Origin of the sequence: Anthropogastromicrobium sp. (assembly GCF_037349415.1) — a bacterium.
GTDB classification, from domain to species: Bacteria; Bacillota; Clostridia; order Lachnospirales; family Lachnospiraceae; genus Anthropogastromicrobium; species Anthropogastromicrobium aceti.
Genome location: NZ_JAXWCK010000028.1, coordinates 57,672 through 98,091 on the forward strand (window position 1 = coordinate 57,672; position 40,420 = coordinate 98,091).

At 41.5% G+C, this 40,420-nt stretch carries 37 protein-coding genes and 2 tRNA genes (1 of these 39 running past the window's edge); 33 read left to right on the plus strand and 6 right to left on the minus strand.

Annotated elements, in window-relative coordinates:
- The 3 genes in view from WJP93_RS05925 to WJP93_RS05935 are tightly spaced (each overlapping or abutting the next) and all read right to left on the minus strand, a layout consistent with a single transcriptional unit that may run on beyond the window.
- On the minus strand, positions 1-348 hold the 5' portion of the coding sequence (locus tag WJP93_RS05925; protein ID WP_066557737.1) for a manganese catalase family protein. Its footprint begins 258 nt before the window's first position; only the first 348 of its 606 coding nucleotides appear in the window; its start codon is at positions 346-348; the stop codon falls past the left edge of the window.
- On the minus strand, positions 348-587 hold the full coding sequence (locus WJP93_RS05930; protein ID WP_337547307.1) for a spore coat protein CotJB: 240 nt from the start codon (positions 585-587) through the stop codon (positions 348-350). The genes WJP93_RS05925 and WJP93_RS05930 overlap by 1 nt, the downstream gene beginning before the upstream one ends.
- Positions 580-849: a spore coat associated protein CotJA gene (locus WJP93_RS05935; protein ID WP_262538456.1), complete on the minus strand. Its 270-nt coding sequence runs from the start codon at positions 847-849 to the stop codon at positions 580-582. The genes WJP93_RS05930 and WJP93_RS05935 overlap by 8 nt, the downstream gene beginning before the upstream one ends.
- 219 nt (positions 850-1,068) lie before the next feature.
- Here WJP93_RS05935 and WJP93_RS05940 point away from each other — a divergent pair, with 219 nt between their 5' ends.
- Genes WJP93_RS05940 through WJP93_RS05955 form a run of 4 tightly spaced genes read left to right on the plus strand, consistent with a single transcriptional unit; the run spans position 1,069 to position 9,419 of the window.
- Complete coding sequence (locus tag WJP93_RS05940; protein WP_337547308.1) at positions 1,069-4,623, plus strand: DUF5717 family protein; 3,555 nt, start codon at positions 1,069-1,071, stop codon at positions 4,621-4,623.
- Between the two features lie 14 nt (positions 4,624-4,637).
- Positions 4,638-5,918: a DUF5716 family protein gene (locus tag WJP93_RS05945; RefSeq protein ID WP_337547309.1), complete on the plus strand. Its 1,281-nt coding sequence runs from the start codon at positions 4,638-4,640 to the stop codon at positions 5,916-5,918.
- Between the two features lie 13 nt (positions 5,919-5,931).
- On the plus strand, positions 5,932-6,747 hold the full coding sequence (locus WJP93_RS05950; protein ID WP_337547310.1) for a hypothetical protein: 816 nt from the start codon (positions 5,932-5,934) through the stop codon (positions 6,745-6,747).
- Positions 6,748-6,776: 29 nt separating this feature from the next.
- Positions 6,777-9,419 (plus strand): valine--tRNA ligase, encoded by a 2,643-nt coding sequence (locus WJP93_RS05955; RefSeq protein ID WP_066557755.1) that lies wholly within the window; start codon positions 6,777-6,779, stop codon positions 9,417-9,419.
- Positions 9,420-9,537: 118 nt separating this feature from the next.
- Here the strand turns inward: WJP93_RS05955 and WJP93_RS05960 are convergent, their stop codons facing one another.
- A complete protein-coding gene (locus WJP93_RS05960; RefSeq protein WP_337547311.1) occupies positions 9,538-10,725 on the minus strand; it encodes an SAM-dependent methyltransferase in 1,188 nt (395 codons plus the stop codon).
- 125 nt (positions 10,726-10,850) lie between these two features.
- Between WJP93_RS05960 and WJP93_RS05965 the strand changes: the two genes are divergently transcribed.
- The 17 genes from WJP93_RS05965 to WJP93_RS06045 all read left to right on the plus strand — a co-directional run bounded on the left by WJP93_RS05965 (position 10,851) and on the right by WJP93_RS06045 (position 24,278).
- Positions 10,851-11,786 carry a hypothetical protein gene (locus WJP93_RS05965; RefSeq protein WP_337547312.1) on the plus strand — a complete coding sequence of 312 codons (936 nt, stop codon included), beginning with the start codon at positions 10,851-10,853 and terminating at the stop codon, positions 11,784-11,786.
- 68 nt (positions 11,787-11,854) lie between these two features.
- Complete coding sequence (locus WJP93_RS05970) at positions 11,855-11,992, plus strand: hypothetical protein (protein WP_227101808.1); 138 nt, start codon at positions 11,855-11,857, stop codon at positions 11,990-11,992.
- A gap of 26 nt (positions 11,993-12,018) precedes the next feature.
- Entirely contained in the window at positions 12,019-13,656 is a 1,638-nt protein-coding gene (locus WJP93_RS05975) for a tetratricopeptide repeat protein (protein WP_337547313.1), read from the plus strand.
- A gap of 83 nt (positions 13,657-13,739) precedes the next feature.
- Positions 13,740-14,057 (plus strand): anti-sigma factor antagonist, encoded by a 318-nt coding sequence (locus tag WJP93_RS05980; protein WP_066557762.1) that lies wholly within the window; start codon positions 13,740-13,742, stop codon positions 14,055-14,057.
- A gap of 41 nt (positions 14,058-14,098) precedes the next feature.
- On the plus strand, positions 14,099-14,581 hold the full coding sequence (gene spoIIAB, locus WJP93_RS05985; RefSeq protein ID WP_066557767.1) for an anti-sigma F factor: 483 nt from the start codon (positions 14,099-14,101) through the stop codon (positions 14,579-14,581).
- Between the two features lie 11 nt (positions 14,582-14,592).
- Complete coding sequence (locus WJP93_RS05990; protein ID WP_227101821.1) at positions 14,593-15,312, plus strand: SigB/SigF/SigG family RNA polymerase sigma factor; 720 nt, start codon at positions 14,593-14,595, stop codon at positions 15,310-15,312.
- A gap of 98 nt (positions 15,313-15,410) precedes the next feature.
- Positions 15,411-16,040 carry a stage V sporulation protein AA gene (locus WJP93_RS05995; RefSeq protein ID WP_337547314.1) on the plus strand — a complete coding sequence of 210 codons (630 nt, stop codon included), beginning with the start codon at positions 15,411-15,413 and terminating at the stop codon, positions 16,038-16,040.
- A complete protein-coding gene (locus tag WJP93_RS06000) occupies positions 16,037-16,474 on the plus strand; it encodes a stage V sporulation protein AB (RefSeq protein WP_337547315.1) in 438 nt (145 codons plus the stop codon). The genes WJP93_RS05995 and WJP93_RS06000 overlap by 4 nt, the downstream gene beginning before the upstream one ends.
- A 17-nt stretch (positions 16,475-16,491) precedes the next feature.
- A complete protein-coding gene (locus WJP93_RS06005; RefSeq protein WP_337547316.1) occupies positions 16,492-16,941 on the plus strand; it encodes a SpoVA/SpoVAEb family sporulation membrane protein in 450 nt (149 codons plus the stop codon).
- Between the two features lie 182 nt (positions 16,942-17,123).
- A tRNA-Asn gene (locus WJP93_RS06010) sits at positions 17,124-17,195 on the plus strand.
- Positions 17,196-17,243: 48 nt separating this feature from the next.
- Positions 17,244-17,317: transfer RNA gene (locus WJP93_RS06015), tRNA-Arg, on the plus strand.
- 439 nt (positions 17,318-17,756) lie between these two features.
- A complete protein-coding gene (larE, locus tag WJP93_RS06020) occupies positions 17,757-18,500 on the plus strand; it encodes an ATP-dependent sacrificial sulfur transferase LarE (protein ID WP_337547317.1) in 744 nt (247 codons plus the stop codon).
- A 76-nt stretch (positions 18,501-18,576) separates the two neighbouring features.
- A complete protein-coding gene (gene larB, locus WJP93_RS06025) occupies positions 18,577-19,272 on the plus strand; it encodes a nickel pincer cofactor biosynthesis protein LarB (RefSeq protein ID WP_082868475.1) in 696 nt (231 codons plus the stop codon).
- 256 nt (positions 19,273-19,528) lie between these two features.
- Entirely contained in the window at positions 19,529-20,836 is a 1,308-nt protein-coding gene (gene larC / locus WJP93_RS06030; protein WP_337547318.1) for a nickel pincer cofactor biosynthesis protein LarC, read from the plus strand.
- A gap of 44 nt (positions 20,837-20,880) precedes the next feature.
- Positions 20,881-22,452 (plus strand): ABC transporter substrate-binding protein, encoded by a 1,572-nt coding sequence (locus tag WJP93_RS06035; protein ID WP_337547319.1) that lies wholly within the window; start codon positions 20,881-20,883, stop codon positions 22,450-22,452.
- A 21-nt stretch (positions 22,453-22,473) separates the two neighbouring features.
- Positions 22,474-23,448, plus strand: a complete 975-nt coding sequence (locus tag WJP93_RS06040) for an ABC transporter permease (protein ID WP_337547320.1) — start codon at positions 22,474-22,476, stop codon at positions 23,446-23,448.
- Positions 23,445-24,278: an ABC transporter permease gene (locus WJP93_RS06045; protein WP_337547321.1), complete on the plus strand. Its 834-nt coding sequence runs from the start codon at positions 23,445-23,447 to the stop codon at positions 24,276-24,278. The genes WJP93_RS06040 and WJP93_RS06045 overlap by 4 nt, the downstream gene beginning before the upstream one ends.
- Before the next feature lie 41 nt (positions 24,279-24,319).
- Here the strand turns inward: WJP93_RS06045 and WJP93_RS06050 are convergent, their stop codons facing one another.
- A complete protein-coding gene (locus WJP93_RS06050; protein ID WP_337547322.1) occupies positions 24,320-25,729 on the minus strand; it encodes a helix-turn-helix transcriptional regulator in 1,410 nt (469 codons plus the stop codon).
- Between the two features lie 195 nt (positions 25,730-25,924).
- On the opposite strand from WJP93_RS06050, the gene WJP93_RS06055 reads away from it, so the two are divergent.
- The 7 genes from WJP93_RS06055 (at position 25,925) to WJP93_RS06085 (ending at position 35,556) form a co-directional block, all read left to right on the plus strand.
- Positions 25,925-27,565, plus strand: a complete 1,641-nt coding sequence (locus WJP93_RS06055; protein WP_337547323.1) for an ABC transporter ATP-binding protein — start codon at positions 25,925-25,927, stop codon at positions 27,563-27,565.
- Positions 27,566-27,968: 403 nt separating this feature from the next.
- Positions 27,969-29,300: an aspartate--tRNA(Asn) ligase gene (aspS, locus tag WJP93_RS06060; protein WP_337547324.1), complete on the plus strand. Its 1,332-nt coding sequence runs from the start codon at positions 27,969-27,971 to the stop codon at positions 29,298-29,300.
- 74 nt (positions 29,301-29,374) lie between these two features.
- A complete protein-coding gene (gene gatC, locus WJP93_RS06065) occupies positions 29,375-29,665 on the plus strand; it encodes an Asp-tRNA(Asn)/Glu-tRNA(Gln) amidotransferase subunit GatC (protein WP_337547325.1) in 291 nt (96 codons plus the stop codon).
- Positions 29,666-29,737: 72 nt separating this feature from the next.
- The gene (gene gatA / locus WJP93_RS06070; RefSeq protein ID WP_337547326.1) at positions 29,738-31,183 is read left to right on the plus strand and encodes an Asp-tRNA(Asn)/Glu-tRNA(Gln) amidotransferase subunit GatA; all 1,446 of its coding nucleotides are present in this window, start codon (positions 29,738-29,740) and stop codon (positions 31,181-31,183) included.
- Positions 31,180-32,616: an Asp-tRNA(Asn)/Glu-tRNA(Gln) amidotransferase subunit GatB gene (gatB, locus tag WJP93_RS06075; RefSeq protein WP_337547327.1), complete on the plus strand. Its 1,437-nt coding sequence runs from the start codon at positions 31,180-31,182 to the stop codon at positions 32,614-32,616. The genes gatA and gatB overlap by 4 nt, the downstream gene beginning before the upstream one ends.
- A gap of 227 nt (positions 32,617-32,843) precedes the next feature.
- The gene (locus WJP93_RS06080; protein ID WP_227101798.1) at positions 32,844-34,034 is read left to right on the plus strand and encodes an iron-containing alcohol dehydrogenase; all 1,191 of its coding nucleotides are present in this window, start codon (positions 32,844-32,846) and stop codon (positions 34,032-34,034) included.
- A 124-nt stretch (positions 34,035-34,158) separates the two neighbouring features.
- On the plus strand, positions 34,159-35,556 hold the full coding sequence (locus WJP93_RS06085) for an HAD-IA family hydrolase (protein WP_308731370.1): 1,398 nt from the start codon (positions 34,159-34,161) through the stop codon (positions 35,554-35,556).
- Here the strand turns inward: WJP93_RS06085 and WJP93_RS06090 are convergent.
- On the minus strand, positions 35,492-36,400 hold the full coding sequence (locus WJP93_RS06090) for an AraC family transcriptional regulator (RefSeq protein WP_337547328.1): 909 nt from the start codon (positions 36,398-36,400) through the stop codon (positions 35,492-35,494). The two genes, WJP93_RS06085 and WJP93_RS06090, sit on opposite strands and share 65 nt — an antisense overlap.
- 175 nt (positions 36,401-36,575) lie before the next feature.
- On the opposite strand from WJP93_RS06090, the gene WJP93_RS06095 reads away from it, so the two are divergent.
- From WJP93_RS06095 to WJP93_RS06115, 5 genes are all read left to right on the plus strand, one after another.
- Complete coding sequence (locus WJP93_RS06095; protein WP_066557806.1) at positions 36,576-37,049, plus strand: DUF3990 domain-containing protein; 474 nt, start codon at positions 36,576-36,578, stop codon at positions 37,047-37,049.
- Positions 37,027-37,470, plus strand: coding sequence for a hypothetical protein (locus WJP93_RS06100; RefSeq protein WP_308731372.1), 444 nt, complete (start codon positions 37,027-37,029; stop codon positions 37,468-37,470). The genes WJP93_RS06095 and WJP93_RS06100 overlap by 23 nt, the downstream gene beginning before the upstream one ends.
- 243 nt (positions 37,471-37,713) lie before the next feature.
- Complete coding sequence (locus tag WJP93_RS06105; protein ID WP_066557828.1) at positions 37,714-38,967, plus strand: efflux RND transporter periplasmic adaptor subunit; 1,254 nt, start codon at positions 37,714-37,716, stop codon at positions 38,965-38,967.
- Positions 38,968-38,980: 13 nt separating this feature from the next.
- Positions 38,981-39,649: an ABC transporter ATP-binding protein gene (locus WJP93_RS06110; protein WP_066557831.1), complete on the plus strand. Its 669-nt coding sequence runs from the start codon at positions 38,981-38,983 to the stop codon at positions 39,647-39,649.
- Positions 39,650-39,882: 233 nt separating this feature from the next.
- A partial coding sequence (locus WJP93_RS06115) for an efflux RND transporter periplasmic adaptor subunit (RefSeq protein WP_337547329.1) occupies positions 39,883-40,420 on the plus strand: 538 nt, incomplete at its 3' end.

The following is a 40,420-nucleotide window of genomic DNA, read 5'->3' on the forward strand; positions in this document are numbered from 1 at the left end:
GGCATTAAATGGGATACCGCCAGCAGCCTGAGGCCAGATGCCGAGCGTATGATCAACATAATATTTATCAAAACCAGAAGCCTTAATTTCTTCTACAGAAAGATTTTTTGTCAGCTGATAGATAATCGCGCAGACGATTTCGATATGGGCAAGTTCCTCTGTTCCAATATCATTTAACAGTCCCTTTGTCATACCGTCTGGCATTGTATAGCGCTGTGAAAGATAGCGCTGGGAGGCAGCGAGTTCTCCGTCAGGTCCGCCAAACTGAGAGATAATTACCTGGGCAAGCTTGGCATTTGTCTGTGTGATATTAACAGGATATTGAAGACGCTTTTCATAAACCCACATTAGCAGTTACCTCCTTCCCATGGCCATGGTTCATCAGTCCAGCTCCAACCGAGGTCAGATACGGCATCAGTACGAAAAAGCGGTTTGCCAGCAGCAGCATACTGTTTTCGTGCCTGATTATATTGTGCGGCGTTTTCCTGATATAGACGACGTGCATGAGGACAGTCAGGATGAGTATCCAAAAAGAGAGCAGCATCATCGCAGACAAAACCATGCATATAGACATTACGGTTATTCATACGCGCCTCCTTTCATGCGCTTAGAAAAGCAGCAGGTGGATGTGAAGGGATAATCGAGGGCGGCAAAGACTGTTCCAACGTTCAGAGCCTTTTGCGGCGGATAAATATCGCCAAAGGTCTGTACCGTCACATAAGAGATTCCGACAGGGCGGCTTGGAATGTTTACTTCAACAGGAGAAGTGCGATTTTCGCAAGAGCAGTTTGCTGCCATTCTATGATAATTCCCGCGTTGGATGCAGGTTCTATTTCCATTGTAGTCCATAGAGACTCCTTTGCGTGCTTTGTACTTGATATAAGATATGACAAAAAAAGACTGCGTGACAAAAAAATCAATAGAAATGCTTGATTGTTACTCGCATTTGCGATAGAATAATACAACATATGTGCAAAATAGGGATTTGCACTTATCAGAACAATTAAGAATTAAAGCTAGAAGAAATACTGGCAGAAAAAACAAGAAAACGAGAAGGAGGAGAAAAGGTTGAAGGAGCGGATCGAACAGTTGGCAGCCGGAGAGGTGCTGGTAAAAAAGCCAGAGCTGGATTTTTCACCGGCATATCTGGAGGGAAGAGTGGAAGCCGGTACTGTGCAGAATAAAGAACTTGTGATCCGGGTACGAAACAGAGTACCCTTTAAAGGCTTTTTCTACTCAACAAATGAAAGAGTAAAAATAGAAACAAAGCAGGCGGCTGGTCAGAGTGCAGCTGTCTTGTTTGAGATTAACACAATTGATTTAAAATCAGGCGATGAGATTACTGGTGCAGTCGTTGTGGTTGGCAATGCAGGTGAGCAAAAGATTGAGTACCATTATAGTGTAGGTGAAGCGTCAGACCAAAAGGCAATGCCGCATACACTTACAGAATTTGGTGCTTTTTATCTGGAAAATCCGTCACAGGCACGTCACCTATTTGTATCAGACAAATTTAAAGAGCTTGATTTTATGAAGGATCAGGTGCAGCGCACGGCTCTCTACGAAGGACTTCTTGAAGGAAGTTCTGAGCATCAGGCATTGGAAGCCTTTGCTGTTGCTATGGAGTTAAAGAAGCCGGTGCAGCTTACAGTACAGGCCAAGACGCTGTCATTTACCGAGGAGGAGCTGCCGCAGGATGGCATTGAGCTTGTGGTAACAGCAAGTACATGGGGATGGTTTGCGGCACAAATCAAGACAGATGTGCCATGGCTTATTTTTCCTCAAAAAAAGATTACATCGCGCGATTTTTCAAATCAGCAAGGTGTACTGACAGTATTTGCAGATGTAGCAAAGATGCATAATGGGCGTAATACAGCGCATGTGCAGATCGAAACACCAATGCAGACACTAGAAGTTTGTATTCAGGTCAATCGCGATTATAAAGGAAAAAACACAAAGAATGCACTGCGTTCAGATGGCAGACCGCCAAAGGCAGTTGTACGTTATCTGTATCATCTTCTTCTTGCATATTTAAATGAGAGCCACGAAGAAACAGAGATTTTTTCACAAATGGATCAGTGTCTGGAAGAAAATATGAAGAAATATCCGGCTAGTTCAGGTCTTTTCATGTACCGTGTATGGCTGCTTGCTAAGCAGGAACGTATAGATGAAGCAAAGAAGCTTCTTGCCTGGTATAGTTCAAATTTGACACGCATCAGCACAAAACGTCAGCAGGAAGAATATCTTATGACGCTTTATTTACAGTGGGAGCTTACAAAGAAGGAGCATGATAAAAAGGAGGCAGCGTCAGCTGCACTTGAATTGCAAAAGCAGACAGACAGTCTTGTCGCTTCTCTTGTATGGCTTATGACAGAGCGTGATTTAAGTGATGCTGAAAAGCTAAGACAGTGTGAACGTTTGTATCGCATTTACGGTGCAAAGCCTATTATCTATGCGTATGCAGCAAAAATCTGCAGGGAAAATCCAGATGAAATCAGACGTACAGGAGAATTTTGGATTCAGCTTTTATCATATATGATTCGCTATTCATGTCTGACTGCGGCACTTGCAAAGCAGTATTTAGCACTTCCTCTTGCAGGTATTGAAAATGCGCAGCTTTTATATCATGTAATGAAGCGAATGTATCGCAGCTGTAAAGACAAGCAGGTACTGACATTGATTTGTTCAGCACTGATTCGCATGGGAAAAACTTCACCTGCATATGCTTATTGGTTTGAGCTAGGCATTGCACAGGAGATCAATCTGACAGGACTTAATGATGCGTTTATGACTTCAATATGTGATCAGATTTTAGATCGCGAACTTCCAAATAGCATTCTTTTATATTATTCATTTAAGAATGATTTGGATAATCATACAAGATTGAATCTGTATACATATATTTTGGAGCATTTTCCAAAGGAATCTGATATGTATCGGGCATATGAGCCGCAGATGGATGAGTTTGCGATTCGCCAGCTCTTAGATGGACGCATCAATGCGAAGCTTGTACCGCTTTATGACAACTGGCTTAGTCCAAGCCTTATTGATGAAAATCTAGGTCATGTGCTTACAACACTTTTATTTTCAAAACAGATTACAACAACACTTCCTTACGCAAAAAAGGTTGTTGTACATTATGCGCAGCTTCGCCCAGAGCAGAGTGTGCGCATAAACGGTGGCGAGGTTTGCATTCCTGTTTATGCTAATGATGCAGCGATTCTTTTTGAGGATGCATATGGAAACAGATATGCTGATCCAGATATGAAAACGGTACTTCTTATGTATCGTGAGGAACTAGCTGCTGTTTGCAGACAAAAAGTTCCAGAGCAGCTTATGCTTATGATTAAGGAGTCTGATGATTTTTATACAAAGCCTTTTGCAAATCAGGAAAATCTGCAGCTTGCAAAGCAGCTTCTTGAAAAAGCAGAGGTTACACGTTCCTTTAAGCATGTGCTGACAGAGCGTATGGTTGAGTATTGCTATTTCCATGAGGAACAGACAAGAGAGCTTGACGCATGGCTGGTATCACTTAATCCTGGTGAGCTGACGAAAAAGACACGCGTTTATCTGATTGAGCTATGTATACTTCGCGGCTACAGCAAGGAAGCATTTGAATATGTCAGCGCATATGGAAGTGATGGCATTAGTCCAGATCTCTTATTAAAGATGACAGTGCGCCGTATTACAGAGACATTATACGAGTACAGCGAAACTCTTATAACGCTTTGTGTGCGTCTTCTTCAGGCAGAGCAGGTTCATGAGACACTTCTTCGTTATCTTTGTATGCATTATGTTGGACCAACACAGGATATGTATAATCTTTTATGCGCAGCATATGATGCAAAGGCAGACAGTAAAGATCTGGCAGCGCGTGTAGTGACACAGATGCTTTTTACAGGCAAAATTGATCATTTAGAGGAAGCTTATGAGATTAGCAAGAAGTCACATTGTGTATCTGGAAAGCTTGACCGCGCAGTGCTTGTGGTACGTTGCCACGAAAGCTTGATGAAGGAAAGTGTGCTTTCACAGGAAATGCAGGATACATTAGAGCAGCTTTTAATAGAGCAGCAGGATCTTCCAGAAGTTTTTTCACTTGCTATTCTGCAGCAGTACAGCAGACAAAAAGAGCTGTCAGAAAAAAGCAGACACTTATGTGAGCAGTTATTATATGCCTATTGTGCAAAGGGTATTTATATGAAATGCTTCCATGGTCTTAAAGATATAATTGAGCTGCCGCATCAGATGGAAGGACGCATTATTGTGCAGTGGAATGGTATACCAGATTGTCATGTATGGCTGCGCGGTGAGCTGATTCCAAGGGGAAAGAAGGTTACATATGAGATGCAGGAAATTTATCCGGGTATCTATACAGCTGGTGTGTTCCTCTTCCCAGATGAGATGGTGCAGATAAGTGTGCGCTGTGGTGATGGCGATGAGGAAAAAGAGGTTAAGGAAGTACTTCTTGATCCATCCTCGTGCTATTGCAGAGAGGGCAGCATTTACGGCGAGATTCAGAAGCTGATTGAACTTGAACGAAAGGAAAATTACGACCAGTGGAAGGCAGAATGCGCCAAAGCGATTCGAAACCGTGAGGCAGCCAAGGAACTGTATGTGTTATTATAAAAGGACGAAAGATTATGGAAAAACTGATATTAGGTTTTGATTTATGCGATGATGTGACAAAAATAAGCCGGTACCGTCTTGATAACATGAACCCGGCAGACATAAGCTTTCCTCAGGCGGATAATCGTACAGTCATTCAGACGGCGCTCGGACGAAAGAAGGGACAGGACGGATGGCTTGTAGGAAAAGAAGCCTATGAAGCTGTGCTTGAGGGCGGAGGAGCTGTAGTTGATAAGCTTTTGACGCTGCTGACAAAAAAAAGCAACGTAGCAGTTGGCGACAGGCGATATCAGCCAGAGCAGCTGTTAGGAAGCTATATAGGAACGCTTCTTGAAACTGTTTATGAGCAATGCGGCACGCGAAGTGTTGCCAGACTTGTCTTTACGCTTGAAAAGACTGATCCGGCAGTGATGGACAGCATTATCCATTGTATGGACAGCCTTGGAATACCAAGAGAAAATGTCAGCATCATCAATCACACGGAGGCTTATTTGTATTTTGTGCTGCGCCAGCCAAAGGCAAATTTTGATAATAGAGCCTTGCTTTTAGACTGGTCTGGAACTCAGCTTAGCAGCTATGAATTAAATTTGATTCGCAGTGTAAATCCGCCTGTAATTAAGGCAACAAGACAGGTGCTTGAAACTAGTCTGTCGCAGGATATGATGAGCAATGAGACTCATCGCAGGATGGTAGATTCAACAATTAGAGAGCATCTTGAGCGAATAATTGATCACCGTGGTGTAAGCTCTTTGTTTGTCAGCGGCAAGGCAATGGAAAACTGCCAGGAATGGGGAAAAAGCTTTTTAAATGCGCTTGCAGTCGGAAAGAAGGTGCGAAAAGGTATCTTTTATGAGAGCAACGTGTTCGCAAAGGGAGCTGTGATCAATGCAAACAATGAGCTGCACGGCAGAAATTCGTATCCATACACAATTATATGTGAGGGACGTGTTGGTGCCTCAATTTGGATGGATACAAGTGTGCACGGCAGCAAGAAGGTTTTGATGCTTGCAAAAGAAGGCAGTAACTGGTATGATTGCCGTACAACAGCCGACCTTATTTTGGATGAGGCGTCCTCAATTCGCCTTAAGATAAAAAAGACAGGTGAAAAGCTGACTGTATTTGAAAACATCAGCCTGGATGCATTTCCAAAGAGGCCAAACAAGACAACAAGAGTTCGTCTAATTTTGACATTTACATCTGAGCATACAGCAATGGTGCGTGTGCAGGATCTTGGATTTGGCGAATTTTTCCCGTCATCAGGTATTGTTGTCAAAAAAGAAATTAAAATAGATTAAGGAGGCATCGGGAATGGAACAATATATTCAGTGCGGTGACATTGCCGAGAATCCGCTCTACGTAAAGGAACTAGGCATCCATATTTACACAGCGGAAGAATTCTGCTATTATATATTCAACAATACGTATCTGCTCGGTGAGGATTTTATCCGTCAGGAGGTCATTGACTTTTTTAGAGTTGAGCTTCATATGCCGGAATTAGCAGATAAAATTGTAAAATTCTACGGATCAAGTGCTGACATGGGTGCAGTTTTGGTAATGATCATGCGTGAAATTGGTTACTATGAAGAAAACCAGATTCAGCAGTTTCAAAACCGTCTTGACCGTATGAACCGTCAGAGCCTTTTGGAGCGCAGCAAGGAAAGAGGAGATCTTTTGCTTGATAAAGGGCGCTTTGAATGTGCGGTTCAGATCTACAGCCAGACACTGCAGATGCCAAGAGATTTTCGGCAGAAGCCTCAATTTTATGGTCAGATTCTGCAGCATATGGGTGTGGCCTATCTTCGCATGGGATATGCGGATGAGGCGATGGAATGTCTGGAAGCTGCTTATGCAGAATTAAAGCGAGAAGAGATACTAGAGCAAATGTATTATCTGGCGCTTCAGACAGGAAAGCCATTTGCAAAGGAACTTGAATGCGTGGCGAGCAGCCAGATTTCCAGATGGCAGGCCCATTACATGGAGGTTGAAACACGTCTTCAGGAGCAAAGTGAGCAGGAGACTGTTGTGCGCAGTATCGGAGAGGATAATGAAATTAATTTAAAGATTTCACAGGATTATCTGACGCAGCGAAAACGTGCCTATTGCCATATGGTAATGGACGAGTAAGAAAAAAGAGCAAAGAAGTGAGGAGACTTATGAAAGAACTGGACAAAACATATAATCCGTCTGAGATTGAGGGCAGGATTTATGACAAGTGGATGGAGAAAAAATATTTTCACGCAGAGGTAAATCGCGACAAAAAGCCATTTACAATCGTAATGCCGCCGCCGAATATTACCGGACAGCTTCATATGGGTCATGCACTGGATAATACCATGCAGGATATTCTGATCCGTTATAAGAGAATGCAGGGCTATGAGGCACTTTGGCAGCCGGGAACTGATCATGCAGCAATTGCTACCGAAGTTAAGGTAATTCAGAACTTAAAGACAAAGGGCATCGAGAAGAAGGATCTGACAAGAGATCAGTTCTTAAAGTATGCATGGGAGTGGAAAGATGAGTACGGCGGACGTATTGTGCGTCAGTTAAAGAAGTTAGGTTCCTCTGCTGACTGGGACAGAGAGCGCTTTACAATGGATGAGGGCTGCTCTGAGGCTGTTCAGGAGGTATTTATCCGTCTGTACGAAAAAGGCTATATTTATAAGGGAAGCCGCATCATCAACTGGTGTCCTGTTTGTAAGACATCTATTTCAGATGCCGAGGTTGAGCATGTAGAGCAGGAAGGTCATTTTTGGCATATCAAGTATCCGATCGTAGGTGAGGAAGGTCGTTTTGTAGAGATTGCAACGACACGTCCGGAGACTATGCTTGGTGATACTGCAGTTGCCGTAAATCCAGATGACGAGCGCTATAAGGATATTGTAGGCAAGATGCTTCTGCTTCCAATCGTTAATAAGGAGATTCCGGTAATCGCAGATCCTTACGTTGATAAGGAGTTTGGAACTGGCTGTGTAAAGATTACACCGGCACACGATCCGAATGACTTTGAGGTTGGAAAGCGTCATAATCTTCCAGAGATCAATGTCATGAATGATGACGGAACCATCAATGCAAATGGCGGCAAGTATGAGGGAATGGACCGATATGAAGCAAGAAAGGCTATCGTAGCAGAACTTGAGAGCATGGGTCTTTTAGTAAAGGTTGTTCCTCATGTTCATGCAGTTGGAACACATGACCGCTGTAAGACAACTGTAGAGCCGCTTGTAAAGCAGCAGTGGTTTGTAAAGATGGATGAGATGGCAAAGCCGGCAATCGCAGCATTAAAGGAAGGCCGTCTTAAGTTTGTTCCAGAAAATTATGGAAAGACATATTTGCACTGGCTGGAGGGAATCCGTGACTGGTGTATTTCAAGACAGCTTTGGTGGGGACACAGAATCCCGGCTTATTATTGTGATGAGTGCGGTGAGATGGTTGTATCAAAGGATGCACCGACATGCTGCCCGAAGTGCGGATGTACACATATGACACAGGATCCAGATACACTTGATACCTGGTTCTCCTCTGCATTATGGCCATTCTCTACACTTGGTTGGCCAAAGAAGACACCAGAGTACGAATATTTCTATCCGACAGACGTTCTTGTAACAGGATATGATATCATTTTCTTCTGGGTTATCCGTATGGTATTCTCAGGTATCGAGCAGACAGGAAAGGAGCCATTCCATACTGTATTGATTCATGGTCTTGTAAGAGACTCACAGGGCCGCAAGATGAGTAAGTCACTTGGAAACGGAATTGATCCGCTTGAGGTTATTGACAAGTACGGCGCTGATGCACTTCGTATGACACTTATGACAGGAAACGCACCAGGAAACGATATGCGTTTCTACTATGAGCGTGTTGAGGCATCAAGAAACTTTGCAAACAAGATCTGGAATGCATCACGCTTTATCATGATGAACATGGAAAAGGCATCAACAGACAATGTTTCACTGGAAGATTTGACTATGGCAGATAAGTGGATTTTGACAAAGTGCAACAGTCTGATTGAGGAAGTAACAGAAAATCTTGACCGCTACGAGATGGGTATTGCTCTTCAGAAGGTATATGATTTCGTATGGGAAGAGTTCTGTGACTGGTACATTGAGATGGTTAAGCCACGTCTGTGGGACGATGGCAATAAGTCTCAGGCAGCAGCAATTTGGACATTAAAGACTGTTCTGATTGAGTCCTTGAAACTTCTTCATCCATTTATTCCGTTTGTTACAGAAGAAATTTTCTGCAACCTGCAGGATGAGGAAGAAAGCATAATGGTATCTGCATGGCCGGTAAGCAAAAAAGAGTGGAACTTTGCAGAGGAAGAGGAAGCAGTAGAGATGATGAAGGAGGCAGTTCGTGCGATCCGTACAGTTCGTACTTCCATGAATGTACCGCCGAGCAAGAAGGCTACTGTATATGTTGTATCTGAGGATGCAAAGGTAAGAGAAATCTTTGAACATAATAAGATATTCTTTGCAACACTTGGTTATGCAAATGAGGTCCTGATTCAGTCTGATAAGGCAGGAATCGCTGAGGATGCCGTATCTGCTGTAACAGCACGCGCAACTATGTATATGCCATTTGCCGAGTTAGTTGATGTGGCAAAGGAGATTGAGCGTCTTGAAAAAGAAGAGAAAAAGCTCGAAGGCGAATTAAAGCGTTCTAATAGCATGCTGTCAAATGAACGTTTTATCAGCAAAGCACCGGCAGAAAAAATTGCCGAGGAAAAGGCTAAGCTTGAAAAGTATGAGGCAACTATGAAGCAGGTACAGGAAAGATTGGCTGCTTTAAAGAAGTAAATCAAATACACTTAAAAGTTAAAAAAGCCATTCCCTTAGGCTTTTGCCTTGGGGATTGGCTTTTTGTGTGCTGTGCAGCATAGAAGTTCTGCAAAGGTGTTAGGTTACAAAAATTATATTATTCTGAGATAGTATTATCTTTTTTACATAGTAGACGATATAACGTAGGATTAATATCAAAGGCAGCGAGAAGTTCATTGATTTGTGCTTTGTTGTCAGCACAGTGTCCGTTATACACAGCGCGAATCAGCAGATTTTTCGGGGTATGCGCCATATCAATAAACTCTAAAATCTGGGTACGGTAGCCATTCGCCTCTAAGATCTGGGCGCGCAGTCCATCAGTCATAAGTGCAGCCATGCGCTCTTTTAGTATGCCATAATGAAGTACTGGGGAGAGCAGATCATTTTTCATCTGCTTATTTAATTCATGCTGGCAGCAAGGAACAGAGAGGATGACTTTTGCACCCCAGCCGACGGCCTTTGCAAGTGCATAGTCAGTGGCTGTGTCACATGCATGAAGCGTAACGACCATGTCGACCTGGCTGCATCCATCGTAGTAAGCGATGTCACCGCATAAAAATTCAAGCTTATCATAGCCGTATTTAACAGCGAGTTCGTTACAGTGGCGAATTACATCTTCCTTTAAATCAAGACCTGTAATGCGCACAGGATATCCCTTTAAGACCTTTAAGTAATAATAAATTGCAAAGGTCAGATAAGATTTTCCACAGCCAAAGTCAAGAATGCGAAGCTCGCGGCCTGTAGGAAGTGAGGGAAGAATATCTTCAATATATTCAAGAAAACGGTTGATTTGACGAAACTTATCATAGTGAGTGTTAACAATGTTTCCATTTTGCGTCATTACGCCAAGATCAATTAAAAATGGTACAGGAATACCTTCTTCAAGAATATATTTCTTTTTGCGGTTATGCGAAAGAAAAATTTTTGGCTGTTTGGCCGAGGTATTCATTTTCTTTTTAATAGTAATGGTTCCCTTTTTGCTCACAAGAACATTGGCGGTAAAGCTTTGTGTTTCTACGAGTGCATTTTTAAATGATGCTGTTTGTGACGAAGTATCAGAAGACAGTTTACCTGTTAAATAAGAGCCAGCGTCACCGGCAGTCAAATTTTTATGGAAAACCTGAGTTTTCGTATATTCTTCTATCTGGAAAAGCAACGATTTATTTTTTAGCATCGGACGGGCACAAATTTTAATGACACCATCCTTCGACGAAGGATTGCTTAAAATGACTCTTATAAGCGTTTCGTTTAGGCAGTCAGTAAAGAGTGACTGTAGATCGGACATAAAAAACCTTCTTTCTGCAGAATGATACAGAATCTGCTGTGTATGTTTGCGAAAAGTTGTTCTTGCTATTTCACAGATTTAATTTTATAATACAAGTATTCCAAAAGCAAGAGGAAAATAAGACAATGGAAAACAGTAAGAGTAGTTATGTAAAGATAATAAATGAGATCTGCGCAGAAGAAGGAATTAAGCTTAGCAGCTATTCCTATGACTGGGCATTTTGTCTGAGAAAGGATCAAAAGCGTGCCTTCATTTTGGGGTATCAGTTTGGATTAAATCCTTCGTCTGTGCAGCAGGTATGCAATGATAAAAACATTGCAAGTGAGGTACTAAAGGAGGAAGATATTCCTAGTGTATATCACGCCTGTTTTATGGCACCGTCTATGCTGCAGTATACTGGAGGAAAAGGCAGTTGGAAAGCACTTTTAGCAGAGCTTGAGAAGGGAACGCTTGTCTGCAAGGACAATTATGGAACGGGAGGCAATCTTGTTTTTAAAGTTAGGACACAGGCGGAGCTAGAGAAGGCCGCTTCTGATATTTATAAATCATCAGAGGCAATGGCGGTTTGTCGCTATGAAGACATTCAAAGCGAATATCGTCTTGTTGTATTAGACGGCGAGATTCGCCTTGCTTTTTCAAAGATTCGTCCGTCACTTACTGGTGATGGTGTGTCAACAGTTGGCAAATTGCTGGCAGAGGCTATTGCAAAGGGACAGATTCACAGCTTTCTCGTGCCAAATGAGGCAGAGCTTTCCAAGGTACCGGCAAAAGATGAGACTTATTTATTAAATTGGAAGCACAATCTTGGACAGGGAGCAAGCGCGCTCACGCTTTCCATTCCAGATTTGGAGGAAGAGCTTGTCAGCCTTGTAAAGAAAACAGCCAAGGCACTAGGCATCCGTTTTGCTTCAATTGATATGATTAAAACTAAGGCAGGCTGGAAGGTACTTGAGGTCAACGCTGGTGTCATGATGGAACATTTTGCTTCCTCTGGTGAGAATCAGTATATCACTGCGAAGGCAATCTATCGTGATGCGATACTGAAAATGTTTGAGGGTTGATTTTTTTTGCAAAAATAGGTATTATGATGCAGAAGGCCTAAAGACTATATGAAGAAAGGTATAAAGGTATGATAAATTTTGAAGAAGAGCTGGCTAAATTTAAGCCAAGTCTTGAAGTGGATGAAACGGAAAAAGCCATCTTGAATGATAAGATGGTAGATATTACCGACATCCTTCAGGAACTGATGAACGAGATTAAGAAATAGTTAAAGATAAACACACGGAGGAATGCATGAAGTGCTATGCTTGTAACTGCAGGCTGTCCCCAGATCGGGATACCTGCCCAAAATGCGGAGCTGACATTAGACTGTACCGTAAGATTATTTACGCATCCAATCAATATTATAATCTTGGTCTGGCGAGAGCTAAGGCAAGAGATTTGACGGGAGCGGCAGAATGTCTTCGAACTAGTCTGCAGCTGTATAAGAAAAATATAAGCGCCAGAAATCTGCTCGGACTTGTCTATTATGAGATGGGTGAGGCAGCGCTGGCATTAAAGGAATGGGTTATCAGTAAAAATCTTCGTCACAGAGGAAATATTGCTGATGACTATATAAGAGATATGCGTGATAACCGCCAGTCATTAGACAGTGCAGATCACAGTATAAGAAAGTTTAACCAGGCACTTGAATACGCGAAAACTGGATCAAAGGATATGGCAGTCATTCAGTTAAAGAAGGTTATAAATGTTAATCCACGAATGATAAAGGCATATCAGCTGTTGGCGCTTCTTTATATGGAAGATCAAAAATATGATCAGGCATTAGACGTCATTGACCGATGCCTTGAGATCGACAGAGGAAATCCAGGTGCACTTTCTTATAAGAGAGAGCTTGAGACAACCTATAAGGCTTCAAAGAAAAAGAATTCTATTGGTGTGGCAGGCGAGCTTGAGCGTGAGGAAGTAATCATCCCAGTCCGCATGCGCGACTACGGAAGCTATCTGGCAGCAGCAGCTTATGTGCTGGTTGGCTTTTTGCTATCTCTTGGAGTATTATATTATGTTATTATGCCAGGCAAGGAGGCACAGCTTGATGAAAAGAGTAATGCAAAGATTCAGCAGTATGAAGACAAGTATGCGTCATTAAATGCTGATATCACAGAGTTAGAAGATAAGTTGGAGAAGCTTCAGAATGAGAAAGATCAGGATGCTGAGAGCTATCAGCACAGCAGCAGTGAGAGTGAGCAGCTTGTCAATGCATATCAGGCTCTTTTAGCAGTGGCAAAGCCATTTGTTGAGGAAGATTATGCGCAGGCAATTGATTTGTATGCAGAGCTTGATGCAAATGCAGTAGATGATGACACATATAAAGAAATGTATCAGTCAATCAAGGAACAAATGGAAAATCACTTAAATGATCGTATTTTCGAGAAAGCGATCTGGAAGCGTGAGCATGAAGGTGATCGTCAGGCAGCAATAGAGTTGTGCCAGAAGATCATTGAGCTTGATCCATCATACAGTGAAGCATATTTTTATGTTGCCGTCAGTGCGCAGGAGTTAAATCAAAACGACCTTGCAATTGACATGTATACGCAGTACATACAGCGATTCCCAGTTGGACCTCAGATTCAGGATGCGCGTGTAAATTTAAATGCTATTGCACCGCAGGTACTTCGGTCACTTGATGCAAAACCAGAGGTGCCAAATGCAGCACCGGAACCGGCAGCAGATCCGAATGCAGCGGCAGATCCAAACGCAGCAGATCAAAATGTAGCAGCAGATCCGAATGCAGCAGCAGATCCAAACGCGGCAGATCCGAATGCAGCAGCAGATCAAAACGCAGCAGATCAAAACGCAGCAGATCCAAATGCAGCGGCAGATCCAAATGCAGCGGCAGATCCAAACGCAGCAGAACCAGCAGCAAATTAAAAAAATGTACGAAAGATAAGACACAGAAGCGAAGTTGTTTCTGTGTCTTTTTTGTTAGAAAAAATAAGGGAAAGGAATTTGAAATGGAAAAAATGGAAAATGTAACATATATGCAGGCTGGACCTGTTTTGATTATTGGTTTGCCAGAGGAGGTTGATGATCATGTATGCAATGGCATTCGTGAGGAGACAGACCGCTATATTTCAGCTGGAAAGGTGCAGAAGCTGATTTTTGATTTTTCTAAGACTGGCTTTATGGACAGCTCAGGTATTGGAATTTTGCTTGGACGCTACAAGCGCATGCATCATATGGGCGGCGAAGTGCTTGTGACAGGTGAGGATGCGAAAATTCGAAGACTTCTTCGCATCTCTGGTGTGTATCAGGTGGTGGGAACACTGTAATAAGAGTAAGGTTCGCAGCAGCTGCTGCAGATGGAGGAGATATGGAAGAACAACAAAAAGAATTGGATGGCAAATGGCTGCAGGAGGGTGTGCAGCGCATGATGGTTATGTTGGAGAGTGATTCGAGAAATGAAAGCTTTGCCAGAGTATGTGTGGCATCTTTTATGACACGTATGAATCCGACAGTGGCAGAGACTGATGATGTAAAGACGGCAGTATCAGAGGCAGTGACAAATTCTATTGTGCATGGCTATCCTTATGAAAAAGGATTGATCCGGCTTGTGTGTGCAATCGAAAAAGATACGCTGACAGTTCAGATTCGTGACTGGGGGCGTGGCATTGAAAATGTCAAAAAAGCAATGGAGCCAATGTACAGTCAATCTGTACGCGGAACGGAGCGTTCTGGAATGGGTTTTTGCTTTATGGAAGCATTTATGGATGATTTAAAGGTGTCCTCATCAGTTGGAAACGGAACGTTAGTACAGATGAAGAAAAAAATCTGCGGCGGCAAGAGAACAGAATAGAGGTGTTTTCTCTGGAGTGTTTGTCAAAGCTGTTTGAACAGGCCCGCAATGGTAATGCACAGGCAAGAGATCAGCTAGTGCTTGATAATACAGGGCTTGTATGGAGTGTGGTGAAAAAATACCGCGGCAGAGGATACGAGCAGGAGGATCTGTTTCAGATAGGCTGTATTGGTCTTATGAAGGCAATTGATCGCTTTGATCAGACATTTGGCGTTTGTTTTTCAACTTATGCAGTGCCAATGATAATTGGAGAGATCAGGCGATTTCTGCGAGATGATGGAATGATTAAGGTCAGCCGTACTGTAAAGGAGACGGCGGTGCGTGCCAGACAGCTGCAGGCTAAATATGAGGCTGCGTATGGGATTGAACCTACGGTCTGTCAGCTGGCAAGTCTTATGCAGATTGCACCAGAGGAATTGGCATCAGCGCTGTCTTCCTCACAGGAAGTAGAAAGTCTTCAAAAGACGATATATCAAAGTGATGGTAATGCAATTTTACTTGAGGATCGCCTTGAGTCAAAGGAAAATGAACAGGAAAAACTTGTGAATCGTCTGGCACTCAAAAAAGTAATGTGTGAGCTTCCAGATCAGGAGCAGAAAATTATTATCATGCGTTACTATTCGGGACAGACTCAGGTGCAGACTGCAAAGTGTCTTGGAATCTCACAGGTACAGGTCAGCAGGATTGAAAAACGTGTATTAAAGAAAATGAGGGCGCTTTTGGAAATGTAGTTTTAAATGTAGATTTATGATTGAATGAAAAGAAACGAATGGCACATACTAAGTGCAGCCGCAAAATGGAAAAAAGAACAAGCGGCAGGAGGCTTGTTTTGGCAGATACTATATATATTAAAATAGGACAGAAAATTCGAGTGACGCAGCCATCTGTAAGCATTGGTGAGCTGGGAGATTTATGGTGCGCCAATGCATCAATTCAAGCACACTGCAAGGCACTTCATTATACGACTGTTCATGGGCAGCGCGCTGTCGGAGATATCCTAAAGGTAACACAGCTGATTCAAAAAGAGTATCCGGCAGTTCAAGTTGAAAATCTTGGAGAAACTGATTTTATTATTGAGTATGTACAGGAGCGAAAAAAAAGACCTGTGTGGGAGTATACTAAGGTAGTGCTTGTCTGTATGATGATCTTCTTTGGTTCAGCATTTTCTATTATGACATTTAATGCCGACGTCAGCGTAGATCAGGTATTTGGTGATCTGCACAGGCTGATGACAGGACAGGAGCGAACTGCCATTACTTGGTTAGAGGGTGGATATGCAGCGGGATTGTTTCTTGGCATTTTGATTTTCTACAATCATTTTAGAACAAAAAAACGCGTGATGGATCCGACACCTCTTGAAGTAGAGATTAGGGAGTATGAACGAACTGTCAATCAGTCAATCCTTGACCAGAATGAACGCATAAAAAGCAAACAAAAGCGCAGGGGTGAGCGCGTATGAGTATAAAAATAAAATTGTTTGCAGCAATAAAAGCGGCAGCAGAGGTATTAGTTGGCGTATCAGCAGGTGCCGCAGCCTCTGCTGGCGTATTTGCGTTGATTACAGTAATTGGAATTTTGCCCAGGTGGGCAGGTCACACAAGGACAGCCCGCCATGTAAGCTTGTATGAATGGAGTGTTATTTTAGGCGGAACGGCGGGGAATCTTATTTTTTTACTGCAGCCATCATTGCCTGGAAAAGAAATTCTTGAGGCAGCAGCCGGACTTTTTATGGGGATCTTTGTGGGAGGGCTTATTATGTCACTAGCAGAGGTATTAGATGTATTTCCAATTCTTCTCAGGAGAGGACGCATTCAGAGCGGTATTCCATGGATGGTGCTTTCAATTGGCATTGGAAAAATGTTAGGTGCATATTTGTACTTCTCAAATCTTTAAAACAAAAAGGAGAAAATATGGTAAGTGAAGAACAGAAAAAAGAATATCAGGATTACGTAAAGGAAATTACACCAACGCACAACACACCAAGAAATATATTTAGAGCATTCTGGACAGGCGGAACGGTCTGCGTGATAGGACAGATCCTTAGCGTATTTTTTGAAAAAATGGGTATGGGAAAAGAGGTAGCAGGTACGTGGACCTCGATTGCTCTTGTTTTAGCTGCAATTATATTGACGGGACTGCATTTATTTGGAAAGCTGACAAAATATGCAGGAGCAGGTCTCCTTGTTCCGATAACAGGATTTGCAAATGGAGTGGCATCACCTGCAGTGGAAGCAGCGCCAGAGGGTGAGATTTTTGGAAAAGGTGTGCAGATATTTACGATTGCAGGACCAGTAATTTTGTACGGTGTGTTTGCAAGCTGGCTATTCGGATTAATTTACTGGCTGATGCGTCTTCTTTAAAGGAAAATAGCAGCGATTCAGGGTGTAATCTTCTTTGAAATGCTTTGAATCGTTGCAAATTAGACATGCAATTAAAAAAATTGAATTTTCTTTAAAAAAAGTGTTGACAAATTTGCAAGATGTGTTATAATAAGGATGTTGGTTGAGAGAACACAGAACAAACGAAACCGACAAGCACATAATCCTCGATAGCTCAATGGTAGAGCACTCGGCTGTTAACCGAGTTGTTGTAGGTTCGAGCCCTACTCGGGGAGCTGATAACTGATCTGTTACATAACGCTTCAGTTATTTTTTATGAAAATGTGTCCGTAGCTCAGTTGGATAGAGCAACGGCCTTCTAAGCCGTGGGTCGGGGGTTCGAATCCCTTCGGGCACATTAAGATGAGAGAGCCACAAGCAGTATGCCTGTGGCTTTTTTCGTATTTGCAGCATAAATTTAAGGTGAAGGGCTTTCAACGTTACAGTTCACTGGACACCCAATATTTACAGCAAAGCCAGAAGGTGAATGGATTCGTCGACGGACCAGTTTAGTTACAGTTTACAAACAAAGAAAAATATGGTAAAATACACATACTTTTGTGGCATGCATGAAGCATGTGCTGTACTCAGAAGAGTACATATATTATTTACAATTAAAACGTTATAAATGCCTCAGTAAACTGGGGCGTGTGTTGACGCTTACATATAATAGAAACAGATATACTAGGAAGGTATATGATTTCCCAGAAGGGAGATAATATGCCTTCTTTTTTTGTTTAATAAGACAAAATTAAAATACTAGAATGATATAAAAAGACAGAAATGGAGATGCAAAAATGGATTTAAATGAATTTTTCAAAGAACACAATAAAGTAGCATTGGCATTTTCTGGAGGAGTAGATTCTTCCTATCTGCTTTATGCAGCAATTAATAGTGGAGCGCAGGTGCGTGCTTACTATGTCAATGCTGCATTTCAGCCACAATTTGAGCTTGATGATGCTATGCGTCTTGCAAAGCAGCTAAATGCTGATATGAAGGTATTAACAGCAGATGTTCTTTCAAATGAAACAGTAGTGAAAAATCCGTCAGACCGCTGTTATCACTGCAAAAATGTTATATTCAATATGATTCTTGCAGAGGCGAAGAAGGATGGTTTTACAGTACTGATGGATGGAACTAATGCATCTGATGCAGAAGATGACCGCCCAGGAATGCGTGCGCTTCGAGAGCTTTGTGTCTACTCACCACTTCGTATCTGTGGTCTTACAAAGACGGAAATTCGAAGACGTTCAAAAGAAGCAGGTCTTTTTACATGGAATAAGCCAGCTTATGCCTGTCTGGCAACACGTATCCCAACAAACGAGCGCATCACTGCAGAAAAGCTTGAAAAGACGGAAGAAGCAGAAAATTATCTGTTCTCTCTTGGCTTTACAGATTTTCGTGTGCGTTATTTAAATGACTCTGCAAAGATTCAGATGCCGGCAGCACAGATGACAAAGCTTTTAGAAATGCGAGAGGAAATTCTTATAGAATTGAAAAAATATTACAAAGAAGTGCTGCTTGATTTGCAGGCCAGATAAAAATTTGATTATATGGGGAGATAAAGTTGTGAATAGCGAGGCAAGACAGATACTAGAAGCAGTGAAGGCAGGAAGTATGAGTATAGATGATGCACTGCTTGAAATAAAAAAAGAGCCTTTTGAGGATATTGGATATGCAAAGGTGGATTTACACAGAAAAATCCGCCAAGGCGCAGCAGAAGTAATCTATGGTGCAGGAAAGACACCAGAGCAGATGATTGGAATTGTATCTGCTATGTTAAAAAATGGTCAGGATCACATTTTAATTACACGTTTATCATCAGAAGCAGCAGATATGATTAGTCAGGTACATCCATTGCATTATCACAAAGATGCAAGAGTTGGCATTATCGGAGAAATGCCAAAACCGACTGGAAAGGGAAAGATTGTTGTGGCGACAGGCGGAACATCTGATATTCCAGTAGCAGAGGAAGCAGCGCTGACAGCAGAAATTCATGCAAACGAGGTTGTGCGCCTATATGATGTTGGAGTGGCAGGACTGCATCGTTTATTAAATCATATGGATGAAATCATGAGTGCAAGTGTAATCATTGCAATAGCCGGAATGGAAGGCGCACTAGCAAGTGTAATAGGCGGCTTAGCAGATTGCCCTGTCATTGCAGTTCCTACAAGCGTAGGATACGGTGCATCCTTTGGCGGTGTTTCAGCACTTTTGTCAATGCTTAATTCCTGTGCAAGCGGTGTATCTGTAGTAAATATTGACAATGGCTTTGGCGCCGGCTACTTGGCAGGAATGATGAATCATATGTAATTATTTTGTAAATGTGATTTTGAATAGTTGTAATTAAATAAAGAGGTACAGTTCACGGGGAAATCAATATTTACAGCAAAGCTCTTCGGTGCAATGGTTTCGTCGCCGGACCAAACTCCGCAGGTTCCTGTTATGTTCTTTCTTATTATACGTTACTTTGAAAGACCTGCTCCAAGTGTCCGGCTCGTGAAATCCATTCACCTTCGAGCTTCCATAAAATGACGCGTGAACTGTAGCATAAAGGAGAAAAAAACAAATGAGAACATTATATTTAGATTGTGGAATGGGTGCAGCAGGTGATATGCTGACAGCAGCACTTTCAGAGCTTTTGCCTGATCAGGATGCATTTTTTGAAAAAATGAATGCACTTGGAATCCCGGGAGTTCATTTTGAGAAAGAAAAAACGCAAAAATGCGGTATTACAGGAACACACAGTAAGGTGACAGTAAATGGTGAGGAAGAGGAAAGCCTTGATGTGCATCATCATGATCACGATCATCATCATGACCATGAAGACCATCACCATGACCACGACCACCATCATGATCATGAAGACCATGACCACGATCATGAAGATCATCATCATGACCACGATCATGCGCATGGTGCACATCATCACCACAGCAGCCTGCATGATATTGAGCATATCGTAAGAGATCATCTGCCGGTATCAGATCGCGTAAAGGGTGATATAATGGCAGTTTATCAGCTGATCGCCCAGGCTGAAAGCGCAGCACATGGTGTACCAGTTGATCAAATTCATTTTCACGAAGTAGGAACTATGGATGCCGTTGCTGATATTACAGCAGTCTGTATGCTTATGGAGGAGCTTTCTGTTGATCAGGTGATTGTATCACCAGTTCATGTTGGAAGCGGAAAAGTACGCTGTGCACATGGTATTTTGCCAGTACCAGCACCAGCAACTGCTTATATTTTAAAGGAAGTGCCGATTTATGGCGGAAGGATTCAGGGAGAGCTTTGTACACCGACAGGCGCAGCACTTTTAAAACATTTTGCCACAAAATTTGGTGATATGCCAGTTATGAAGACGAAGGCTATCGGTTATGGAATGGGCAAGAAGGATTTTGAGATGGCAAATTGTGTCCGTGCGATGTTAGGAGAGACAGCAGATGATGTAAGCCGTGTTTCTGAGCTTTGCTGCAACATAGATGATATGAATGCAGAGGAAATTGGCTTTGCAACAGAGACAATTTTAGCAGCAGGTGCTCTGGAAGTATTTACTGTCTCTACAGGAATGAAAAAATCCAGACCAGGCATTTTACTTGAAGTGATGTGCCGTGAGGAAGACCGCGACCGCATGATTGAACTTATATTTTTGCATACAACTACGCTTGGTGTTAGAGAGCAGTTTTCAAGACGCTATACTATGACACGCTCTATAAAGACAATAAAGACTCCATATGGTGATGTGAGAAAGAAAGTTTCGACAGGATATGGTACTTCACGTGAAAAGTATGAGTATGAAGATTTGGCATCAATTGCAAGAAAGCAGGGAATATCCATTCGCGAAGCAAGGCAGACTGCAAGTGACTTTGATAAATAAAAAAGCTGATTAGAATTTTTATTTATCAAAAAAAGGAGAATGATATGAGAAAAAAACATGTAAGAAATTTAACGGCAGGCTGTGCTGCGTTTATGGCGGCAGCATTTGTATTTTCAGCAGGCTTTTCAAAAACAGCATTTGCAGACGAAGCAGACAAAACTACACTTGTATATGGAAGCACTGACTATACACGCATTAACCCGGCAATGGATGAGCACTGCGAAATAAACGTGCTGTTATTTGATGGTCTTACTGATCATGATGGTGATAATCAAATTATTCCGCGTCTGGCAAAGAGCTGGGAGTATGATGAGGAGAATTTAACATACACGTTTCATCTTGAGGAAGGCGTCAAGTGGCATGATGGTGAGCCTTTTACAGCAGAGGATGTAAAATTTACATTCGAAGCAATTATGGATCCGGCAAATGAATCTGAGAATGCACCTGATTATGAGGATATAGAGAGCATTGAGGTGATTGACGAACATACGGTAGCTTTTCATCTTTCTAACGTTAATACCGCTTTTTTGGAATATATGACAAAACCTGTTATGCCAAAGCATCTGTTAGAGGGTGAAGATTGGCAGACATCTGACTTTTTCCGTGCACCAGTTGGAACAGGACCATATAAGTTTGTAAGCTGGGATGCAGGACAGACTATTACAATGGAAAAGAATGAGGAGTATTTTGCCGGTGCAGCTAATATTGATACAATTGTATTTAAGATTGTGACAGATGATAATGCAAAGGCAATGCAGCTATTAAGCGGCGAGCTTGATTTGGCGCAGATTACACCAAAGGAAGAATCACTTTTTGCTGATAATGACGAATTTAAAGTGTACGATATGACAACTTCTGACTACAGAGGCATTCTCTACAACTTTAATAACGAGTATTGGCAGGAAAATGCCGATCTGATCCCGGCAATCAATTATGCGATTGACCGTAAGGCAATCCTTGATACAGTGTTGTTAGATAAGGGTGAAGTGGCATATGGTCCTCTGCAGCGAAATAAATATAACAATGAAAATGTGGAGCACTACGATTATAACTTAGAAAAGTCGGCAGAGATTTTTGAGGAAGCAGGATGCACACAAGATGCAGATGGCTACTGGTGCAGAAACGGGGAGAGAATTAGCTTTACAATTAACGCGACACCAGGTGATCAGGTGCGCATTGATATGGCGCAGATTGCAGCACAGCAGCTTCGCGAGGCAGGACTTGATGTAAAAGCAGATGTACCGGCAGGAGGAATCGATTGGGCAGGACAGGAGTGCTGCATCATTGGATGGGGATCTCCGTTTGATGCAGATGATCATACATACAAGGTATTTGGTACAGATAAGGGAGCGAACTATTCTGGATATTCAAATGCACTTGTAGATGAATACTTAACACAGGCACGTCAGTCAGAGGATGAAAACGAGCGTAAGGAGGCTTATGCAAAGTTTCAGGAAGCATTAGCAGAGACACCGGCTTACACATTCTTCTGCTATATTGATGCGCTTTACGCAGCAGAGAATACGATTCAGGGAATAGATGAAGATACTGTATTAGGTCATCACGGTGTAGGCATTTTCTGGAATATCTGTGACTGGACAATTGAAAATCAGTAACAAAACGAAAGGAAACAAGCGATGAAGAACAAATGGCTTAGTGTGCTTTTCAAAAAGATCGCTGCATTTTTTATCAGCATATGGGTGCTGTCTGCCATTGTGTTTTTCTTATCACGAATTACGCCGATTGATCCGCTACAGTCATACTATGGTGAGCGCGTAGAGAAAATGAGTGAAGAACAAAAGGACAGTGCCAGAGAACGTCTTGGATTAAATGATCCGATTACGGTACAATATGTGCGCTGGCTTAAGCTGGCGCTGTCCGGTGATTTTGGAATTTCCTACAAATATAAGCAGGACGTTACTATTGTGATTAAAGAACGTATCCAAAATACACTCGTTTTAGGCTTATTAAGCTACGTGATTTTATTTATTGGAGCATTGCTGTTAGGATTTTTATGTGCTTGGAATGAAAATAAACTTGCAGACAGACTTATTGTGCGTCTTGGAACGATTACAAGCTGCATTCCAGAATTTTGGATGGCGCTCATGCTGATTTTTGTGTTTAGCGTATTGCTTGGCTGGCTCCCGGCAAGCGGTGCATATTCAATTGGAGGAGGCAGCTTACTTGACAGGCTGCGTCATCTTGTGCTACCATTAATTGCCTCAGTAGCTGGTCATTTGTGGTATTTTGCCTATATGGTGCGAAATATGCTCTGCGAAGAAACACGCTCAGAATATATCGTGCTTGCACGGGCAAAGGGAACAAAAGACAGCACAATATTATTTCGTCACTGCCTAAAAAATGTGCTGCCAGCTTATATTAGTCTTATGGCAGTTTCAGTGGCGCACATTCTTGGCGGTACTTATTTGGTAGAAGCAGTATTTGGCTATCCGGGAATTGGTATGCTTACGTATGAAAGTGCCAAAACATCTGATTACAACATGCTTATGGTACTATGCCTTTTAACAGGAGTGGTGATGATAGCAGCAAACACGATTGCAGAGCTAGTGAACGCAAGGCTAAATCCATATATGGCGCAGGAGGGAAAATGAGTTCTGAAAAACATATAATGAAGAGAAAAAAAGTACCGTTTCTTTCCTTTGTGCTGCTTGGCATTTTGATTATGGGATGTGTGTTTGTACCTTTTTTTTGCAAAGATGCGTACTATATGGATCTTATGAACTGCAGCCGCGCACCAGGGCATGAATTTTTCTTTGGAACAGATACTATGGGACGCGATCTGTTTTCATGTATATGGCATGGCGGTCGTGTTTCTCTTACCATTGGCTTTTTGTCTGCTGCAATATCAGCCATCATTGCAGTTTTGTATGGCACAGCAAGTGCACTGTCACCTGCGTGGCTGGATCGGCTTTTGATGCGGTTAGTAGACGTGCTTCTTTCTGTTCCGTCGCTTTTGCTTGTCTTATTTGTGCAGGCAGTATTTGGAAAAAATATCATAGGAATGAGTGCAGCGATTGGACTTTGCGGATGGTTTTCAATGGCAAAAATTGTGCGCACACAGGCAAAAACAGTAAAAGAAAGCGGCTTTGTCACGGCATCGCAGTGTATGGGTGGCGGATTTTTTCATGTGCTTTACTGGCACCTTGCTCCAAATTTTCTTCCATCCATTTTATTTATGATTATTATGAGTGTACGAACAGCAATAGCCGAAGAATCAACACTTAGCTTTCTGGGGCTTGGCCTTCCAATAGAGACAATCTCGTGGGGCAGTATGCTCGCACTTGCCCAGAATGCGTTTGTCATGCGCGCATGGTGGATGATTTTGATTCCAGGCCTTTTCTTAATACTCCTTTTTTTATGCCTCACCGAGATAGGAAGCTGGTGTCAAGAGCGCATGAATCATAAAAAAAGGCAGATGTGAAACACTATTAGAACAGACAGTGATAGAAGCTGTGAAATAGGTCAGAACATTGAATCTAACTGGTCTGTTACAAGTTGATTGAATTTATCGTTAACAGAGCTTTTTGTTAGCCAACAGCTTAATTCGATATATTTTTCATTTGCCATATTTAGTCGGCCTAATTGAATATCTGTCAAAATATTTTTGGCTGTTACAAGTACTTTGGGATGCGGACTGTCAACAATAAATTGTACTCTTGCTGAAGATTGACCTAATCGTTCAAGAAGCAATTTCTGTTTTTCCCAACGAAGACGCGATTTGCCGCTTTCAAATCTGCTGTAGGTTTCAGGTTCTATAATTCCTTCACATGCCTGATGCTGTGTAAAGCCTTTTTGTAAACGTGCATTTCGGATGACATCATTTGAAATCCATATATGATTATCGGTAGATGATTCCCATATAGCATAAGGATTTATTGCTGAAGAACTGACAATCAAGTCATATTTTTTATATTCATTTAGAATTTTTTCCTGAACAGAGAATTGCGTATTGCGTGAAGCAGAGATGAAATTTTTTTGACAATTGAGTATTAACCATATGGCACCGTTGTTTTGCTCACGCCTCATGAGCCTTTTTGTCTGTTCTAAGATATCCCATGCCTGCTTAATGTTGCCTTCAATAAATTCTAACTTAGCTAGTTTTACTGCTGCAAGTGGAAGAATACGAATACTTTCTTTGTTGCGTTTTTGCATACAGGCAAACAAAAAAGGTCTGCAAAGCCACTTTAAAATTTCTTTTGCATCAGATGTCTGCTGGTTGTATAATAAGGCATCTGATGTTAAATAAATAAGCTCTAATTCAAGTTCAGCTAAAAAATAATGACCATTTTTACACCATTCTTCAACTGCTACGGAATGAAGAGTTTTCCATGTTTTTCTTAGATGAGCTAAGTACATAATTTCTAAAGTGCTTGAAGTGCATTCACTATAAAATAAAACAGCGTGTGATTTTTGAGTTAGAGCGGTTTTTAAAAGCCAGCCATAGATTACCTGTACAAATAGATCATGAATGCGGCCGCTTCCTTGAATAACGGCATCTGTATTTTGCCATGCACTAGAGTAATCAAAAACTAATAATTTCCCTTTTTTTAATAGTTCCTTTTGCTTTTCCAGCTGCTGCTGTGTAGCATTTAAGGGAATACTTCTTAATTCGTCTGTAATAGATCGTAATACCTTTCTTTTTTGAAGTAATGTTTCTTCATCTTTTGTAATATAGCATTTGTAAATAAGTGGAGACACAGACATTCTTTCCAATAAAAAATCCCAAATCATTCTATCTCCCAAGCCTTCATCATGTTCGATTTTACTGAATTTTTTTGCGGTTAAAACACCTTCACGAATTGTTTGGGAAGATATTCCATAATCGTCAAGACCTTGCAAAAGCAGATCACCAATTGTATAATTTAAACTCAATAGAATATCCTCCCTGTCAGTTTTGTAAATTAGACAATAATAGTAAAATATTACAGCATATCAGGCTATTTGTAAATGATCAGAAAAGGAAAAAAATAAAAAATAAAGTCCAAATATATCATTTGGATTATGGCAGATAAATGATATCATAAATATGCAAAATGCAATAGAAAATATTGAGGGATAAATGAAATAATGAAATTGATAATGACCTATTACAAAAAAATGATTATCACATATAAAAAGCTTTTTGTGATGTCATTTGTGATTATGGCGGCAGTGACCGTGAGCAACCTTTTGATTCCGTGTGGAATGCGCTTTTTGGTAGACAGTATCTCACAGGCGAACAGTCTTGGACAGAAAGAACTTCTTTTTTTGCTTGCCGCATTTGCAGCATTTTTATTATGTATGGGGTTTAATACCTGGATGGAAATTAGATGGTATTTGCTGCTGGATAAGTTAGGCGGCCTTTGTATGAGAGACTTGACACTCAAGATGGAGGCAGCACTTGCGGCCGCTTCCTTATCCGATGCCGATAAGATTGGTGCAGAGGTGTTAAAGCATACAATGTATGCTGATGTGCTTGATGTATTTCGTGTGACAGGTCATCACATACCATCGTTTATCAGTGCGGTATTGACAACTATTGTATGTATGGTATTGGCCTTTGCATTTAGCATAAAATTTGCAGTTTTTTTGGTGTTTTCAGTTGGTCTTGGCTGGTATGTGTCATTTTTGGGGCGAAAGCGAATTTCACAGAAGGCAGGCAAGACAAATCAGAAAATGAAACAGTGCCATGCCGTCTGCAATCAGTATATTGATTCAATGACGCTTGTCCAGACAAACGATGTGCTCGATTACTTTCAGCAGGAAACAACGAGAAAATTAAGTGATTTCATTCAGACTGCAAAAAAAGAAGATCGCCTGATGATGTTTTGGGCCAAGCTGTCAGAACACTACAACACGATATCTACTATGCTGTTGTCTGTTTTGTTGTTAATTCCCTCATGGGGCGGCTCCGTTGGAAACTTGATCTTTTTTACGATGTTGTCAACGGTAATCAATTCGCAGGGTCAGAATGCACAGGAATTGCTGCGGCAAATTATGCGCGCACAGGTAAGCTTTGAAAATGTAGATAAGGTGTGCAAATTAGAGCCGCGCCAGAAAGCAGAGTCATTAACAGATGTTGAATCAATCGAGTTCGACTCAGTTTGTTTTTCTTATGCAAGCGGTGCACCTGCCTTAACACAAGTTTCCTGCTGTCTGCAAAAAGGACAGATGGTTCGTCTGATGGGTGAAAATGGCTGCGGAAAGTCTACATTTATAAAGCTTTTGCTCGGACTTTATCGGCCAGACAGTGGAACAATAAGAATTAATTCACAATCAGTTGATGCTTATTGCAAACAGGATATGAGCCGCCAGTTTTTGTATGTTGGTCAGGAGGAGATTTTTTTAAACGAGACAGTAGAAGATTATTTACACATTATCACACAAAACAAGGGAGAAGCTGTGACATATCTGTTAAAAGAATATGATATAGCGGAGGATCGTATCATCGAAAATGAGGGAAAATCATTGTCGGTGGGACAGCGAAAGAAGCTGTTAATCATGAAAATGCTTCTTAGAATCGAGGAAGCATCTGTTTTGATTGTAGATGAAATTGAGGCTGGTCTTGATCAGGAAACGAGAGAAAAATACGAGCAGTTGTTAAATCTTATTGCAAAAAAGAAGAATAAACTTATAATTGTCGTTGAGCATGACCCACAAGGAACGATTGAATTTACAAAAATAATGCATTTTGAACACGGCCATATTGTGAATATTGACAATTTCTAAACTACAGTTCACAGATTAGATATTTTTTACTTGCAATTTAAACTTTAGTGTGCTATAGTAATGAACCATAAGAAACGCATTGAAGGAGACTCTATCCCAACGATCTTGACAGGAAGAGGGCGTCACCGACTGAGAGCGCCGTCATGAGGGACTGGGTGTGGGAACGCTCCGGAGCGGGCATTCTGAGCTTTTATTATGAGTAAAAGGGTAGGTTTGCACGTTGGTTTACGTTATAACCATAGAGTGATCCAGATATGGATTGAATGCGGGTGGTACCGCGGAACGAAGATGTTTCGCCCCGGAGACTGTGTTAAAACGGTCTTCGGGGCTTTTTGTTTATCAAGTTAAGGTACTCTTGCATCTGTCATGGAGACTCGTATTTTGGCTGAAAAGAAAGGACAACATGGAATTTATCAGTGGAATCAGCAAAAAAGAGTATGCAAGTATTAAGGAATTAGCACAGGGAAGCTGTGATGGAAAGACTGTTCGCATGGAGGGAATGGTTCATGCCGTAAGAGACATGGGCGATGTACGCTTTGTGATCTTACGAAAGGCAGAGGGACTCATTCAGTGTGTCTATGAAGAAAAAACAGCAGGCTTTGAGTTAGGCGAATTAAAGGATGAGAGCGCAATTCGTGTAGAGGGTGTTGTTTATGAAGAAAAGAGAGCACCGTTTGGAAGAGAGCTTCGTTTAACATCAGTGACTATTTTATCAGAGCCTTCGGCAGCAATGCCATTACCTGTCAACAAATGGAAACTAAATACTTCACTGGAAGCAAAATTAAACTACCGTCCATTATCTCTTCGCAATTTGAAAGAGCGAGCAAAGTTTCGCATTCAGGAGGGAATTGCAAGAGGCTTTTGTGAATTTTTAACTTCACAGGGCTTCACGCAGATCAGAACTCCAAAGATCGGAGCAAAGGGAGCAGAGGGCGGCTCTAATGTATTTAAGCTTGATTATTTCCACCGTCCAGCGGTACTCGCACAGAGCCCGCAGTTTTACAAGCAGATGATGGTCGGCGTGTTTGACCGTGTGTTTGAGACTGGACCTGTATTTCGTGCAGAGAAGCATAACACAAAACGCCACTTAAATGAATATACGAGTCTCGATTTTGAGATGGGCTTTATCGACAGCTTTCAGGATATCATGGCAATGGAAACCGGCTTTTTACAGTACACAATGGAGCTGTTAAAGAAGGATTACAAAACAGAGCTTGATATGCTTGACATTACACTTCCAAAGGTTGATGAGATTCCGCAGGTACGCTTCGATGAGGCAAAGCGTCTTGTGGCAGAGAAATATAACAGACAGATCAGAAATCCATATGATCTTGAACCAGAGGAGGAAGCACTGATTGGACGCTACTTCGAGGAAGAATATGACGCAGACTTCGTATTTGTCACTCACTATCCTAGCAAGAAGCGTCCGTTCTACGCAATGGATGATCCGGATGATAAGACATTCACTCAAAGCTTCGATCTATTGTTTAAGGGACTTGAGGTCACAACAGGAGGACAGCGTATTCATGAGTATCAGATGCTTCTTGACAAGATCGAGGCAAAGGGTATGACAACTGAAGGTATGGATCAGTACCTTGATATTTTCAAGCATGGAATGCCGCCGCACGGAGGACTTGGAATTGGACTAGAGCGTTTGACGATGAAGCTGATCGGTGAGGATAACGTGCGTGAGACATGCCTTTTCCCAAGAGATCTTTCCAGACTGGAGCCATAACATCTAATGAGCGGGGAGGCGAAGAAGTCGAACCGTTTTCGTAAAAATATAAAGAAAATTGGAAGGAAACCACGATGGCAAATATAATTGATGATGAGACAATAGAGTATGTTGGAATATTAGCAAAGCTCGCGCTTTCCGAAGAGGAAAAGGAGCAGGCAAAAAAAGATATGTCTGATATGCTTGACTATATAGATATGCTTGGTGAGCTGGACACATCCAATGTAGAGCCAATGAGTCATGCATTCCCTGTTTTCAATGTGTTCCGTGAGGATGTAGTTACAAATGGAGATGGAAGCGTGGAGACACTTGCAAATGCACCGGAACAGAAAAACGGGGCATTCAAGGTTCCAAAGACTGTGTAATGGTGTTCTTAATAATTATAAAACATTTAGCTTGATTAGATAACAGGTAATGGAGAGACAGGAGACAGTTTAATGGAGATTCAAAAATTGACAGCAGTTTCGCTGGGAAAAAAGATAAAAGAAAAAGAGATCTCCGTGCGGGAGGCGCTTGATGCAGTTTTCGCACAGATTGATCAGACAGAAGATAGGTATCATGCGTATGTGACACTCGATAAAGAGGGCGCTTACAAGCAGGCTGATGCTGTTCAGGAAAAAATAGACAAGGGTGAGCTGACAGGAGCACTTGCCGGCGTACCGGTAGCCATCAAGGATAACATGTGCACGAAAGGATTGTTGACTACCTGCAGTTCAAAAATTTTGGAAAATTATATTCCAACCTACACGGCATCTGCAGTTCAAAATTTAACTGATGCAGGCTGTATAATCATTGGAAAGACAAACATGGATGAGTTTGCGATGGGAAGTACAACAGAGACTTCATATTATGGTGTTACAAGAAATCCTCATAATCCAGACCATGTTCCAGGCGGTTCTTCAGGAGGAAGTGCAGCAGCAGTTGCCTTAAATGAGTGTTTTTTTGCACTTGGTTCTGATACAGGCGGTTCCATTCGTCAGCCATCTGCATTTTGCGGCATCACCGGTATGAAGCCAACATATGGCACGGTTTCCCGTTATGGACTTATTGCATATGGTTCTTCACTTGATCAGATTGGTCCGATGACAAAAAATGTTACTGACTGCGCAGCTGTTCTTGAGACAATTGCTTCATATGATAAAAAAGACAGTACGTCGATGAAACGCGAAGAATATGATTTTACATCTGCACTTGTAAGAGATGTGAAAGGTCTTCGCATCGGACTTCCAAAGGACTATTTTGGAGATGGTCTTGACAGCGAAGTAAAGGCAGCAATTTTTAAGGCAGCAGAAACCTTTAAGCGTATGGGAGCTATTGTAGAGGAGTTCGATTTAGGTCTTGTTCAATATGCAATTCCGGCATACTATATCATAGCATCGGCAGAGGCTAGCTCAAACCTAGAGCGTTTTGATGGTGTAAAGTATGGCTACCGCACAAAAGAATATGGTGATCTTCACAGCATGTACAAAAAGACACGTTCTGAAGGCTTCGGTTCAGAGGTAAAGCGCCGTATCATGTTAGGTTCCTTTGTTTTAAGCTCAGGCTATTATGATGCTTATTATTTAAAGGCATTAAAGACAAAAGCACTTATCAAGCAGGAGTTTGATAAGGCATTTGAAAAATATGATATTATTCTGGCACCGGCAGCACCAACTACTGCACCGCTTTTAGGCAGTAGCTTACAGGATCCTATCAAGATGTATTTAAGTGATATTTACACAATATCTGCAAATCTTGCCGGAATCCCAGATTTGTCAATTCCGTGCGGAAAAGATAAGATGGGTCTTCCAATTGGAATGCAGCTTCTTGGCGGCTGTTTCCAGGAAAAAACATTGCTTCGCGCAGGTTTTGCGTATGAAAAGGCAAGAGAGGAGAAAGCGTGATGGCACAGTATGAAACCGTGATCGGTCTTGAGGTTCATGTGGAGCTGGCAACAAAAACAAAAATTTTCTGCGGCTGCTCCACCGCATTTGGAGGTGCTCCAAACAGCCATACATGTCCTGTCTGCACTGGACTTCCAGGTTCTCTTCCTGTATTAAACAAGCAGGTTGTTGAGTATGCAATGGCAGTTGGACTGGCAACTAATTGTCAGATTAATCAGTATTGCAAGTTCGATCGTAAAAACTATTTTTATCCAGATAATCCGCAGAACTATCAGATCTCTCAGCTGTATTATCCGATATGCCATGATGGCGGAATCAAGATAGATGTAAACGGTCAGAAAAAGATTGTGCGTATCCATGAAATTCATATGGAGGAAGATGCAGGAAAGCTTGTTCATGATGAGTGGGAGGATGTCTCATTAGTAGATTATAACCGTTCAGGTGTGCCGCTTATAGAGATTGTTTCTGAGCCAGATATGAGAAGTGCTGATGAAGTTATTGCATATCTTGAAAAGCTTCGCCTGATTATTCAATATCTTGGTGCTTCAGACTGTAAGCTTCAGGAAGGTTCTATGCGTGCTGATGTCAACTTATCTGTTCGCCCTGTTGGTGCAGAGAAATTTGGAACACGTACCGAAATGAAGAATTTAAATTCATTCAAGGCTATTGCACGTGCCATTGAAGCAGAGAGAACGCGTCAGATCGAGCTTATTGAAGAAGGCAAGAGTGTTGTTCAGGAGACGAGACGCTGGGATGACAATAAGGAATATTCATATCCTATGCGTTCAAAAGAGGATGCGCAGGATTATCGCTATTTCCCAGAACCAGATTTGCCGCCGCTTCAGATTCCAGATGAGTGGATTAAGCAGTTAAAATCATCTCAGCCAGAACTTCGTGATGAAAAAATGGCACGCTATAAGGAAGAATACGAGATACCGGATTATGATGCTGATATTATCACAGGTTCTAAGCGTATGGCTGATATTTTCGAGCAGACTGTTGCTCTTGGTGCAGCGCCAAAGAAGGTATCAAACTGGCTGATGACAGAAACAATGCGTCTTTTAAAAGAGCAGATGATGGATCCTGATGAGCTTGATTTTTCACCGAAGCATTTGGCTATGCTGATCGCACTTGTTGAGAAAAAAACAATCAACCAGACAATTGCAAAGGAAGTTTTTGAAAAGATTTTTGCAGACGACATTGAGCCAGAGAGCTATGTAAAAGAGCATGGTCTTGGTATGGTAAGTGACACAGATGCACTGCAGAAAACAGTAGAGGAAGTCATTGCCGCAAATCCACAGTCAGTAGCAGACTATAAGGCAGGAAAGCAAAAGGCTATCGGCTTCTTAGTTGGACAGACTATGAAGGTCATGAAAGGCAAGGCAAATCCAACAGCTGTAAACGAGATTTTAGTAAAACTATTAAACGAGTAGTAAGATCTGCTCATCTGTTGAAAAAAACGGATGAGCAGATCTTTTTATACAGAAATTTCTTGGAAAATTTACAAAAAAATGCTTGATTATTTCGGATAAATGTGATAAAGTAACTTTGTTTGATAATTAACAAACGAAGTCTTGCAAAAGCAGGACCAAATAAAAATATATCATTTAATAAAAACTGGCTGAAGTTAGACAGACCAGAATAGAAAGGAAGAATTATCATGGCAAGATTTACATTACCAAGAGATCTGTATCATGGCAAGGGAGCACTTGAAGCATTAAAGACGCTGAAAGGAAAGAAGGCATTCGTCGTTGTCGGCGGTGGTTCTATGAAGCGTTTCGGTTTTCTGGATAAGGTTGTTTCCTATTTACAGGAAGCAGGTATGGAGGTTAAGCTGTTTGAAGGCGTAGAGCCGGATCCATCAGTGGATACTGTCATGAAGGGTGCAGCAGCGATGACCGAGTTTGGACCAGACTGGATTGTATCGATCGGCGGAGGTTCCCCGATTGATGCAGCAAAGGCTATGTGGACATTCTACGAGTATCCGGATGTTACATTTGAGGATCTGTGCATTCCGTTTAACTTCCCGACACTTCGTACAAAGGCTAAGTTCTGTGCGATTCCGTCTACATCCGGTACTGCTACCGAGGTAACCGCATTCTCCGTTATTACCGATTACAAGAAGGGTATCAAGTACCCGTTAGCAGACTTTAACATCACACCAGATGTTGCAATCGTAGATCCTGAGTTAGCAGAGACCATGCCAAAGAAGCTGACTGCTCACACCGGTATGGATGCAATGACTCACGCAATCGAGGCATATGTTTCTACTCTTCACTGCGAGTACACTGATCCGTTAGCACTTCATGCAATCGAGCTGATCAGCGAGTATCTGATTCCATCCTACAATGGCGACATGAATGCACGTGCAAAGATGCATGATGCACAGTGTCTGGCTGGTATGGCATTCTCTAACGCACTGCTTGGAATCGTTCACTCCATGGCACATAAGACTGGTGCAGCTTACAGTGGCGGACATATCGTTCATGGATGTGCAAACGCAATGTACCTGCCAAAGGTTATCCGCTTCAATGCAGTAGAGCCAGAAGCACAGAAGAGATATGCAAATATCGCAAGATTCCTTCACTTAGAGGGAAGCACCGATGCAGAGCTTGTAGATGCACTGATCGCTCATATCAAGGGTATGAATGCACAGTTAAATATCCCGACCTGCATCAAGGACTATGAGGGCGGAATCATTGATGAGAAGGAATTCATGGAGAAGCTGCCGAAGGTTGCTGAGCTTGCTGTAGGCGATGCTTGTACCGGTTCCAATCCAAGAAGCATTAACCCAGAGCAGATGGCAAAGCTGTTAAAGTGCTGCTACTACGATGAAGAAGTAGATTTCTAATTACTTAATAAAAAATTTAGGGCGCGTACCGCAGGGTGCGCGCCCTTTTGCTTGCAAATCGGAGTGGGAAAGGGTATAATTAGTTTATAAAATTAGCACAGTTTTGTGCGGAAATGAGGAAAAAATGATATTACTGACATCGGACGGCATAACATCCCCGCAGTTGGAGGAAGAAATAAAAAAAGCACTTGTGCCAATCTCAAGAAGAGCAGCGCTTGTGACAACCGCCTCGTGCCGGTACAAAGAAAAAGATCATAATGTTCCAGTATTAAGTGCGCTCATGAGGCGCTTTGGACTTGAGCCGGAGTGCGTGGACGTGGAATTTCAGGACGCGACTTTTTTATTGGCATATGATGTTGTTATTTTGATGGGCGGAAATCCATTTTATCTGCGCAAGCATTTAAAAAAGTGGAAAAATAGTCTGGAAGTTTTGACTGAGCTTGCTAACCGCCATGTGCTTATAGGAATAAGTGCCGGCAGCATGGTTCTTGGCGATACGATGGAGTTTGCCTGTCAGATTGAACCCGGTGGTATTGAGGAAGTTGGAGAAAATGTAGACTGCAGCGGTTTTGGCATTGTGCCGTTAAATATTATGCCGCATTACCTGGCATATCTGACTGCTTATGAACAGACAAAGGAGATACTGGAAAGTTACGAGGAGGAAACAGGACGAAAGATCTGTACCATAAATGACGGTGATGGCATCCTCATTTCACAAGCAGGAAAAAAAGGACGCTATATCAAAAATGAGCGGTATACACCGATTGTTGCGCCTAACATGCCAGATTATCAGGCATATTTTTTTGATCTGTATGGCACTCTGATTGACATTCATACAGAAGAGGGTGATCATGAGCTTTGGGAGTTTATGGCAAAATATTATGCCTACAAAGGAGCAAAGTACGGCTCATGGGAGCTTCGCTGGAGATATGGTGCATTGATTCATGATGAGGAAGAGCGGCTTTTGCATGAAAATCCCAAGCAGATTCCTGAGCCGCAGGTAGAGCGTGTCTTTATGCGTTTATATGAAGAAAAGGGTGTGCGTGTTTCTATACAGGAGGCTGTGGATGCCGCGCAGGTATTTCGAAGCTTTTCACTGCGCTATGTTCGCTTATATTATGGTGCAAAAGAGCTTCTTGCCCACCTGAAAAAGAAAGGAAAAAAGCTCTATGTGCTTAGCAATGCGCAGCAGGTATTTACTGCCAGCGAGCTGCGCTATCTTGGTATTTATGATTACTTTGATAAGGTGTGCCTGTCATCAGATTACCATTGCAAAAAGCCAGATGCTGCTTATTTTAAGGCATTATTAACGTCAGAAGGCTTAGATCCCACAAAGGTAATGATGATCGGAAATAGTGAATATGATGATATACGTACTGCAAAATCACTTGGTATGGGTGCATGCTACATTCATTCCAATTTGTCACCAGAAGGAGAGACGGCAAATTGTGATATTGTTATGAGAGCGATGGATCTGCCGTCTCTGGAGAAGATTTTGTGCCGCGAAGCGCACTTGGCGTAATTCCATATTTTTTCTTAAAGACGCGGTTAAAATGAGGAATGCTGTTAAAACCGCATTTTCTTGCAATGTCCATGATTGGTTCGTCAGTGTCTGCAAGCAGCAGTCTTGAAGCTTGAGACAGGCGATAGCTGTTTAAGCATTCTGTGAATGTTATGCCAATCGTGGACTTAAAGAACTTAATAAAGTGAGACTCACTAAATTCACATACTTTTGCCATCTGCTCAGTAGACAGCGGTTCACTGTAATGATCTGTGATATAGCTAATGATTTGCTTTGTCTTTACTACTGATTTTTGTGGACGGCTCTTTGGCTTTACAGACGGCTCATTGTAAAATAGCAGATAAAACAGGCGAAAGAGACAGCTCTTTATGCCAAGCGGGTAAGCTGCTGAATAAAACGTCTGCAGCTGAAACATTTCCTCAAAACATTGACGAAACTCATTGTACCAGCCGTATTCAGGCGTGATAAGCCATGGAATGACTTGTTCACCCTCTGAGAGCGGCTTTAAAAATGCAAATGCATCGTCATTATCTGCACTTCCAGAAAGAAGAGACAGTGGAAACTGGATCATGCTAATCTTCAGTGAGGAGTTTGAATCTGTTTCAATGGAATGCAGCTGACCTGGTAAAATCAGACAGATATCGCCCTTCTTTACTGAAATTTTTTCAAGGTCAATTGATACTTGTCCGGTTCCTTCACGGATTAGAAGAATTTCCATAGTATCCTGCCAGTGAATAGATACAGAAGAAATGTCATCAGGCAGAACAGCCGTCAGGGCAGCAAAAGGAAAAGAACCCGTTAAAGGTTCGTGCATTTCAAATAAATCAATATTTTGGATATTCATATGTATAATAGTAAGCCTTTCTCAAAGTCAATCTTTTTCTCGTAATAGGTATACCACAAGAAACGAAAGAAAACAACCAAAAATGTGGAAGAGCAAAAACTTGACAGATACTTTTTTTATTACTATTATTAAAAGGTAAGTAGAACAAGATGGTAATTTAATAAAGAGGTGAAGAATGGAACTATATCATGCGAGTAAAGAGATTGTTCAGTACCCAGAAGTAAGAAAGGCAAGGTATACAAAAGATTTTTCTTGGGGATTTTATTGCACCAATAATTTTAAACAGGCAGTAAGATGGGCAAATCGCGGAATTGGTGATCCGATAATCAATTACTATGAATATAAGCCGAATGAAAAATTAAATATATTAAGATTTCCAGAAATATCAGATGCGTGGTTAGACTTTATTGCAGAGTGTAGAAGTGGAAAAACACATTCCTATGATATTGTAGAGGGACCTATGGCAAATGATACAGTATGGAATTACGTAAATGATTTTCTAGCAGGGCGAATAAACAGAAAGCAGTTTTGGGTGTTGGCAGAATTTAAATATCCGACACATCAAATAAGTTTCCATACATTGTCGGCGCTTGATTGTCTGACGTTTGTAAAGAGTGAGGTAGTTTATGACAGAGAAGGAAAGAAATGATTATTTTTATGTGTGCGCACTAATTGAATATATTGCAAGAGAAACAAAAAATCATCGTGGAGATATTGTGAATCAAATTGGTGAAGATGGTATAAAAAAGCTTTTGTATGATGCAGAGGTAGATCACTGCCTTAGTTTTGAACAGGTTAGCGATGAAGTAGTTGATTATTATAAAATAAAGCAGGGAAATTTTGATACAATATCGGCTTGCAAGTATTCGATCCCGAGTTTTCTTGATATTGGTAAATTATATAGTATTATGATAGAGGACTGTGCGAAGCCGGGAGATGAAGTTTCAGAGTTGATGAAAATATTTTCTTCTTTTATTAGTGATGAGATATCGAATTTTAATACTGATTTATATTATCAAAATCCAAACTATCTTGAGTGGTCATATAGAGAGGGAAAATTGTTAGATTGATCTTATTATATACCACTTTACAAGTTTTGATTCATAAAACTGCCAAAAGGTCAAAACCTTTCTTTCACTCAGAATGAGGTTTTGACCTTTCTTGGTTTTTGCCTTAAAGAAAAGTTAATAACTGAAATTACATTTTAAATTTATCGTAAGAATTGAACACTTTTCAATATTGTCAGAAAGTGATATACTGTATCTAATTAAAAAAAAGAACAACAAACCGCATTGCGGGAAGGGATGGAAAGTATGAGAAAAAGAACCGTTTTAATCGGTCTTGTTTTAATTGCTGCTGCAGGCGGCGGTTGGTATTATTATAAAAATTATTATAATCAGGAAAAATTGGCATCTGCAGAGTCAGCAGAAGGATCTGTTTATATGAGCAAGGTATCTGATATTATGGATCAGGGCGCACTTGGCATAAAGACTCGCCTTGTCGGTGTTGTAGATCCGCAGGAATCAAAGGATATAAAGCTTGATTCCGATAAGCAGCTCAAGGAGACTTTTGTAGAAGTTGGCGATGAAGTGAAAAAGGGTGATCCTCTGTTTTCCTACGATGTTGAGGCAATGAAGCAAAAGATTCTGGAGGCTGATCTGGAATTAGAGGAGATGAATAATACACTCCAGACGATGAACCAACAGTTAAATGAGCTGAATGTGCAGGCATCTAAGGCAAAGGAGTCTGAGAAGCAGGCGTATAATCTTCAGATTCTTTCAGCGCAAAATTCAATTCATAAGCAGGAATATAATATTAGTGTCAAGCAGCTAGAGCGTGCACAGCTGGAGAAAAACGTTGATAATGCAGTTGTCTATTCAGATATTGACGGTATTATAAAGAGTATCAATTCTGATTCATCAGGCAGCGGTGATTCATATAATTATGGTTCTTCTGGTTCAAATGCCTTTATGACAATTCTGGCTACTGGTGATTATAGAATTAAGGGAACATGCAATGAAATGAATATTTACAGCTTATATGTGGGTGAGCAGATGGTAATTCGTCCAAGAGCTGATGAGGATAAAATATATACTGGTGTTGTAAGCAAAATAGAGACAGAGCCGGCAACAGATAATAATAATAACGGTTATTCTGATTCCTCAGCAGAGAGCAGCAAGTATCACTTCTATGTGACTGTCAATGAGGCAATGGATCTGATGCTTGGACAGCATGTAATCATGGAGGAGGATACCGGAGAAACAGAGGAAAAGACAGGTCTTTGGATTCCAAACTACTATGTAGTATCAGATGATGAGACGAATACTTACTATGTGTGGAGCTGTGATGACAATCAAAAGGTCTGCAAGAAAGAGATAAGTGTTGGAGAGATTGATGAGGAAATGCTTGAGTACCAGATTCTTGATGGACTGACAGAGAATGACTATATTGCTTTTCCAGATGAGCTGACACAGGAAGGTATGGAGGCTATTTTGCCGGACAGCATGGAGAATGGTGAAAATCAGGGCGATGCAGGAAATGCCGGTGCGATGAATGTGATGGAGTAAGGGGGCAGGCAGTATGCTGTTAGAGCTAAAAGATATAAATAAAAGTTATTTTCAGGGAAAGCAGGAAATGCCCGTCTTAAAAAATGTCAATTTTAGTGTAGAGGAAGGCGAGTATGTGGCAATCATGGGACCGTCAGGTTCCGGAAAATCAACATTAATGAATATTATCGGATGCCTGGATAAGCCAACTTCAGGAAGCTTTTACCTGGATGGAAAGGACATTTTAAAATATAAAGACAATGCACTTTCAACTGTGCGTTTAAATACGATTGGATTTGTATTTCAGAGTTTCTTTTTGATGATGAAGCAGACGGCACTTGAAAATGTGTGTCTTCCGCTGACATATGCAGGAATACCAAAGCGAAAGCGAAAGGAGATTGCCGCGCAGGCGCTAAAGCGTGTCGGACTAGAAGATCGTATGAATTATAAACCGACACAGCTGTCAGGTGGACAGTGTCAGCGAGTAGCTATTGCAAGAGCCATTTCCAATCATCCCAAAATTTTGCTTGCGGATGAACCGACTGGTGCGCTTGATTCCAAGTCTGGTGCACAGATTATGGAACTTTTTCAGAGTCTTCACGAGGAAGGTGTAACAATTATTATGATTACACATGATTCAGAAATTGCATCACATGCGCAGCGTGTCATTCACATCCGCGATGGACAGATTGCAGAACAATAATAAGATGATACTAGGGTCAAAAGCTCCAAAAGCCGTTCGTGCTTGCACGATAAGGCTTTGAGCTTGGGACCCGCAAAAACATGAGGATGCAGCGATTTTCAAAGAAAATCAGCGAATCCGAATGTTTTTAGAATTGCGAAAGTTGCATCGCAACGGAGCAATTCGTGTGTATCAGTTGGGGGTAAAATACCTTTTGACCCCAACATCATAAGATATGGCAAATGGAGGGCAGTATGAAAAAATTAGCAGTTTATATTCTGGTACCTTCGCTTATAGTAGGAAGCTGCGGAGCCGGTGTATATGTGTATCAAAAAAATAAGCAGGCAAATACATATGTAAAAGTTGTTCCTGTCAGCAGCATATCGACATCTGATTATGGTTCTGATATGTATATGTATGGACAGGTTGTCAATAATCAGCGCCAGCAAATAAGTGTTACGACCTCACAGAAAATTTCAGAGGTCTTAGTGAAAAAAGGCGACAATGTAAATATTGGTGATCCTATTTTAAAGATGGACACAACAATGGACAATTTGAATTTGCAGGATCTTGATATTCAGATTCAGAAAAAAGTTCTTGAGATTTCAGAGGGTTTTAAACGGTTAGACAAATTGCAGAAGACAACACCGGCAGCACCGTTTAATCCAGGCGATTTTGATCCAGGCTGGGATCCAGGATGGGATCCGGGCTGGGAAGAGCCAACGGAGAGCTCATCTGAAGAAGAAAGCTCAAGTGAGGAAGAAAGTTCATCCGAAGAAGAAAGCTCAAGTG

Bases quoted from the DNA above. Each gene is read 5' to 3' on its own strand.
- WJP93_RS05955 (WP_066557755.1), top strand. From the start codon at position 6,777: ATGAAAGAACTGGACAAAACATATAATCCGTCTGAGATTGAGGGCAGG.
- larC (WP_337547318.1), top strand. From the start codon at position 19,529: ATGAGAACATTATATTTAGATTGTGGAATGGGTGCAGCAGGTGATATG.
- WJP93_RS05935 (WP_262538456.1), bottom strand. From the start codon at position 849: ATGGACTACAATGGAAATAGAACCTGCATCCAACGCGGGAATTATCAT.
- WJP93_RS05950 (WP_337547310.1), top strand. From the start codon at position 5,932: ATGGAACAATATATTCAGTGCGGTGACATTGCCGAGAATCCGCTCTAC.
- WJP93_RS06080 (WP_227101798.1), top strand. From the start codon at position 32,844: ATGGCAAGATTTACATTACCAAGAGATCTGTATCATGGCAAGGGAGCA.
- WJP93_RS06000 (WP_337547315.1), top strand. From the start codon at position 16,037: ATGAGTATAAAAATAAAATTGTTTGCAGCAATAAAAGCGGCAGCAGAG.
- WJP93_RS06090 (WP_337547328.1), bottom strand. From the start codon at position 36,400: ATGAATATCCAAAATATTGATTTATTTGAAATGCACGAACCTTTAACG.
- WJP93_RS05975 (WP_337547313.1), top strand. From the start codon at position 12,019: ATGAAGTGCTATGCTTGTAACTGCAGGCTGTCCCCAGATCGGGATACC.
- gatA (WP_337547326.1), top strand. From the start codon at position 29,738: ATGGAGATTCAAAAATTGACAGCAGTTTCGCTGGGAAAAAAGATAAAA.
- WJP93_RS05945 (WP_337547309.1), top strand. From the start codon at position 4,638: ATGGAAAAACTGATATTAGGTTTTGATTTATGCGATGATGTGACAAAA.
- WJP93_RS06005 (WP_337547316.1), top strand. From the start codon at position 16,492: ATGGTAAGTGAAGAACAGAAAAAAGAATATCAGGATTACGTAAAGGAA.
- WJP93_RS06085 (WP_308731370.1), top strand. From the start codon at position 34,159: ATGATATTACTGACATCGGACGGCATAACATCCCCGCAGTTGGAGGAA.
- WJP93_RS06055 (WP_337547323.1), top strand. From the start codon at position 25,925: ATGAAATTGATAATGACCTATTACAAAAAAATGATTATCACATATAAA.
- WJP93_RS05965 (WP_337547312.1), top strand. From the start codon at position 10,851: ATGGAAAACAGTAAGAGTAGTTATGTAAAGATAATAAATGAGATCTGC.
- WJP93_RS06095 (WP_066557806.1), top strand. From the start codon at position 36,576: ATGGAACTATATCATGCGAGTAAAGAGATTGTTCAGTACCCAGAAGTA.
- gatC (WP_337547325.1), top strand. From the start codon at position 29,375: ATGGCAAATATAATTGATGATGAGACAATAGAGTATGTTGGAATATTA.
- WJP93_RS05960 (WP_337547311.1), bottom strand. From the start codon at position 10,725: ATGTCCGATCTACAGTCACTCTTTACTGACTGCCTAAACGAAACGCTT.
- WJP93_RS05930 (WP_337547307.1), bottom strand. From the start codon at position 587: ATGAATAACCGTAATGTCTATATGCATGGTTTTGTCTGCGATGATGCT.
- WJP93_RS06040 (WP_337547320.1), top strand. From the start codon at position 22,474: ATGAAGAACAAATGGCTTAGTGTGCTTTTCAAAAAGATCGCTGCATTT.
- WJP93_RS06100 (WP_308731372.1), top strand. From the start codon at position 37,027: ATGACAGAGAAGGAAAGAAATGATTATTTTTATGTGTGCGCACTAATT.
- WJP93_RS06105 (WP_066557828.1), top strand. From the start codon at position 37,714: ATGAGAAAAAGAACCGTTTTAATCGGTCTTGTTTTAATTGCTGCTGCA.
- larE (WP_337547317.1), top strand. From the start codon at position 17,757: ATGGATTTAAATGAATTTTTCAAAGAACACAATAAAGTAGCATTGGCA.
- WJP93_RS05980 (WP_066557762.1), top strand. From the start codon at position 13,740: ATGGAAAAAATGGAAAATGTAACATATATGCAGGCTGGACCTGTTTTG.
- WJP93_RS05970 (WP_227101808.1), top strand. From the start codon at position 11,855: ATGATAAATTTTGAAGAAGAGCTGGCTAAATTTAAGCCAAGTCTTGAA.
- aspS (WP_337547324.1), top strand. From the start codon at position 27,969: ATGGAATTTATCAGTGGAATCAGCAAAAAAGAGTATGCAAGTATTAAG.
- WJP93_RS06110 (WP_066557831.1), top strand. From the start codon at position 38,981: ATGCTGTTAGAGCTAAAAGATATAAATAAAAGTTATTTTCAGGGAAAG.
- spoIIAB (WP_066557767.1), top strand. From the start codon at position 14,099: ATGGAAGAACAACAAAAAGAATTGGATGGCAAATGGCTGCAGGAGGGT.
- larB (WP_082868475.1), top strand. From the start codon at position 18,577: ATGAGTATAGATGATGCACTGCTTGAAATAAAAAAAGAGCCTTTTGAG.
- WJP93_RS06045 (WP_337547321.1), top strand. From the start codon at position 23,445: ATGAGTTCTGAAAAACATATAATGAAGAGAAAAAAAGTACCGTTTCTT.
- WJP93_RS06035 (WP_337547319.1), top strand. From the start codon at position 20,881: ATGAGAAAAAAACATGTAAGAAATTTAACGGCAGGCTGTGCTGCGTTT.